At 55.5% G+C, this 57215-nt stretch carries 56 protein-coding genes, 1 tRNA gene and 3 pseudogenes (1 of these 60 running past the window's edge); 19 read left to right on the top strand and 41 right to left on the bottom strand.

The features are described 5' to 3' along the window. The 3 genes from CWI75_RS16615 to CWI75_RS16605 form a co-directional block, all read right to left on the bottom strand. A protein-coding gene (locus CWI75_RS16615) for a VF530 family protein (RefSeq protein ID WP_101522650.1) crosses the window boundary here: on the bottom strand, nt 1-117 show its 5' portion. The gene continues 129 nt to the left of window position 1, outside the view; the window shows 117 of its 246 coding nt (coding positions 1-117); it begins with the start codon at nt 115-117; its stop codon lies beyond the left edge, outside the window. A 78-nt stretch (nt 118-195) separates the two neighbouring features. After that, nucleotides 196-588 carry a VOC family protein gene (locus CWI75_RS16610; protein WP_101522649.1) on the bottom strand — a complete coding sequence of 131 codons (393 nt, stop codon included), beginning with the start codon at nt 586-588 and terminating at the stop codon, nt 196-198. 180 nt (nt 589-768) lie between these two features. Beyond that, a complete protein-coding gene (locus CWI75_RS16605; RefSeq protein ID WP_101522648.1) occupies nt 769-1071 on the bottom strand; it encodes a hypothetical protein in 303 nt (100 codons plus the stop codon). A gap of 32 nt (nt 1072-1103) precedes the next feature. On the opposite strand from CWI75_RS16605, the pseudogene CWI75_RS16600 reads away from it, so the two are divergent. The 4 genes and pseudogenes from CWI75_RS16600 to CWI75_RS16585 form a co-directional block, all read left to right on the top strand. Continuing rightward, nucleotides 1104-1352, top strand: a pseudogene (locus CWI75_RS16600) (VIT1/CCC1 transporter family protein); the annotation flags it as partial. Between the two features lie 142 nt (nt 1353-1494). Further along, nucleotides 1495-2595, top strand: a complete 1101-nt coding sequence (locus CWI75_RS16595) for an NAD(P)-dependent alcohol dehydrogenase (protein WP_206604770.1) — start codon at nt 1495-1497, stop codon at nt 2593-2595. Between the two features lie 359 nt (nt 2596-2954). Then, nucleotides 2955-3257: a type II toxin-antitoxin system HigB family toxin gene (locus CWI75_RS16590; protein WP_101522646.1), complete on the top strand. Its 303-nt coding sequence runs from the start codon at nt 2955-2957 to the stop codon at nt 3255-3257. 33 nt (nt 3258-3290) lie between these two features. Beyond that, the gene (locus CWI75_RS16585; protein WP_101522645.1) at nt 3291-3659 is read left to right on the top strand and encodes a helix-turn-helix domain-containing protein; all 369 of its coding nucleotides are present in this window, start codon (nt 3291-3293) and stop codon (nt 3657-3659) included. Nucleotides 3660-4393: 734 nt separating this feature from the next. On the opposite strand, the gene CWI75_RS16575 is transcribed toward CWI75_RS16585, so the two are convergent. The 3 genes from CWI75_RS16575 to CWI75_RS16565 all read right to left on the bottom strand — a co-directional run bounded on the left by CWI75_RS16575 (nt 4394) and on the right by CWI75_RS16565 (nt 6323). Then, nucleotides 4394-4918, bottom strand: coding sequence for a helix-turn-helix transcriptional regulator (locus CWI75_RS16575; protein WP_101522693.1), 525 nt, complete (start codon nt 4916-4918; stop codon nt 4394-4396). Between the two features lie 748 nt (nt 4919-5666). After that, nucleotides 5667-5951 (bottom strand): DUF3375 family protein, encoded by a 285-nt coding sequence (locus tag CWI75_RS16570; protein WP_101522644.1) that lies wholly within the window; start codon nt 5949-5951, stop codon nt 5667-5669. 90 nt (nt 5952-6041) lie between these two features. Then, nucleotides 6042-6323, bottom strand: a complete 282-nt coding sequence (locus CWI75_RS16565) for a helix-turn-helix domain-containing protein (protein WP_101522643.1) — start codon at nt 6321-6323, stop codon at nt 6042-6044. Here CWI75_RS16565 and CWI75_RS18745 point away from each other — a divergent pair. Next, nucleotides 6322-6738: a hypothetical protein gene (locus CWI75_RS18745; RefSeq protein ID WP_241521271.1), complete on the top strand. Its 417-nt coding sequence runs from the start codon at nt 6322-6324 to the stop codon at nt 6736-6738. The genes CWI75_RS16565 and CWI75_RS18745 overlap by 2 nt on opposite strands. A 561-nt stretch (nt 6739-7299) precedes the next feature. Here CWI75_RS18745 and CWI75_RS16555 read toward each other — a convergent pair. Next, on the bottom strand, nt 7300-7578 hold the full coding sequence (locus CWI75_RS16555; protein ID WP_101522642.1) for an addiction module antidote protein: 279 nt from the start codon (nt 7576-7578) through the stop codon (nt 7300-7302). Between the two features lie 3 nt (nt 7579-7581). Beyond that, nucleotides 7582-7881, bottom strand: a complete 300-nt coding sequence (locus CWI75_RS16550; RefSeq protein WP_101522641.1) for a type II toxin-antitoxin system RelE/ParE family toxin — start codon at nt 7879-7881, stop codon at nt 7582-7584. Between the two features lie 496 nt (nt 7882-8377). On the opposite strand from CWI75_RS16550, the gene CWI75_RS16545 reads away from it, so the two are divergent. Beyond that, entirely contained in the window at nt 8378-8659 is a 282-nt protein-coding gene (locus CWI75_RS16545) for a type II toxin-antitoxin system Phd/YefM family antitoxin (RefSeq protein ID WP_101522640.1), read from the top strand. Then, nucleotides 8656-8982: a type II toxin-antitoxin system RelE/ParE family toxin gene (locus tag CWI75_RS16540; RefSeq protein ID WP_101522639.1), complete on the top strand. Its 327-nt coding sequence runs from the start codon at nt 8656-8658 to the stop codon at nt 8980-8982. Before CWI75_RS16545 ends, CWI75_RS16540 begins: the two co-directional genes overlap by 4 nt. A gap of 217 nt (nt 8983-9199) precedes the next feature. On the opposite strand, the gene CWI75_RS16535 is transcribed toward CWI75_RS16540, so the two are convergent. Further along, a complete protein-coding gene (locus CWI75_RS16535; protein WP_101522638.1) occupies nt 9200-9943 on the bottom strand; it encodes a Fic family protein in 744 nt (247 codons plus the stop codon). 75 nt (nt 9944-10018) lie between these two features. After that, a pseudogene (locus CWI75_RS16530) lies at nt 10019-10240 on the bottom strand (DUF4172 domain-containing protein); the annotation flags it as partial. Nucleotides 10241-10553: 313 nt separating this feature from the next. On the opposite strand from CWI75_RS16530, the gene CWI75_RS18740 reads away from it, so the two are divergent. After that, nucleotides 10554-10880, top strand: coding sequence for a PIN domain-containing protein (locus CWI75_RS18740; protein WP_101522692.1), 327 nt, complete (start codon nt 10554-10556; stop codon nt 10878-10880). Between the two features lie 122 nt (nt 10881-11002). Here the strand turns inward: CWI75_RS18740 and CWI75_RS16520 are convergent, their stop codons facing one another. Further along, entirely contained in the window at nt 11003-11257 is a 255-nt protein-coding gene (locus CWI75_RS16520; protein ID WP_101522636.1) for a hypothetical protein, read from the bottom strand. Beyond that, on the bottom strand, nt 11239-12426 hold the full coding sequence (locus CWI75_RS16515; protein ID WP_101522635.1) for a lipase family alpha/beta hydrolase: 1188 nt from the start codon (nt 12424-12426) through the stop codon (nt 11239-11241). Before CWI75_RS16515 ends, CWI75_RS16520 begins: the two co-directional genes overlap by 19 nt. Nucleotides 12427-13214: 788 nt before the next feature. Between CWI75_RS16515 and CWI75_RS16505 the strand changes: the two genes are divergently transcribed. Together CWI75_RS16505 and CWI75_RS16495 are read left to right on the top strand one after the other, a co-directional pair. Further along, nucleotides 13215-14054: a PEP-CTERM sorting domain-containing protein gene (locus CWI75_RS16505; RefSeq protein WP_101522634.1), complete on the top strand. Its 840-nt coding sequence runs from the start codon at nt 13215-13217 to the stop codon at nt 14052-14054. Nucleotides 14055-14761: 707 nt separating this feature from the next. Next, a complete protein-coding gene (locus CWI75_RS16495) occupies nt 14762-15379 on the top strand; it encodes a response regulator (RefSeq protein WP_101522632.1) in 618 nt (205 codons plus the stop codon). On the opposite strand, the gene CWI75_RS16490 is transcribed toward CWI75_RS16495, so the two are convergent. Continuing rightward, nucleotides 15374-17137, bottom strand: a complete 1764-nt coding sequence (locus CWI75_RS16490; protein ID WP_101522631.1) for an ATP-binding response regulator — start codon at nt 17135-17137, stop codon at nt 15374-15376. The genes CWI75_RS16495 and CWI75_RS16490 overlap by 6 nt on opposite strands. A 550-nt stretch (nt 17138-17687) precedes the next feature. Here CWI75_RS16490 and CWI75_RS16485 point away from each other — a divergent pair. Together CWI75_RS16485 and CWI75_RS16480 are read left to right on the top strand one after the other, a co-directional pair. Beyond that, a complete protein-coding gene (locus CWI75_RS16485; protein ID WP_101522630.1) occupies nt 17688-17939 on the top strand; it encodes a type II toxin-antitoxin system RelE family toxin in 252 nt (83 codons plus the stop codon). Continuing rightward, nucleotides 17936-18307, top strand: a complete 372-nt coding sequence (locus CWI75_RS16480) for a helix-turn-helix transcriptional regulator (RefSeq protein WP_101522629.1) — start codon at nt 17936-17938, stop codon at nt 18305-18307. The genes CWI75_RS16485 and CWI75_RS16480 overlap by 4 nt, the downstream gene beginning before the upstream one ends. Before the next feature lie 138 nt (nt 18308-18445). Here the strand turns inward: CWI75_RS16480 and guaA are convergent, their stop codons facing one another. Both guaA and guaB read right to left on the bottom strand, forming a co-directional pair. Then, nucleotides 18446-20023, bottom strand: a complete 1578-nt coding sequence (guaA, locus tag CWI75_RS16475) for a glutamine-hydrolyzing GMP synthase (protein WP_101522628.1) — start codon at nt 20021-20023, stop codon at nt 18446-18448. 15 nt (nt 20024-20038) lie between these two features. Beyond that, on the bottom strand, nt 20039-21508 hold the full coding sequence (gene guaB / locus CWI75_RS16470; RefSeq protein ID WP_101522627.1) for an IMP dehydrogenase: 1470 nt from the start codon (nt 21506-21508) through the stop codon (nt 20039-20041). Between the two features lie 76 nt (nt 21509-21584). Between guaB and xseA the strand changes: the two genes are divergently transcribed. Then, nucleotides 21585-22943 carry an exodeoxyribonuclease VII large subunit gene (gene xseA / locus CWI75_RS16465; RefSeq protein ID WP_241521270.1) on the top strand — a complete coding sequence of 453 codons (1359 nt, stop codon included), beginning with the start codon at nt 21585-21587 and terminating at the stop codon, nt 22941-22943. A 38-nt stretch (nt 22944-22981) separates the two neighbouring features. Here the strand turns inward: xseA and CWI75_RS16460 are convergent, their stop codons facing one another. The 3 genes from CWI75_RS16460 to CWI75_RS16450 form a co-directional block, all read right to left on the bottom strand. Beyond that, nucleotides 22982-25297 (bottom strand): archaeosortase/exosortase family protein, encoded by a 2316-nt coding sequence (locus tag CWI75_RS16460; RefSeq protein ID WP_101522625.1) that lies wholly within the window; start codon nt 25295-25297, stop codon nt 22982-22984. 53 nt (nt 25298-25350) lie between these two features. Then, nucleotides 25351-25551: a hypothetical protein gene (locus CWI75_RS16455; protein ID WP_101522624.1), complete on the bottom strand. Its 201-nt coding sequence runs from the start codon at nt 25549-25551 to the stop codon at nt 25351-25353. A 229-nt stretch (nt 25552-25780) separates the two neighbouring features. Beyond that, entirely contained in the window at nt 25781-26428 is a 648-nt protein-coding gene (locus CWI75_RS16450) for a Crp/Fnr family transcriptional regulator (protein ID WP_101522623.1), read from the bottom strand. Nucleotides 26429-26644: 216 nt separating this feature from the next. Between CWI75_RS16450 and CWI75_RS16445 the strand changes: the two genes are divergently transcribed. Genes CWI75_RS16445 through CWI75_RS16435 form a run of 3 tightly spaced genes read left to right on the top strand, consistent with a single transcriptional unit; the run spans nt 26645 to nt 29983 of the window. Then, entirely contained in the window at nt 26645-28096 is a 1452-nt protein-coding gene (locus CWI75_RS16445) for an adenylate/guanylate cyclase domain-containing protein (protein ID WP_241521269.1), read from the top strand. Then, entirely contained in the window at nt 28089-28463 is a 375-nt protein-coding gene (locus CWI75_RS16440; RefSeq protein ID WP_101522622.1) for a response regulator, read from the top strand. The genes CWI75_RS16445 and CWI75_RS16440 overlap by 8 nt, the downstream gene beginning before the upstream one ends. Continuing rightward, complete coding sequence (locus CWI75_RS16435; protein WP_101522621.1) at nt 28460-29983, top strand: sensor histidine kinase; 1524 nt, start codon at nt 28460-28462, stop codon at nt 29981-29983. The genes CWI75_RS16440 and CWI75_RS16435 overlap by 4 nt, the downstream gene beginning before the upstream one ends. Here the strand turns inward: CWI75_RS16435 and CWI75_RS16430 are convergent. The 14 genes and pseudogenes from CWI75_RS16430 to ffh all read right to left on the bottom strand — a co-directional run bounded on the left by CWI75_RS16430 (nt 29931) and on the right by ffh (nt 44495). Next, nucleotides 29931-30521: a hypothetical protein gene (locus CWI75_RS16430; RefSeq protein WP_101522620.1), complete on the bottom strand. Its 591-nt coding sequence runs from the start codon at nt 30519-30521 to the stop codon at nt 29931-29933. The genes CWI75_RS16435 and CWI75_RS16430 overlap by 53 nt on opposite strands. An 84-nt stretch (nt 30522-30605) precedes the next feature. Then, nucleotides 30606-32102, bottom strand: coding sequence for a lysine--tRNA ligase (lysS, locus tag CWI75_RS16425; RefSeq protein ID WP_101522619.1), 1497 nt, complete (start codon nt 32100-32102; stop codon nt 30606-30608). 10 nt (nt 32103-32112) lie between these two features. Further along, a protein-coding gene (gene prfB, locus CWI75_RS16420; RefSeq protein WP_101522618.1) for a peptide chain release factor 2 occupies nt 32113-33211 on the bottom strand; the annotation gives its coding sequence in 2 pieces (ribosomal slippage) (nt 32113-33135 and nt 33137-33211; 1098 coding nt in all). Nucleotides 33212-33258: 47 nt separating this feature from the next. Next, nucleotides 33259-35010, bottom strand: a complete 1752-nt coding sequence (recJ, locus tag CWI75_RS16415) for a single-stranded-DNA-specific exonuclease RecJ (protein ID WP_101522617.1) — start codon at nt 35008-35010, stop codon at nt 33259-33261. Between the two features lie 2 nt (nt 35011-35012). Further along, nucleotides 35013-36410: a threonine synthase gene (gene thrC / locus CWI75_RS16410; protein WP_101522616.1), complete on the bottom strand. Its 1398-nt coding sequence runs from the start codon at nt 36408-36410 to the stop codon at nt 35013-35015. A gap of 13 nt (nt 36411-36423) precedes the next feature. Continuing rightward, nucleotides 36424-37731, bottom strand: coding sequence for a homoserine dehydrogenase (locus CWI75_RS16405; protein ID WP_241521274.1), 1308 nt, complete (start codon nt 37729-37731; stop codon nt 36424-36426). 49 nt (nt 37732-37780) lie between these two features. After that, nucleotides 37781-38968: an alanine transaminase gene (alaC, locus tag CWI75_RS16400; protein WP_101522614.1), complete on the bottom strand. Its 1188-nt coding sequence runs from the start codon at nt 38966-38968 to the stop codon at nt 37781-37783. Between the two features lie 104 nt (nt 38969-39072). Further along, entirely contained in the window at nt 39073-39822 is a 750-nt protein-coding gene (locus CWI75_RS16395; RefSeq protein ID WP_101522613.1) for a DsbC family protein, read from the bottom strand. A gap of 85 nt (nt 39823-39907) precedes the next feature. Continuing rightward, nucleotides 39908-40810, bottom strand: coding sequence for a site-specific tyrosine recombinase XerD (gene xerD, locus CWI75_RS16390; protein ID WP_101522612.1), 903 nt, complete (start codon nt 40808-40810; stop codon nt 39908-39910). A 97-nt stretch (nt 40811-40907) separates the two neighbouring features. Then, entirely contained in the window at nt 40908-41267 is a 360-nt protein-coding gene (rplS, locus tag CWI75_RS16385; protein WP_101522611.1) for a 50S ribosomal protein L19, read from the bottom strand. 45 nt (nt 41268-41312) lie between these two features. Then, nucleotides 41313-42022 (bottom strand): annotated as a pseudogene (gene trmD, locus CWI75_RS16380) (tRNA (guanosine(37)-N1)-methyltransferase TrmD). A 64-nt stretch (nt 42023-42086) separates the two neighbouring features. Next, complete coding sequence (gene rimM / locus CWI75_RS16375) at nt 42087-42629, bottom strand: ribosome maturation factor RimM (protein ID WP_101522610.1); 543 nt, start codon at nt 42627-42629, stop codon at nt 42087-42089. Between the two features lie 15 nt (nt 42630-42644). Beyond that, nucleotides 42645-42920, bottom strand: a complete 276-nt coding sequence (rpsP, locus tag CWI75_RS16370; protein WP_101522609.1) for a 30S ribosomal protein S16 — start codon at nt 42918-42920, stop codon at nt 42645-42647. A 192-nt stretch (nt 42921-43112) separates the two neighbouring features. Further along, nucleotides 43113-44495: a signal recognition particle protein gene (gene ffh / locus CWI75_RS16365; RefSeq protein ID WP_101522608.1), complete on the bottom strand. Its 1383-nt coding sequence runs from the start codon at nt 44493-44495 to the stop codon at nt 43113-43115. 97 nt (nt 44496-44592) lie between these two features. Between ffh and CWI75_RS16360 the strand changes: the two genes are divergently transcribed. Next, nucleotides 44593-45396: a cytochrome C assembly family protein gene (locus tag CWI75_RS16360; protein ID WP_101522607.1), complete on the top strand. Its 804-nt coding sequence runs from the start codon at nt 44593-44595 to the stop codon at nt 45394-45396. Nucleotides 45397-45488: 92 nt separating this feature from the next. Beyond that, nucleotides 45489-46766: an HlyC/CorC family transporter gene (locus CWI75_RS16355; RefSeq protein WP_101522606.1), complete on the top strand. Its 1278-nt coding sequence runs from the start codon at nt 45489-45491 to the stop codon at nt 46764-46766. A gap of 11 nt (nt 46767-46777) precedes the next feature. Here CWI75_RS16355 and CWI75_RS16350 read toward each other — a convergent pair whose 3' ends face one another. Genes CWI75_RS16350 through CWI75_RS16325 form a run of 6 tightly spaced genes read right to left on the bottom strand, consistent with a single transcriptional unit; the run spans nt 46778 to nt 50634 of the window. After that, nucleotides 46778-46990 carry a DUF1289 domain-containing protein gene (locus tag CWI75_RS16350; RefSeq protein WP_101522605.1) on the bottom strand — a complete coding sequence of 71 codons (213 nt, stop codon included), beginning with the start codon at nt 46988-46990 and terminating at the stop codon, nt 46778-46780. Beyond that, nucleotides 46987-47511: a gamma carbonic anhydrase family protein gene (locus CWI75_RS16345; protein ID WP_101522604.1), complete on the bottom strand. Its 525-nt coding sequence runs from the start codon at nt 47509-47511 to the stop codon at nt 46987-46989. Before CWI75_RS16345 ends, CWI75_RS16350 begins: the two co-directional genes overlap by 4 nt. Further along, a complete protein-coding gene (locus tag CWI75_RS16340) occupies nt 47508-48119 on the bottom strand; it encodes an NUDIX hydrolase (RefSeq protein ID WP_101522603.1) in 612 nt (203 codons plus the stop codon). The genes CWI75_RS16345 and CWI75_RS16340 overlap by 4 nt, the downstream gene beginning before the upstream one ends. Nucleotides 48120-48121: 2 nt before the next feature. Beyond that, a complete protein-coding gene (tgt, locus tag CWI75_RS16335) occupies nt 48122-49225 on the bottom strand; it encodes a tRNA guanosine(34) transglycosylase Tgt (protein ID WP_101522690.1) in 1104 nt (367 codons plus the stop codon). Between the two features lie 14 nt (nt 49226-49239). Then, the gene (gene queA / locus CWI75_RS16330; RefSeq protein ID WP_101522602.1) at nt 49240-50310 is read right to left on the bottom strand and encodes a tRNA preQ1(34) S-adenosylmethionine ribosyltransferase-isomerase QueA; all 1071 of its coding nucleotides are present in this window, start codon (nt 50308-50310) and stop codon (nt 49240-49242) included. 48 nt (nt 50311-50358) lie between these two features. After that, nucleotides 50359-50634: a hypothetical protein gene (locus tag CWI75_RS16325; RefSeq protein WP_101522601.1), complete on the bottom strand. Its 276-nt coding sequence runs from the start codon at nt 50632-50634 to the stop codon at nt 50359-50361. A 291-nt stretch (nt 50635-50925) separates the two neighbouring features. Here CWI75_RS16325 and CWI75_RS16320 point away from each other — a divergent pair. After that, nucleotides 50926-51012 (top strand) — tRNA-Leu (locus CWI75_RS16320). Between the two features lie 742 nt (nt 51013-51754). Here CWI75_RS16320 and CWI75_RS18455 read toward each other — a convergent pair. The 3 genes from CWI75_RS18455 to CWI75_RS16305 all read right to left on the bottom strand — a co-directional run bounded on the left by CWI75_RS18455 (nt 51755) and on the right by CWI75_RS16305 (nt 57110). After that, complete coding sequence (locus tag CWI75_RS18455; protein ID WP_162300115.1) at nt 51755-52285, bottom strand: helix-turn-helix domain-containing protein; 531 nt, start codon at nt 52283-52285, stop codon at nt 51755-51757. 1277 nt (nt 52286-53562) lie between these two features. Continuing rightward, nucleotides 53563-54657, bottom strand: a complete 1095-nt coding sequence (locus tag CWI75_RS16310; protein WP_101522599.1) for an SDR family oxidoreductase — start codon at nt 54655-54657, stop codon at nt 53563-53565. 86 nt (nt 54658-54743) lie between these two features. Beyond that, on the bottom strand, nt 54744-57110 hold the full coding sequence (locus CWI75_RS16305) for a TonB-dependent receptor (protein WP_101522598.1): 2367 nt from the start codon (nt 57108-57110) through the stop codon (nt 54744-54746). Between the last annotated feature and the right edge of the window lie 105 nt (nt 57111-57215).

Here is a 57215-nt window from a genome sequence, read left to right as displayed (position 1 = left end):
GCAATTCACATCAATTCTCTGCGCCAGGCCTTCCCAGCCGTAATGCTCCACCAGCCTGGTTAACGCCGTCTCAATCGTTATGCCATGCAGGGGGTTCTTGGGTTGTTCGCTACTCATGCATGGTATCTCCCGCGCCGGGTCAAAATCCTTTGTGGGTATGCCACCTGCGTCGTCGTGAAATTCGTGGCGACCGACTCAGCTCGGCCAGTGAATGCCACAGATCTTGTGGCCGTCCGGGTCGAGGAAGTAGCACAGGTGCATTACGCCCATGGTGCTTTCACGGGGGCCAGGCGGATCTTCCACGCTGGTACCGCCATTGGCGACAGCCACATCGTGGAGTTCCTTGACCTGCTCAGGCGATTTGCACAGGAATCCGATAGTGGAACCATTGGCGGTGGTCACCGGCTCGCCGTTGATTGGCTCACTGACACTGAAGGTGGAGCCATCATGGATGTAAAACAACCGGGTATTCCCCGTGTCGTTTTTGTGTTCCATAGGTGCGCCTGCGCCAAGAACACCCAGGACAGCGTTATAAAAGCTTTTCGACTTTTCGATATTGCCAGAGCCAATCATGACATGATTCAGCATAGTGCTTTCTCCGTGTGTGTCGTGAAATGTGTTGCGCCGCGACTTCTGTACTGCATCGCGCGCGTATCCTACCGCAGACTCCGCAGGAGGTCACTGCCAAACATCGAGTACACAAGACTCCGCTCACCAGACGCTCGATTATCAATAAGGGTATTTACTTGAGGGCTCTTATTTTTGTTTTCAATAACAAGCAGGAGGCCTTCGCTGCGCGCACTCATTTCTCTGATATTTCTTACCTGCATGGGGCACAAACACCTTGAAAAGGTCGTTCACGAAAAACCGCGATATGGTCGGACCACTTGCCGCCATAGCTTCACTGGCACTGGTTTTCGGCTCAATGACTACAAACGCCAACCTTTTGGCGACAATGTCTTCATGACTACCGAAAGCGGTGGCGGAAACCGAACGGCTAAAAACGTAAAGGACAACGGCGAAAGCGAAAACCAGAGCGGGAAAGCGGCTGACGGCCTGATCAGAAAGCATCTGTCGGACCTCATTTATGGGGAAACGATGGCCTTATCACCACCTTTGCCATTGTCGCGGGCGTCACGGGTGCATCCCTGTCGTCCACGGTGGTTCTGATTCTTGGCTTTGCATCCCTGCTGGCTGATGGTTTTTCCATGGCGACCAGTGACTACCGAGTCCATCCCATTGTTAATTGGGTAGAACCCATATTCATAGCGCCGGGCGTCGCACTTCGTCCTGAACAACTCGCGCAGGGGGCTCCAACAGTGCATGTTCATGGTTCCCCATATTGCGGGTAAACATTTCCATCCCGTTAAAGCGATTGCTTGTGCGCATCCCATTGTGGTGCTATGGTAGAGTATAACACCATAGCAATGCCGCACCGGCAAGGTCCTCCGGCACGGCTGTCATTCTGGATATGCCGGATAGGAGAGACTTCCCATGAAATTACGTTACAAGATCGGCGGAGGCGTGTTTGGCCTACTGTTCCTTGCGCTGGCCGCCCTGGCGCTTACTATCAGCTATGAATTTTCCTGCCTTACACCGTCGGAGCCAGCCTCTGAAACGGTCTACCAGTCCGTTCAGCATGTCTGTTATGGGGCGCCGGATCTGCTGGCACTTGCAGACGTCGACATGCCCGCGCCGGGTGACGAAGAGGTGCTTATCAAGGTACACGCCGCATCGGTCAATCCCCTGGACTGGCACTACATGCGCGGCACACCCTACTTCATTCGCCTGTTCTCAGGTATCGGCGCCCCCAGCGACCCGCGCATGGGCGTCGACTTTGCCGGGACGGTTGAGGCGGTCGGCAGCAAGGTGACCCGCCTCAAGCCAGGCGACAGGGTGTTCGGCGGCCGCAGCGGCGCATTTGCCGAATACCTGTTAACACCGGAGGACCGGGCCATCGCCCTGATACCGGACACTGTGAGCTTTGAGGATGCCGCCGCTGTTCCGATCGCGGCCGTGACGGCGATGCAGGCGCTGCGCGACCATGGTCAGTTGCGGCCGGGACAGAAGATACTGGTTAACGGTGCATCCGGTGGCGTTGGCACTTACACCGTGCAGATCGCCAAGGCGATGGGCGCCAAAGTGACGGGCGTAAGCAGTGGCCGCAATCTTGAACTGGTGCGCTCCCTCGGCGCGGACCATGTCATCAACTACAAGGAAGAAAACTACACCGACAGTGGTGAACAGTACGACCTGATTGTGGATATGGTGGGCAACCACTCGCCGCTCGACAATAGCGCAATGCTGACCCCTAACGGGAGGCTGGTGATTGTCGGCGGCGCCAAGGGTGACTGGATTGCGCCGATGATCGGGCCGATAAAGGCAGCGCTCTATAACAACTTTGTCGACCAGGAGCTTGCCACTTTCACGGCGACCCTGCGTCGCGATGACCTGGAGGCGGTGGCGAAGTTGATGAGCGAGGGCAAGGTCCGTTCAGTGATCGACCGCCGCTACAGCCTGGCCCAGGTACCGGAGGCAATCGCCTATTCCGAAACCGGTCGCGCCCGCGGCAAGATCATTATCAATGTCGAATAGCGTGTGGTCAGTTGTGAGCGGAAACGCCGGCAGTTTATCGCTCAGCTGCGTGATCTTGAAGCCTCAGCTGTGACGCGAGCTAGTAGCAGGCATTACCCATCAATTCCGGTCACTCTCCCTCGGTTATCAATGAGGTTTTTTTGCCAATATTATCAATGGGTTAAAAACTGGCGGCAACGAAATACCATGCTCAGAAATTTCTTCAAAAAGTTTTATTTCTCCACAGATCCATAAGAGCTGAAGCTCTCATTTGAACACTGTTTCGAAAGGATATACAGGTTGATGATATTAGCCACTATCTGCGTATGGCCAACAAAGCCGTTGCCAAAGTCCCATTTTGGGACTAGCATGCCGAGTACATGAGAATCATCGCACTGTCGACACTGAAAGCCTTCTGGGAAGAGAACCCGGAATATCAGGATGCCAAGGAGCCAACATTGGCTTGGTACCGCCTTGCCTTGCATGCCGACTGGAGTTCACCTGCCGAGGTAAAGCAGGACTTCGGGAATGCCAGTACCCTTAAAGATGGCCGTGTGGTGTTCAATATTGCGGGGAACAAGTATCGACTTGTCGTGTGGATCAACTACACCTACAGGATCGTATACGTCCGCTTTATTGGCACCCATGTGCAATACGACAAAATTGACGTGCAAACCATTTAACTGCCCCAAAGGTAACATTTAAAGGTATTAACCATGGACATCAAACCGATTAAAACTGATGCCGATTACCGCGCGGCATTAAAAGAAATTGAAGCTCTGATGATGGCGGGGCCAGACACCCCAGAAGGCGAAAAGCTGGATGTCATGGTCACGCTTATTGAAGCTTATGAAGCCAAGCATTTCCCGATGGATTTGCCTGATCCTGTTGAAGCGATCAAGTTCGAAATGGAACGCAAGGGCTTAACCGTAAAAGACCTGGAGCCGATGATCGGCAAAAGTAATCGTGTTTATGAGATCCTCAATCACAAGCGTTCGCTGACTTTGAAGATGATCTGGAATCTACACGAAGGCTTGGGTATCCCTGCTGAGTCGCTGATCAAACCGCCTCAGGTTCATGCCTAATCGCTCTTCAGAAGAAGGGAAGCTTCGCGGCAATGGAGATAAATTTCAACGTGGGCGAGGGCTTTTGACCTGCCTGGGCTGGACACCCTGTTTCTCGCCATGCCAATCGCGTGGAAAGGCTCGCTGGCGCAGTATGCGGGCAGAATTCATCGGGAATCAGACAGTAAAGTACGCGTGACGATTCACGACTATGTCGACTGCGGCCTCCCCATGCTCCAGCGCATGTTCCATAAGCGCGAGAAAAGCTACAAGACGATGGGCTATACGGTCCACTTCGCTAGCGAATCAACCTGCATCTACGTCGCAAAGAAAATTGACGCTAAACTGGTATAGCAGATTTCCGGATCACTCCAGAGCTCATGCCTTTCAAATTCTCTGACACCATGCCAGCATCAATGTGTCTCTCATGGTATCGCCGCTCTCTACAACTCAACGCAGTCCCTGAAGAGTAGAAAGCCCTATTGTAGGGCCGGAATATCAGTTAACTTCAGAGACTCAATAATCTCGAATAATGCAGAATAGATCGTCAACTAGATTTATTTTTTCATATATTTCAAAGAGTTAAGAATACTGGCTACTCCCACTCGATTATCAATGGGCGATTTTTTGCTTATATTTTCAACAGGTTATGTAATCTACGATAACGAGATACCATGATCAAAAATTCCCTGGAAATAACACGCAAAACCGCACTCAGGGGCTGTCAGCCAACCCCCAGGAGCTTTGCCTGCCAGCTACGCCGTCAACAACTCCATCTTTTCCTGGTTACTCACCGGGTGCCGGATTGCTTCCTTAGCGATGTTTACTTCCAGCGCCACTCTTGCGGTTTCCAGTATTTTATTATCAATCTGGTAGCCCCCTCGCAGCCTCAGCCAATCAAGTACTTCCGCCAGGTGCCAGATCGAGGCGTTGCCCTCGTGAACCGGCATTGGGAATGTCTCCCGGTGGGTAAGCATGAGTTTGCGCATTGCCTGCCGGGAAATGCCCACGAGGTCCGCGACATCCGTCAGGCCAACAAAATCCGGCGAGGCCTCGATCAGGCGCGCTGAAGGAACCGCACCTTTAACATCAGCAAGCGCGGTATGCACCGCCTCCTCCGCGCTAACCGCCATCCGGGAAAATTCCAGTGCCAGTCGACCGGGCTGCCCCAAACCGACAAGGGCGTCGTCACAACCGCCAGCACCAAGGCGTTCTACCAGTGCATCCGGGTCACAGTCGCGGTCCAGCAGTTGGTATTTCAGCGTAAAAATATATTCCACAGCACAATCCTCTTGTTCCATCCCATCCCGGCGCCGGTGACTGGAACACTTGTCCACGACCCTGAGCAACGCTCGCGCATGACTTCCGGGACTTTTCGGCGTGCTCCAAACACTCGCGATACAGAACTCACCACAGCGGCATTCATCGTCATTGTAGGGGCAGTAAATCTTGCCCCGGGCATGACCACGCCCAACCTCGACTCGCCACCCCTCTTTTTCTGCATGCCTGAGCGCAAATTCAATCTCTTTTTTCGGATGTGCTGGACGAGTCATTCCTTGGCTTCAGTATGGGGACGCCGGCCGAAGTTGTCAATCGACAACCCTGGCCGGAACCGACATGCTTTGCTGCATTAGGGACGGAATATACCTGCCCCCTCCCGCTTCCGCATCGAGCTTATGAGCCCACTACCGCAGCATGCAGGCGCCACTCTTCCTGCGGCGAAAGACCACTCGAATCTGCTTCGTACCTAGACACTTACGAATATGGGAACGTAATCTCCGGGAACATTATTACCGCTAACCCTGGTAATCCGGAGTTCGACCCGAGGGGGTGGTTGTCAGAACAGGTCTTGCTGGATCTTGCTGAAAAAGAGTGGCTTGGCCGTTCGATATCAGGCCCCTTTAGCCCGCACCGTGAAGGATTTGTAATTAGCTGATCCCAAAGATGGTACCTATGTTCCAGTCTATAGAGTGTCTGTAAGCGCTTATGAAATCATGATTAATGCCATAACTGGCGATACAGTACGTTTTAGGGATACCATTTCTTACTAGAAGCGCTGTAAAAAAAGATTGTCAGGTATTCCACCTGGATGCCAGCCCCGCTTTCGCTTTGCCAGTAACCCAGCTCCCGCCCACGCGCCAGTTCCGCATCCAGCGCTATCCGCGCCCTCGCAAAGGGGACCTCATTCTCTTCTGCGAACAGATTGGCAATGAATGCAAGGATGACGGGGGCATTGTCCGCGTGCAACAGTTTCCAGGTTGTGTGTTCATCCTGTAAGCGGCGAAACCTTGCCAGCCAGCCGGAAAAATTCACAATATCCTCATAGGTAATGTTGCGAACTATTCACAAGAATCACTCACATATCCTCTATTCTAATCATCAGTCCGCCAGCCCCCCTATGCCTTAAGCTGCGATTTCAATTCTGATGTTCTTACCCAGCGCTCTGGCTGCACGCTCCAGGGTCAGCAGTGTCACCGAAGGATTATCAGGATCAAGCAACCGCTCCAGTGCGGATCGACTGGTCTTCATCCGCCTCGCCAGTTGAGTCTTGTTGAGTTTCTGCGCCTTCATCAATTCCTCGAGTTGAAAGGCAAGCAAACGTTTAACGGCAATGGCTTCCGCTTCCGCAAGCAAACCTTCCTCTTCCAGAAAATCATCGAAGTTACTGCCAATGTGTTTACTCATGTCACCTCTCCAGGTTGGCTTTGCGATCTTTAGCCAATTGCAGATCTGCCTGAGGCGTCTTCTGGGACTTTTTAATAAAGCCATGCAACAGAATCATCCGTTCACCCTTTACCGTAAACAGGATTCGAGCGATACGCTGATCCAGCCGGCATCGGATTTCCCAGAGGCCGGGATCCATTTTTCGCACGACTGGCATCCCGATAGGCCACCCATATTAAACCGTCTTAATATCGCCACCGATCGACTTCTTGTCCTGTTTGCTCAGACCCTGCAACCAATCACGAACCGGCTCATTTCCCGATTCCGTTCGGTAAAAAACCACCTCAAGAGACATATCGGCATCCATGCGAGAAAGCGTACCATATTTGGTACGGCTTGCAAGCTTTCGATTCCCCCAAGAAAGCTAGAAATTTGATTGCACGACTTTGACGCACAGAAAGCGGAGGTAGCGCATCCAATCCGATGTGGCACATGCTCATCCACGAACACCATGAACGGCTCAGCACGCATGCCTTGGTATTGGAGCACCGCGCTGATATTGAACACAGCAATACCATGTATTAGACGACAATTAACTTGGCCGGTCCGCGACAACTAGCTTGGCCGGTTGATCTGCTAGGGTCAGACACTGATCTCACGAGGAGAGTCCAGTATCTGGTAAGCACATCACAGATCAACAGGTCAGGTTATATATGGACGAACGCAAGCAAGGCCGTGCCAGATGCTGCCAGACAGAAATAAGGATAAGTTATTGGTTATATGAGATTGCTGTGCCTTGATGCCTGCAGGTGCCAGTCAGTGCCAGACGCCTGGCTACTCCCACTCGATTATCAATGGGCGATTTTTTGCGAACATTTTCAATAGGTTATAAATCTACCGAAACGAAATACCATGAAAAATACCATGATCAGAGAATTCCGCAAAATCGCTTCGCAACACGCTTCACATTTGGATATTTCACCAGATAGGGTACGCCCTATGCCGCGACCGACAAGTGGACACCCAACGCGTGCATCAGGCGATGGATGGTGTCCCACTTCGGTTGCACCTGGCCATTGATCACTTTGTAGAGGCTTTCGCGGTTGAGTCCAGCTGCTTCAGCAACCTGGGCTACACCCTTGTGTTTAATGGCATGCCCCAGGGCCACAACGAATACGGCAGGGTCATCATCTTCGTAGGCATCGGTCAGGTATTGGGACAGCTCATCCTCGCCCAGCAAGTGGTCAAAAGGATTATATTCGGTCAGTTTAGTCATGATTCAAACCTCCACTTCACTCAATATTCGTTGCGCACGGGCAATGTCGCGTGACTGACTGGATTTTTTACCACCGCACAGCAAGATGATAAGTTCGCCGTCACGGATCGAAAAGTAGAGCCGGTAGCCAGGACCTGCGAAAACTCTCATTTCACTGACGCCCTGCCCTACTGATTTAATATCCCCAAGATTGCCAGCAGCAGCCCGGTCCAACCGTTGAGCGATAGCTCTCGCAGCTTGGCGATCACGGATTCCGGCTAACAAGCGGTTGAAGTGATCCGTGGTGAGTACGTGATAACGCATACACGCAATGTAGCTTATGAGCTACAAAAAGGCAAGACGGCGCAACAGGTGATTGACTCCGGCACCGGGTATATCATGGCGAAAAAGGGCCTCAATACCATGAAAAATACCATGTAAAAACTATTTTTCTGCCCATGAGAGCGCGACCAACCGGCGCCCAAAAAAGATCCAAAAGCACTCCGCAGAAACGAAAAAACCCAGCAATTACGCCCGGTTATATAGGTTTAGTGCCTGCTGTTGCCCATCAGTACCAGGCATTACCCATCAATTCCGGTCACTCCACCCGATTATAAACGAGCTGAAAAGTCCTTCATTTTCAATGCCGTTATTATTGGCGTCTGAGCCGATACCATAGAAAATACCATGTTCAGAATTTGCTGCTCATCGCCACTTTTCAAATTGAGCATCCCAGAAAACACCATAGGTGGCCACCTTTACAATGGTACTTAATATGGTCTATATTTAGTACCATTAGAACCACCAAGGAATACACGCAATGAAACTGAGCGAATCGGTCAGACCCATTAGCTATTTGAAAAGCCATACCGCCGAGGTTCTGCGAGACGTCAGCGAAGGTCAACGTACCATGATAATAACGCAACACGGTGAAGCCAGGGCCGTGCTCCAGGATATTGCCAGTTATGAACAAACCCAGGAATCGCTGGCACTACTCAAGATGCTGGCCCAAAGCTCGAAAAGCATTCAGGAAGGCCGGAGCAAGCCTGTTAAGAAAGCCTTTGCCGATGTTCGAAAGCACGTCAAGGAAATTACTGGGTGAAACGCTATCGTGTCCGACTCACTGCGGATGCCGAACAGGACCTCATCGAGATCTACCGCTATATTGCTCTCCACGACTCTTCGGAGAATGCGGATTACGTACTGGATCAGTTAGAATCCCTCTGCTCGCGACTTACCGAACTGCCCAAACGTGGGCACGTTCCACCAGAACTCGATCGAATCGGTGTTACAAACTACCGGGAAGTCTACTTCAAGCCATACCGCGTCATCTATGAAGCAATCCGTCAGGACGTATTCATTCACTGCATTCTTGATGGTCGAAGGGATATGCCCTCGTTACTTCAGCGACGACTAATTCGTTAGGACTATTGCTGAAAAATTCGAGTCCACTCTCGATTCGCAACAAGTACTGTTGAGGTCGCTATTGCCTGCCAGTGCCGGTCACTCCCACTCGATTATCAACGAGCGATTTCTTACTAATATTATCAATAAGTTAAAAACTGACGGCAACGAAATACCATGAAAAATACCATGATTAAAAATTTGTATTAATCGATACAATAATCCCCAACCCAAGCAGTTATTTATTTCTTCCCCTGACCAGGCCGGGCCGGGTCGGTTCAACAATCGTCAATTCGTAGCGCGTTGTTCTACCACCACCTGGTAAAGGAATGATTATACCCTTGGTCACCAGGTCAGAAAGATCGCGGCTGGCCGTTCGATTGGGACACTTGGTGATGGCTTCATATTTTCTGGTCGTTATTCCACCTTCAAAGCCGCGTCGTCCTTCAGTAAAAACCCGCGACACCATCCTGGCCTGCCGGTCGTTCAGCTCGTCGCCATAGACTTCATAAAAACGTGTCTTGGCCAGCACAAAATCCACTTCTTCCCGGGCAATGTCCTGTGCAAGACAAGCTGTGGTCGGATAGCCGAGAGACTGCGAAAGCGTATGGTCGGCAATCGCCCTGCCAACTCGCCCATTCCCGTCATCGAAAGGATGAATCACTTCGAACCAGAGGTGTGCGATACCTGCGCGGGCAATCCCTGGTATCTTCTTATCACTTTTCGAAGGACTGATCTTGTTGTACCAGGCGATGAATCTCGCCATCTCTTCAGGCACCTGAGTGGCCGGCGGCGCTTCATAGTGAACCTTTTCCCGACCGTAAGGCCCGCTCACTATTTGCATTGGAGAAGGGTCGTTGCGGTATGCACCTCGCAGGATAGGCGTGTAGCGCTGTTCCGGGACGGCCATGGATTGCCACTTGCCCAGCAGATGATGTGTCAACGGTATTTGCCAGCTTTTACGAACGTCCACCAGCAGCATCGCGGCCCCCGCCGCTTTCTGGTCTGATTTGCCTGGTAGCGTATCCGATCTGATCAAAGAAAGTAGCGATGATCTGACCGATTCTCTATCCAGTTCCTCGCCTTCAATGGCGCTGGTTTTGATCGCTTCTTAAAGCATCAAATCAATCATGGCATCCTCTTGGGACGCCACTGGAAGCGCATCAAAATGGCCGGCCAGGCGCTCTGAATTAAGACGAAATTCAAGTTCCCGATGTTCGAGAGCAAGCTCGTCGTAGCGGAAATCGGGCCAATCGGGTTGTTGCCATATCCATTTCATGCCGCACGTCCATGAGCCGCGCCTTTCAGGGTTGCTTTATGCCGTACAAACTGTCGATCTTGCCACTTTGTCATGGCGGGATTGTAGCACTTATTCACGCCATCTTTGGGCGGTTATGTGGCGTGATTATAGCCCGTAATAACGCCATACTCGATCAAGAATTCGCAACGGGATATTTGGCGAGATAGGGTACGCCCTATGCCACGACCGACAAGTGCACACCCAACGCGTGCATCAGGCGATGGATGGTGTCCCACTTCGGCTGCACCTGGCCACTCATCACTTTGTAGCAGCCCGATCCAACCGTTGAGCGATAGCGCTCGCAGCGTGGCGGTCACGGATTCCGGCTAACGCTGGAACAAGACCAAAAGGCGCCCCGCAGAAACGAAAAAACCCAGCAATTGCGCTGGGCGTTGGCCTGATCCTCTCGGCACTGGAAATCCTGCCACTCGAAACACCCGCCGACCACCAGTACACATCATTACGACATCACCTCACACGTCAGGGAACACCAATTGGGCCAAATGATCTACTGATTGCTGCACATGCCCTTGCGAATGACCTTACGGTGGTGACTGCAAATATCGGTGAATTCTCGCAGGTTCCTGGACTGAAAGTAGAGAACTGGTTACAGAACTAGCCATCGATTCCTGACTTGGCCGTGGAGATAATTCTTCGCCACTCTTATAGCAACTGATCGTTAACACTCTTTCTGGGAAAACCCTGTCCACTATCGATTCGCTGAAAAATATGTCTTTGTCGTTAAAGCCTGCTGATGCCAACTTCATCATTCATGGCGACAGTAGCGAGTTGCGTGTCTTCAAAGCCAGGCCGCTGCCTTAAACCATTGAGCGCAACGGTCCAAACGATTAAGGCCAGCAATACCAAGACACCGGTTTCTGAGATGCCATAGTCTTGCCATCTGTTTTCAACGGCTAAAGCCACCAACCCATACACCCAGGTGAGCAAAATCAGCAGGGAAGTCAGGCTCAGCCAGGTCAAATCGCGCCCAGCCATGCCGTCAGCTGGTCCGTGACCCGTGGATCGCGCAGCATTGCCAGGTGACTGAGGTCATACAGAATGCGCGTGTGGTCGGGTTGCAGGGCAAGATCGTACTGTGGGTTGCCGTGCCTTCCCGTTGCACTCGAGGGATGTACGAGGCCGTCGCCCAGCAATCGACCAGCTCGCTCCCCGGATTTTTTTGACAGGGTTGCGGCGATGGCAAAGTGCTCGATGTTCCGCGGCAGCGGCGTGGGAACCCGGTAGTCGGCGTTGTCGCTGTGTGCGTCGTGATGTTGCCAGTCGTCGTCGCGCAGGTTGCCGTGACGCAGATCGGTAATGCCGTCGCTGCGAATTCTGCCAAGTACCGCAAATGGCGCGGTATAGGGGCTGTAGGTGAGCAGTTTCTGCAGCCAGAAACCACCCCTTTCCATCACCGCGCCATGGTGCGGTGTGCCCATGTACACGGCCTTGTCGACCCGTTCCAGCCAGCCCTGTGCTTCCTCTTGCGCAACGTGCATGGCACTGCGCGCCACCAGCCCGCCCATGCTGAAACCCACGAAGGTAATGGACTGCACCGGTACGGGCCAGCTGGCCACCAATGCGGCGAGCGCCGCGGACAGCTCCCGCCCGTTCCAGGAAATATGTTTCCCCGAGTTGTAGGTGACGTAGACCGGGGTGAAGCCCTGCTGGCTGGCCAGGATCTCAATGTGGTTGTGGTTGTGATTCTGCCAGGTCCACTCCCGGTCGTTCATGCTCAGGCCGTGGACGGCGATCAACAGCCGACGGCCCGGTTTGCGGCTGCAGTCGCCCTGCCCGGGCAGGCCGACCCGCAACCGCATTGGAATGGCCAGCGGATTGCCGGTTCGCGCCAGGTGATCGCCGCAGACACCATTCAGCGCGGCGATGATCGCCTCGCGGTTGGGGCCCGGCGGTGCCATGCTGTCCAGCTGCGACGAAAACCGTCGCAAGGCGATATCGAGGCCGCTGCGGGAGACGCCGTTGACCTTGCGGATGGCGCGATGCACAAAACCGGCAATCCCCGGTGCGGAGCCCTCCGGGGCCTTGCCCAGGGGCCATGCCCCGGCGGCTATGTTGCGGTACATGCCCTCGACGATATGGGTAACGCCGTCGACGGTATCAAATACCAGATGGGCGCCGCCGCGCAGGGTCTTGCCTGTTTCCATGACTGCTCCTCCCGGGGTGCCATCCTCTCAGCATAGCGCATTTGCCGGGGACGGTGTGGTCCAGTTGATGCCGGCGAGTTGCGCTGCCTGAACGGGCACTCGAGAGGTCTGGTGCGGGAAGCTGTCAAGGAGTCTCAGGATTGCCCCGGCTTCGTTGCCGGGTCGATGAAGTAGTCTCAATTTGCCAGTTGCCACGGGCCGTGTTGGCGAGCAAACTCTCGGTTCCCAAGTCACTCAATAACCGATGTGGCCCAGGGCAGTTTATGTCACCCCTCGCAGCCTCAGCCAATCAAGTACTTCCGCCAGGTGCCAGATCGAGGCGCTGCCCTCGTGAACCGGCATTGGGAATGTCTCCCGGTGGGTAAGCATGAGTTTGCGCATGACTTCCGGGACTTTTCGGCGTGCTCCACACACTTGCGATACAGAACTCACCACAGCGGCATTCATCGTCATTGTAGGGGCAGTAACTCTTACCCCAGGCATGACCACGCCCAACCTCGACTCGCCACCGCGCTACTCTTCCCAGTACAGGCATTTGATCTTGTTGCGCCGGCGATTTGACAGAGGGGGGGTGGCAAGAGTTAGCATTTCAAGATGATTGACCACTGACAGCAATGAGCTTATCAGCGTCACAGGATATTTTACAAACCCAGACTAAAGTTGGTACTCCACCTCGACCTTTGCCGTATATCAGCATGCATTCATCAGCGCTATGCTGTTTAAGAAGTATTTTAAAATCAAAATAAATGTCCACTTGGAATTTAAACATCAAGGAAAAGGTAGCAGTAATGAAAGCAACACAGATAGTGTTTGCAATACTAATAACTACGTTCGTTTCAGTGTCTCATGCTGGCCTCATGACCTTGGTCGAACAAGTAGAGATAAAGATCGGCGAGTTCGGAGGTGGGGCCAATTGTGTTGCCGAGTATGTTGGTGTATCTGCCAACGAAACCTGCAGCCAGGACTATAATTTCAGTTGGCCGCTTTTCCCAGCGTCACAATCCATAGAACGCATTCGCGTCTTTGCAGAGCATTCGTACAAAGATAGCCTTAATTTAAAGGGGACCGACGACGACTATGGGATCGACGGATGCGAGGGATTGTTAACTTATTGGCCTGGGGACTGCGAATTAGATGCAACAGGCCTAGCTTCCTGGTTTACGAGTTTAGATCTGCGGCTTGGGGGAGATAGTGTTTGGGATTTCGAAAAATCAGGTTTTCGCAGCGTCAGGTGCGAAAATGCTGCTTCCAGGGATACCTATGGTAGATGCGAAGGTGTAAGCGAGATATTGTCAAGTAGTTACACCCAGCTGGGTCCATTCAGCGTTTCTGATTCGCCTATCTCAAAGAATTTTCAGTTGCGTTATCGAGACCAATGGAGCGGTTCCCTTTTCGGCACCAGTGATGATGAATGGGATTTTTATCGGTATGTTTCTGGAACTTTCAGGTTGTTCGTGGAATATGACGTTACCGTCATACCCGTCATACCCGTCACCGTCATACCCGTCACCGTTGCGCCTGTGCCACCAGCGCCATCCGCCGTGCCGACGCCAGCCAGTGGCCTGCTTCTTCTGACGGGATTGGCGGGTATCATCGGATTGAAACGCTGGAAGAAATGCGCCGCATAGCTTCATGACTTGAAAACCGCCCCGGAACCCGACGTTCCAGCGCGTGAGTGCAATGCCCAAGGGGTGCCGGTTTACTCCGGTGCTCCTTGGGCTTGCTAAACGGTACGCGTTAGAAGGTGACTTTGGCGCACCCGCGGTGATAGTCGCCCAAGTCCCACAACTGGGTATAGGATATATAAAGGCCCTATAGGGAGTAGGCGCCCCCGCTGATTCTGTTGACTGGACCTGCAGACCTGTCGAAGTTTCCATCTTTTGCCCCGAGAATCCTGTTCGCGGCGTTGGGCATGCCAATCCTATCCGGTCACTCCTGAACGAGCGCGCGCAACCGCTCTTACCATGCGGTTTTCACTGGCGTCCTTGCTGGCTATGGGCTGGAGTCCTTCCCAGGTGAGTCAGTATTCGATCGAGAGCCTGCCCCGCCTTATCGGGTATGACGTCCTGGTCCTCGATACATGCGATGACCCTGACAAATACGCCGCAGCGGCTGCAGACCCACCGTATCTCAAAGCTCCGAAAAGCCGTCTGCCAGCATGTTTTCAGATCGCCTCGGTCGGTGTCGCCAACCTCAGGCGTTAATAAAAGACGCGCATTTTCGCCGCGCAAATATTACAGTGTCCGTGACCGAAAGATATTCATAACTGTGCTTACAGCACGGCCTCTAATCGGTCGGCGCGTGAAGCGCAGCTATCACTCAATGAGCAGAAATTATGAAAATTTTGATTGTGGACGATCACAGACTTTTCTGTGAAGGTCTCAGGTTGGTCCTGCAAAAGCTTGACGACGGCGTCGAGATACTGGAGGCCAATGACCACGATAGCGCGCTGGCAGTGTTAGCGGAAAATATTGATCTGGACTTGGTGATGCTGGACCTGCACCTGGCAGATAAAGATGGTTTCTCGGTGCTTGAGTACGCGCGAAAACACCACAAATCCCTGCCAGTGATGGTGCTGACGGGCTCCAAAGAAGTCACTGATATGCGGCGTGCCCTTGACGGCGGGGCTTTGGGGTTTGTTCCCAAAGATAGCTCCGGAGAGCAAATGCTTGGGGCTGTGCGCGTTGTGCTTGCTGGAGGGGTCTATCTTCCGGCCGAGATGAATGAGGTGGCGCGCGATACTGAGCTTGGTCCTGCCGTATCACTCACCCCGCGGCAGCGGGAGGTTTTGAAATTGCTGATAGAAGGCCAAATAAATAAACAAATTGCCGACGCTCTGGGGATCACCGAGGCGACCATCAAGATGCACGTCAGTGGGATTTTTAAAGAGCTGCATGTCAGAACGCGTACCCAGGCCGTATTGAAGGCTCAAAAAATGTCACTGGAATTATAGGTTTTGACGATTTTCTAGTGTGTTTTGGGGCTGCAAAAACGCACGAAGCTTTGACGGAGCTACGGGTTTGTGGAGCACGATGTAGCCGCTCTCAGCTAAAGCGAGTAAACGCCCATTATCGATATCACCGGTAACGATGAGTGCCGGGATGTCGCTTTGAAAGGCCGTATGGATGCGCTGAATGACACCGATCCCTGTTTCTTCATTTTTCAACCGAAAGTCAGAAATGATTGCGTCTGGCTTGTGCGTGGCTGTTCTTAGACGCTCCATAGCCTGGTCGCCGTTGGCTGCGCATATTGTCTGGTAGCCCCATAGATCCAAAAGGTCGGCAATACCTTCACGAATACTCACTTCATCGTCAATGATGACTACCAGTGGTTGCGTGTCTGCAGATGTCGGTGCTGACGGGGCAAAAATGATCTCTGAGACGGACCGGGTGTAATTGCCATCGATGATAATAGAAAACACCGAGCCCTTGCCGGGCTCAGATTCAACGTGAATTTTATGTTCCAGTAGTTTTGCAGCGCGCTTGACGATGGAGAGACCCAGGCCAAAACCCTTCTGTCGATCCCGTTCGTTGTTGTCGAGTTGCTCAAACTCTCCGAAGATGTGCTCAATGGACTCGGCGGGGATGCCTTTTCCGGTATCCGCGACTTGGACTACCAATGTGCCGTCTTTCTCGGTGCACCGCATGGTTATTGAACCATGGGTGGTATACCTCAATGCGTTGGAAAGATAATTTCCAAGTATTTGCTCGATAAGCTTCATGTCGCTGAAGATGGTGTAGCTGCAATTTTCAAAAGACAGCGCGAGCCCTTTTTTCTCTACCTGTACGGAAAAGGTGTTGGCGAGGCGACCCACTACATCGCTGAGAAAGAAGTTATTTTTCTCAGCCGATACGGTCCCCGCATCGAGCTGCGAGATATCCAGCAACGTATCAAATTGTTCCTGTAGCGCATCCACGGAAGATTTAATTTGCGAGACTGTTTTTCTGGTTTTTTCGTCGGTGACGCTTTCATCAAGAACCGCCGCAAACAGGTTGAGTGCGTAAAGAGGTTGTCGAAGGTCGTGGCTGGCAGAGGCGAGAAATTTGGATTTAGCCGAGTTAGCGCGTTCAGCCTCGTCCTTTTGCTCTTGAAGCTTCTCGATGAGATCAAGGTTCGCAAAACGCAGTTGGAGCGTCTCCTTGAAGGACCGACTGATCTTGGCATTGAAAAAAGTGAGTGCAGCAAAAAAAACTACCGTGACCACCGCCATCGTCAGGTGTATCGTCTCCCCCGTTGAAAGCAGTTTGACGGTGATCGGCGCAAGCACCAACGGTGAGAACGCGTAGTAGGTCGGCAGATATATGCTTAGGGTAAACGTGGAACCGCCGGTCATTCCGAACAAAGCCATCAATATAAAGAGTTGGTAGTCCAGCTGTCCCGAGGGAAACAATAGAATGCCACTCGCACCCCAGAGCACGCCCGCGACGGCGCTGCCAGCGACCAGGAAAAAACTGTAACGACTCACTTGCTCTGGATTGAAGCGATTTTGGTAAATGATATAGAGAGTGCCACGTAGCAAGAGCATTCCCAGCATCAGACCAAACCAGATAAGTAACACCTTGTGGTCGATGATGTTCCAGAACCCAAAAACCAGAGATGCGCTGACAATAAGATTAATGGTCATCAGCGAGTACATGGATTCAAACAGGGTTTTGACCTGTTCTACACGAAGCTTGTCTTCCAGTGCTGGTTCGGTGCCGGGTGTCTGCATGCTCTTCCAGTTACCGCGTAGCCCACTAGAGTGATGGCGAGCCCTGCTGTGTGGTGCATGGCATCACGGGTTGAGCGGCTAACACTTACGATTCGCGTGACGTCAGCTTACCATATAAAAAAAGGAATCCTGTGAGCTATCTTCAAGTAACGAATCGACAGTCGGGCAGCGTGGTTGCTCGGGAGCAAATCTCTGTCAGCAAGAGGGCTTTGAGTTGCTGGTCTTGGGCTCCTTTATCGCTGGCTAAAAACCAGCAATACGCCGGGTTATATAGGTTTAGTGCCTACTGTTGCACATCACTGCCAGGCATTACCCATCAAATCCGGTCACTCCCACTCTATCCTCAACAAGTAATATTTTTACTTTATTATCAGCAGCTTATGATTTGATATTTGGCTGATACCATGAAAAATACCATGTTCAAAAAATCTCATGAAAATGGTTACCTTCTTGCCCAGAAGTTCGGAGTACGCTGCGCTGCGCGACTCAATAATGCACCAGTAGCAATATTTTTACTTGAATAAATATTGCATAATGCTATATTTTACCCATGAGCACAGTGCAGTACAGCAGGACAGCAATTAAAGGTATTCAGAAACTGCCCGCAAACATTGCAGACCAGTTCCGTACTGCATTCCAGGAAATAGCTGATAACCGTGGCAATTGGAATGTTAAAAAACTGGCAGGCCGGGAAGGTTATCGTCTGCGGATTGGCGGGTATCGAGGTATTTACAAGATTGAAGGCGAACAGGTAATGGTTCTTGTGTTAGATGTTGGCCCACATGGAGGTATCTACAAATGAGTACACAGATCATTGAGAACAATGGCGTACCTGAGTATGCGGTGGTGCCAATTGCCGACTACCGCGTGTTAATGGAAAAGGCTGAAATGCTGGACGATGTAGCAGCTTTTGATAAGGCCGAAGCCATACTGGCGGCAGGCGAGGATGAACTGGTCTCGTCTGATATCGTTGATTTACTGCTGGCCAATGTGAACGCGGTGAAAGTTTGGCGTGAATACCGTGGCCTGTCACAGGCTACTTTGGCTGATGCTGCAGGCCTGTCACAGGCGTATATCGCACAGATTGAGACCGGCAAGCGTGAAGGACGGGTAGATGCATACAGAGCTATTGCCAATGTGCTGAAAGTCAACATAGATGACTTGGTATAAAAGGCAAGAAAACCAGACGCCATTACATCGTCAATTGCTGCCTTGCAACACGCAACCCGTGGCGAGCTGATCTGGCAAGCAGGTGAACTCTCTTCCCGCAGATGCCAACCAGTGCCAGATATTGCCCATCAATTCCAGTCATTCCCACTCAATCGTCGCTGGCGGCTTGCTGCTCACGTCATACGTGACCCGCGACACCCCGGAAATTTCATTGATGATCCGGTTGGAAACCGTCTCCAGCAGCTCGTAAGGCAGATGCGCCCAGCGGGCTGTCATGAAGTCAACGGTTTCCACGGCGCGCAGGGCAATCACGTATTCATAGCGCCGGGCGTCGCCGACCACGCCAACGGATTTGACCGGCAGGAACACCGCGAAGGCCTGGCTGGTTTTGTGGTACCAGTCTGCCCGGTGCAGCTCTTCGATAAAAATGGCGTCGGCGCGGCGCAGCAGGTCCGCGTATTCCTTTTTCACTTCGCCGAGAATGCGCACACCCAGGCCAGGGCCGGGAAAGGGATGGCGGTAAACCATGTCGTAGGGCAGGCCCAGTTCCAGGCCTATGCGCCGCACTTCATCCTTGAACAATTCACGCAGCGGCTCCACCAGTTGCATCTTCATGGTTTCCGGCAGGCCACCCACATTGTGGTGTGACTTGATCATGTGGGCCTTGCCGGTCTTGCCGCCGGCGGATTCAATCACGTCGGGATATATCGTGCCCTGCGCCAGCCAATTCACATCCCGCAGACGGGAAGCCTCTTCATCGAATACCTCGATAAAGGTATTACCGATCACCTTACGCTTGAGTTCAGGGTCGGATACACCGGCAAGTTTCCCCAAAAACAGGTCCTGGGAATCACTGCGAATGACTTTCACGCCCATGTTGCGGGCAAACATCTCCATCACCTGCTCGCCCTCCTTCAGGCGCAACAGGCCGTTATCAACAAATACACAGGTGAGCTGGTCACCGATGGCGCGGTGCAGGAGTGCCGCTACTACGGAGGAATCCACCCCACCCGATAAACCCAGCAGCACCTTGTCGGCACCCACTGTTGCCTGCACCCGGGCGATGGCGTCTTCCACGATGTGCGCGGGTGTCCACAGTGCCTCACAGTTGCAGAGCTCGAGCAGAAAGTGCTCGAGAATCCGCTTGCCCTGCAGGGTATGGGTCACTTCAGGGTGAAACTGGATGCCGTAAAAAGGGAGTTCCCGGTGTGCCATGCCTGCAATCGGGCAACTTGCCGTTGCCGCGATCACTTCAAAATCCGGTGGCAACTCCACCACCTTGTCGCCGTGGCTCATCCACACATCCAGCAGGCTGTTCCCTGCCGGGTCAAAATGGTCGCGGATATCGTGCAGCAGGCCGCTGTTGTTAAGCAGGCTGATCTGCGCGTAGCCGAATTCGCTGGTCGGTGACGCCGATACAGTGCCGCCGAATTGCTCGGCCATGGTTTGCATGCCGTAACAGATGCCCAGTACGGGCACACCGAGCTCAAACACGCAAGCGGGCGCACGCGGTGACCCCGGGTCCGGCACCGATTCCGGGCCGCCGGACAGAATAATGCCACTGGGGGCAAAATCACGAATCCCGGCCTCATCGATATCGAACGCACGAATTTCGCTATAGACCCCCACCTCGCGTACCCGGCGGGCAATAAGCTGGGTGTACTGGGACCCGAAATCCAGGATCAGGATACGGCTGGCGTGAATATCTGTTGTCATGGGGTTTCCTGAGCGCTACCGGACGGGGTAGTTGGGCGATTCCTTGGTGATGGACACGTCGTGGACGTGGCTCTCGGACATCCCCGCTGAGGTCACGCGGACAAATTCGGGCCGGGTACGCATATCTTCAATGGTGGGGCTGCCAGTGTAACCCATCGCCGAGCGAACACCGCCCATCAACTGATGGATAATGGCCGAAACCGGACCCTTGTAGGGTACCCGTCCTTCGATACCCTCGGGCACCAGCTTTTCCGCGCCCTTGCTCGCATCCTGGAAATAGCGGTCCGAGGAACCCTGGGTGCGGGACATGGCTCCCAGGGAGCCCATGCCACGGTAAGCCTTGTAGGTGCGCCCCTGGTAAAGCTCTACTTCACCCGGGGCCTCTTCGGTACCGGCAAACATGCTGCCCATCATCACCGAGTGCGCGCCCGCTACCAGGGCCTTGGCAATATCGCCCGAGAAGCGAATGCCACCATCCGCCACGATAGGAATGTTATGCCCTTTCAGCGCCTCCACCACGTTGGAAATGGCGGTGATCTGGGGCACACCGGTGCCGGTAACAATACGGGTGGTACAGATGGAGCCGGGGCCAATACCCACCTTGACCCCGTCCGCACCGGCCTCGACCAGGGCCAGGGCGGCCGCGCCGGTGGCAATGTTTCCGCCGATGACCTGCATAGAGGGATAGGCTGCCTTGATCATCCGGATCCGGTCCAGCACATTGCGAGAGTGGCCATGGGCGGTATCGACAATCAACACATCAACACCGGCATGCACCAGCGCTTCCACCCGGTCAGCGGTATCGGGGCTGGTGCCGATGGAAGCCCCTACACGCAGCTGACCATAGGAATCCTTGCAGGCATAGGGGAAACTCTCGGCTTTATCGAAATCCTTTACCGTGATCATGCCGCAGAGATCAAACCTGTCATTCACCACGAGGATTTTCTCAATCCGGTACTGGTGCAGCAATTGCTGGACTTCCTCTGAGCCGGCGCCCTCACGAACGGTGACCAATTTGTCCCGTGGGGTCATGATCTCGGACACAAGCTTGGTGGGGTTCGATTCAAAACGCACATCGCGACGGGTCACGATACCCACCAGGTCCTGCCCATCCAGCACCGGCACGCCGGAGATACCGTGGGCATTGGTGAGCTCCTGCAGTTCGGCAATAGTGGCAGTTTGCTGGATGGTGATGGGGTCCTTGACCACGCCGCTTTCGAATTTCTTGACCTTGCGCACCTGCTCGGCCTGTTCGGCAATGGACATGCTCTTGTGGATCACCCCGATACCCCCCTCCTGGGCCATGGCAATCGCCAGGCGGGCCTCGGTAACCGTGTCCATGGCAGAGGAAAGCAGGGGAATATTCAGCTCAATACTGCTGGTCAGGCGAGTGCGCAGGGAGACGTCAGTGGCCACAACCTCGGAGTATCCGGGCAGAAGTAAAACATCATCAAAAGTCAGGGCTTCCTGGGCAATACGCAACATGGGCGACTCCGGGTGGCAGCGTGAAGGTAAACATGCAATTATAAATCTTCTACAGCCCTCAGGTAAACCAGAGTCCGTGTCACAACAACAATCACTTGTCCCTCCCACACTTTCCGTAGGCCAGCTCAACCGCGAGGCCCGGCGCCTGCTGGAGAGCCATTTTGGCTTTGTCTGGGTGGAGGGGGAGGTCAGCAACTTTGCCGCCCCCTCCTCCGGGCACTGGTATTTTTCACTGAAAGACGGTGCGGCCCAGGTGCGCTGCGCCATGTTTCGCCCCAGAAACCAGCATATTCGCTTCACCCCGGAAAATGGGATGGCTATACGCCTGCGCTGTCGGGTATCGCTCTACGAGGGGCGCGGTGAATTTCAGCTGATTGTCGAGTATCTGGAGCACGCGGGGGCCGGTGCCCTGCAAGCCGCCTTCGAACAGCTCAAGCATCGACTTCAGCTGGAAGGCTTGTTCGATGCCGAACGCAAAAGCCCCCTGCCCGTCCAGGTTAAAAGGCTGGGTGTTATTACCTCGCCCACCGGCGCGGCCATACACGATGTACTCACCGTTTTGCGGCGTCGCTGCCCCTCAATCGAGGTGTTTTTGCTGCCGGTGCCGGTGCAGGGAGACAGCGCGGCCGGGGAAATACGCGATGCCATTGAGCGTGCCAATCGCTGGCACCGCGAGGGCAAGGTCAAGCTGGACGCCCTGCTGGTGACCCGCGGCGGGGGCTCGCTGGAAGATCTCTGGGCCTTCAATGAGGAAGTTGTGGCCCGCGCGATAGTCGCAAGCGAGCTGCCGGTAGTCAGTGCCGTGGGCCATGAGGTGGATATCAGCATTGCCGACATGGTGGCGGACAGCCGCGGCGCCACCCCCTCTGCCGCTGCCGAACTGCTCAGCCCTGACCAGCGGGAATGGCTGTTGCGGCTACAGCGCATTGAACAGGACTTACAGCGCCAGGTCCGTAACCACCTGTTGCGGGCCAACCGTGAACTGGCACACCTGCAACAGCGGCTGAAACACCCCGGCCACTTGCTGCGCGAACAGGCCCAGCGCCTGGACGAGCTGGAGCAGCGCCTGCACCGGGCACAGCGCAACCAGTTACGCCAGCACCGCGCTGGGCTTGAGTTGCTGGCCAATCGCCTGGCGGCGCGGTCACCGGTGGTCTCCATTCATCGCCGGCAGCGCGATTGCAGCGAACTTGAGCAGCGCCTGCAACGCGCGATGGCGCGTAAAGTGGAACGCGCGAGTACACGACTTGCGCACCTCGCCCAATTACTGGATTCAGTCAGTCCACTGGCAACACTGCAGCGAGGCTATGCGATTATCACCACCCCAGAGGGTCGGGTGGTGAAGGATGCCTCCAGCGTGGCGCCGGGCGACACCCTGAACGCACGACTCGCCCAGGGCAGCCTGAGCCTTACGGTGCGCAAAACAGACACATAGAAGCGCGCCCCTAAAAGCCAGCGAGGCCGCTCAGATTATTAAATTTCGCTATGCCTGGCGTCCAGGGCACGATCGTGCAGTTCCAGCAGGGTTTTTGCCAGTACCGGTGTTGCCGGCATTGCCCCGCCACCTGCCCTGACCCCAAAAAGCCCCGCCTGATACGGCTGCTCACCCATACGTTGCCAGGCATTGCGCAGCCGAAACTGCAGCCGCGATGCTGTTGTGTGTTCACCGATGAAATAGCTATAGAACGCCTGTTGTTGGTGCCGGGTGCCAGGCTGAACCCACTGCAGGTGAACAAACTCGATACAACGGTCCCCTGCACATTCACGCCGGACCTGCGACGCCGTGTGAATCCAGCTCTTGCCATCGGTCGGAGCCAATGCCTGCGTAGGGTGCCTCGTCTTGCCTCCACTGCCGGCGATCATCACCGGTTCCAGCCATGTCTGGCCACTAGCGATATTCAGGCCAGCGACGACGGACTCCCGTACCACGGCAAACTCCCCTGACCCGGCCGGCGGCGGCAGTGCCATAGCGGGTGTGGCCGGCGCGAGCCCGCGTGCACCGCCTGCGATCACGAAAATCGCCAAGCCTGCTACCAAGGGCGCCTGGCCGGCAAGACCGCGGCGCAGAACAGAAGGTGGCGATACATTTGCCGGGACAGCGGCACGCTCATCAGGCTCAGGTGACAGTCGGGTTATGAGCAATAGCAACAACGCCAGTAGCAGCAGGAATATCACCAGCTGTATATCGCCGTGGGCGGCCAGGTCCATCTGTTCGCCGCGGGCCCAGTCCATCGCCACAATCAGGCAGACCCGTACCGCGTTGCTGAGTATCGCCAGGGCGCCGGCGGCCGCGGTCAACAGCAGTATCCGCGGCAGCGAACGGAACAACATCACCCCGAAGGAATAACCGAGGAACGTGGCCAGGTTGAATATGCCGAGGCCGGCACAGGCAGTGGCGACAATGTAGCGGAACTCGCCGACATGAACCACAAAACCTTCGGTATGCATGGGCAGGCCAGCGGCCACCCCGAACCATTCGATCCACTTCAGCGTAAGCAGGCGCAGCGCCGGCAATAACACATCGCCAGCCGGCACCAGGAAAAACAGCAGTGCGAAAATGGGAAACAGGCGTCGATAATGGGACCGGCCCAGTGTCGCCAGCGCAATCCCCTGCAGGATTAACACCAGCGCCAGATGCTGGCCCAGTTTTATCTCCACGGCCCCGGCGGCCAGCCAGCCCAACAAACCCGCAAGCACTAGTGCGACACCGGCATAATCGGGCGCTGGCAACATTGCGAGGAGGCGTTCCCGTTGCTGCCAACCTACCAGGTAGCAAAATACCGGCAGCACCAGCCAGGCGAACTGGTAGGATTCGCCGGCGGTCCAGATTGATGTGAGATCCAGCACTGTTGGCCACAGCGCCACCACGGTCAGTATTAGCGCGATTCCCGCGGACAACAGGGCGCGGCGCCACGCGGCGGATAGGCCCGGTCCGGGGACTTTTACGGCGCTCTCCTCTACAACGCTCTCATCGTCTTCGTCATTTCCTGCCTCATCGCCGGCGTACGCGCTGTCATTACCGCGCTGGAACGGTTGCGCGAGTACCGCCACCAAAGCGGCATCGTCGGGCCGTCGGAAATATTCCAGGCCAATGCGTTCAATCGGGGTCGCCTCAGGATCGCGGTAGGTTCCGAACAACCGGTCCCACACGCTAAGCACCGCGCCATAGTTACTGTCGGTTTCGGGCTGGTATGCGGAGTGATGTATACGATGTACCGCGGGCGTGACCAGAAACCGGCGCAACCGGCGATCAATCGACTCGGGCAGCATCAGGCTGGTGTGGGTGTAAACCGCTGACACGGTTGCCACCACAATATAGATGCCGAAGGCCGTCGGGGAGAATCCCAGGGCAAACACCAGCACTGCGGCGAAGAGTGTGGTTAGCAATACCTCCAGCGGATGATGCCGCTGCGAGGTGCTGACGTCTACCGCGGTATCGCTGTGATGAATTTTATGGGCATGCCAGAGTAGCGGCACTTCGTGAAGCACCCGGTGCTCCCAGTAGCGCATGGCGTCCAACAACAGGAACACCACTACCACCTCCACCCAGAGAGGCAGGGCGAGGGCCCGAACCAACCCGCCGTCCAGCCCCGCGGCAATGATAGTGAGGCTTTCAGGTAACAGAAATGCCCCAACGCCCCCGGCCAACAGGAACAGGCCGGCATTACTCAGCCAGCGATCCGCCACTGGCGCCCGCAGGTTGCCGCGGCTGAACAGGCGCTCCAGCACCAGCAGTACCGCCACCGCGGCCACCAGGCCCAGCGCATTCAGGCTATCGTAATCAAACATATTTTACCGCGCCCGCCAGGGTGCCGGCGGGCGATGCACGCTGGCAATACGCCTTACTTTTTGAGGTTTTTACGCTTGATCAACTGGGCGCCGATAATCACCGCCACCCCGCCAATCGCGGCCAGACCGCCGATGCCTGCAGGCAAACCCACGCCCAGCACAGGGCCGCCCAAGGGGACACTACCCGCCATACTCAGCTGGCTGATGCCAAGTGCTGTGACTGCAATAAGTCCTTGATTGATATGATTTTTCATCTTTGCTCTCCTTTGACTACGGCAATTTAAGCCATGTCTTGGCAGATCACATGACAGTCATCTCGAAGCAAAAATTGCGCCTGCGAGCCTGAAAACGCTATTAATCAACAGGTTAAACAGGGAGCACTGGGATACACCAGGAGCCGGGACGGCGGTTTGTAAAATTTCTCGACAACTTCTCGACAACTATCAACAACTACCCGTGCCCGGCTACTTCCTTGCCGGGCGGTTAGTATTTCGCCGGCAGGCGGGTATTGATGATGATATGACGACCTTCGAAGCGGATATATTCGCCGATGGTCAAATCCTTGAGGATCCGTGCCACCATTTCACGCGATGCGCCAACGCGATCGGCAATATCCTGCTGGGTCAGTTTTTCGGGGATAAACAATGTGCCATCACCGCGTTCCTCGGAGAGGTCCATCAGCACATTGGCCACCCGGCCGTAAACATCCTGCAGAGCCAGGCTCTTGACATCGGCAGTCAGTTTGCGCACGCGCTGCGCCAGGTTACTGATCAATTTTCGGGCAATACTCGGATGTTCATCCAGGACCCTGTTGAAGTCGTCCTTGAAGATGATACAGAAACTGCATTTTTCGACCGTGCGCACCGAAGCTGAGCGAACTGAGTCATCCAGCAGCGCCAGTTCACCAAAATAATCCCCGGCGCCCTGGGTGTTCATGATGAACTCTTTGCCGTTCTTATCGCTGCAATAGACCTTGACCTTGCCACTCTCTATGATAAACAGAGAATCAGCAGGATCATTTTCATGTATCACCACCGTATTCTTGGGGAAAGAACGACTGGTGCTGCTACTGGCTAATGCATCCAATTCCTCCCGGGTCAGCCCCTGGAAGATTTCTACTTGTTGCAACATGCTTGTTTTTCCTGCCCCATGAAAACCCTTTATCACTGAAGCTCGTTCGCCATGGTAACTCAAAGTACGCCCAAAACGCACCTGCTGTAGAAAAGCAGCCCGCCTCCTGCGTCTGCACGGCTTTCCTTTTCATATAACGAACGAAAAGTCGATTTCCACAGTAAAGATTGCCTCGTTATACTGCAGCCCAAGTCATCAACCGGGGTACCCCGATAAGTGAACACCGAAATAAGCGAAGGCGACGCCCTGTGGAGCGATCTCCTGCTGCGCATAATCGCCGAACTCCGCGACTTGTTTGAACGCTCGCGGGAGAGCCTTGACGCCGCAACCGTCGAGGATTTCAACCGCCTGTTCCGGGCCGCCGCCAATCTTGAGACATTGCTGCAGGAACCGGTTGCCGGCACCGGCAATCATCACGATCAAATGAATGCCCTGGCCGCACTGCGCGGCTATGCCGAAATGCTCCGGGAGGATATCGATCACCAGGCACAGGACCTGGATGAAGCCCTGGCCAGATTACTCAAGGCGATACGGATGGCTGATGCCAACCCCGGCCATGGAGGTACGATCGGCAAACCGGTGATTGCCGCCGAGCCCGGTTTTATTCTGGCAGTGGATGACCTGCAGGAAAATCGCGAACTGGTGGCCCGCTACCTGTCGCGCTCCGGCCACCTGGTGGTGACTGCCGCGAGTGGCGAAGAAGCCCTGCGTACACTGGCAGACGCTGATGTAGACGTGGTTTTGCTGGACCTGATGATGCCGGAGATGGATGGCCGCGAGGTACTGAGGCGGATCAAGGAGCACCCCGACTGGCGCGCCACCCCGGTAATTGTCATTTCAGGCAGCCAGGACATGGAGGGCATCATCGCCTGCATTGAAGCCGGTGCCGATGATTACCTGCTCAAGCCATTCAATCCCGTATTGTTGCAGGCCAGGATAAAGGCAGGTATTGAACGCAAGCGCTGGCACGACCGGGAAGAACAGTACCGCCAGCAACTGGAACGCAACCAGAAGTTCATTCGCGCCACCTTTGGCCGCTATCTTTCCGATGAGATCGTCACCGATATCCTGGAACGTCCTGAGGGCCTGGAGCTGGGCGGTGACTTGCGTGAAGTCACTATCATGATGTCGGATATTCGCGGTTTCACAACCATGAGTGAGCACCTGGCACCGGCGCAGGTTGTCACCATGCTCAACCGCTACCTCGGCGCGATGACGGATATCATCATGGCCTCTAACGGCACGATTGATGAGTTTATCGGCGACGCCATTCTGGCAGTGTTCGGCGCCCCCCAGCATCGTGATGACGACGCCGACAGGGCGGTGCGTTGCGCGCTGGCCATGCAGGCGGCCATGGCCGACGTCAATCGCCAGAATGCCGCTGAAGGCCTGCCGGAACTGGCCATGGGCATTGCCCTGAACACGGGCACGGTGATCGCGGGCAATATCGGTTCGGAACGTCGCAGCAAATACGGCTTTGTAGGCCATCCGATGAACGTAACATCCAGGATCGAGGACCACTGCCTCGGCGGTGAAATCCTGATTTCCGACAGCACCCGCCAACAATTGCGCGGCGACTATACACTCACCAACCAGCGGGATCTCAATGTCCGCGGCATTGATCAGTCCGTCACTACCTACACTATAAGAGGCAGGGCTGATGACTGAGCAAAGACCCATACTGCTGGTCGAGGATAACGAGCTCAATCGCGAGATGCTGACCCGGCGCCTGATGAGGGCAGGCCTGCGAGTCATTGTCGCGGTCAATGGCGAAGAGGCGCTGGCACTCATGACCAGCGCCCATCCGGCCCTGGTGCTCATGGACATGAACCTGCCCGTCATGGACGGCTGGACCGCCTGTGACCACGCCCGCAAGGATGCCGCTCTGCGTGATATTCCCATCATTGCGCTCACCGCGCACGCCATGGACGCCGATCGGCGTAATGCCCTCGCCGCCGGCTGTGACGATTACGCCACCAAACCCATCGATTTCCCGGAACTGCTGGCCAAGATCGAGAGGCTGAAACGCCCATGAGCCTGCGTCGCAGACTAACGCTATCCCTGTTTGCGATTCTGGCGCTGTTCGCACTCAATGTGGGCACTCACCTGTGGGGCAGCTACGCGCGAAACGAAAGCATGATCGCCTATCGCAGTTCGGTTAATGCGGCTCAGCTATCAACCGCTGCCGCCCAGTTACTCGAAGATCAGCGCCAGCAGATCCTGATTCTGGCAACATTGCGCGAGACTACCCAGGACAAGCTGGATCCGACCGAACTGGCAGAGGCAGAAGCTGATATCGAAAGCATCAGCGCCGGAATTGAGCAGTTGGGCACTCTCAGCACCGAGGTGACACGGCCACAATTTGAGCGCCTGGCACAAGCCAGCAATTTCCTGCTGGCAAGCTGGCTTGAATTTTATCGTCGCTATAACGACCCTGGCTTCGATGGCGATATGGATGATCCATTACCTTATATCGAAACCCTGGAGCACCTGCGCCAGCTGGAACAGCGCCAGGCTTTTATAGCCGTTCAGCGCGCCAGTATTATTGATCGAACCATCGCACTCACCGATCGCATCACGGTGCTGGGCTTCCTGAGCTCCATTTTCCTCACCGCGTTACTGGGATTCTTCCTGTTGCGCTATACCAATCGCTCACTCAAGCGCCTGAAAACCGGTACAGAACGCATTGGCAGCGGGGACCTCAATTACCGGATTGACAATATCGAGGATCGTGGCGAGCTGGGTGATCTCGCCACGGCCTTTAACGCCATGTCCGACAAACTCGGTAACGCCATCGAGGAAGTACGTCAGGCCAGGGATGTCGCGGACGATGCCAATGCCGCCAAGAGCCGGTTTCTGGCAAATGTCAGCCACGAATTGCGCACACCACTGAACGCGATCATTGGTTACAGTGAAATGCTGGGCGACGAACTTGATGATCAGGGCGAAGTGGATCGCAAGCAGTTTCAGCGCGATCTCGAAAAAATTGTTCTGTCGGGACGACAGTTGCTGGCCCTGATCAACGACATTCTTGACCTGTCAAAAATTGAAACAGGCAAGATGACCCTGCACCATGAGCACTTCGCACCGGGACATATCATTGAGCAAGTCGCCGAGGGCATGGAACCATTGTTGCGCGACAAGAATAATCGCCTGCATCTCTGCGACTGCTCGGCGCTGCCTCCCCTGTATTCGGATGCCACCCGCTTCCGACAATTGTTCATGAATCTGTTGAGCAACGCCTGCAAGTTTACCGACGATGGCGACATCAGCGTTACCGCGAGTGCCACCGATGGCTGGTTGACATTCTCGGTCACCGATACCGGCATTGGCATGGATGAAGCGCAGCAGTCACGAGTATTTGACGCCTTTGTACAGGCCGAACCTGCTACGAGTGCCCGCTATGGCGGCACCGGTCTTGGCCTGGCGATCTGCCGAGAATACTGTGAGCTTCTGGGAGGCCGTATCAGTGTGCGCAGCGAACCCGGTGCCGGGTCTGTCTTTACGGTCGTGTTGCCCGCGATTGCCCCAGGGTCAAATCCCGCAAGCGCTTGATCGCCTCGTCACGCTTCTCAAGGTCTTCCCTGAGCCCGCTATTGGTAGCTTCAAGCTCAGCTATGCGATCACTCATGGTTTGCATTGAGACCATCGCATCGCGCAGGAGCAAGGTGGTAGAGTGCACTTGCATCTCCGGCTGGAGACGATCGACCAGCCGCTCGTAACTCGCCCGCATGGCGTCGTCAACGACCAGCGGTTCTGCCGCCGACAACATACCTACCCAGGTAATTGCCATATCCGCTTCCCACTGCGCCTCGAGAGAGTTTTCCACCCGCTTGTAGCGCTCGAAATAGGCCAGTGCCTCTTCGGGGTCACCCATCGCCAGAACAGCAAAACCGCGCTCCAGGAATGTCTGGTCGCGCTCCTGGCAGTCGCAGGACTTGCGTGCCTCGCGAGAGGGCAAGTTCAGGGTCAGCTCTGGTGTCGGGCCGGGGGCCGCCGCTTCCGGTAAATCAGCGGGCACACTGGTACAACCTGCCAGCGCCAGTAGTGTAATGACAATGATGATCGGGCTGGAGTTAACAAGCGCCTTCACAAGTAGATCCTTACAATTATCGACATGGCATAAAGTGTACCACCGCGTCATCCCGCCAGCGACGCCTCTCAACATGACGACCGGTCACTCGGGCCGCATATGCGGAAACAGCAGAACATCCCGAATAGAGGGCGAATCGGTCAGCAACATCACCAGGCGATCAATTCCGATACCCTCGCCCGCAGTGGGCGGCATGCCATATTCCAGCGCCCTTACATAGTCATAGTCGAAGTGCATCGCCTCTTCGTCTCCGGCATCCTTGTCGGCAACCTGTTCCCGGAATCGTTCTGCCTGATCCTCGGCATCGTTCAGCTCCGAAAAGCCATTGGCCAACTCCCGGCCACCGACAAAAAACTCAAAACGCTCGGTCACAAACGGGTCATCATCCCTGCGCCGGGCCAGGGGCGACACTTCGGTGGGATAGGCGGTAATGAAGGTCGGTTGATCCAGCTGGTGTTCTACCGTTTTTTCAAAAATCTCTATCTGCAACTTACCCAGCCCCCAGCTGTCCTTGAGCGCAATACCCAGCCTGGTCGCCAGCTCGCGTATTGCTTTTTCATCCATCAGCTGGGCAGCACTGATCTCCGGGTTATAGTGCAAGATGGAATCAAATACGGTCATCCGTTTGAATGGCAGGGAAAAATCGTAAGCGGCGCCCTGGTAATGCACTGTGGTATCGCCCAGCACAGTGACCGTCAGCTGGCGCAGCATATCCTCGGTAAGGTCCATCGCATCCTGGTAATCGGCGTAGGCCCAATAGAACTCAAGCATGGTGAACTCAGGATTGTGCCGGGTCGAGAGACCCTCGTTGCGAAAACTGCGATTGATCTCGAACACCTGCTCAAAGCCACCGACCACCAGGCGCTTGAGATACAACTCCGGCGCGATGCGCAAGTACATGTCCATATCCAGCGCATTGTGATGGGTCACGAAGGGCTTCGCCGCCGCACCGCCGGGGATAACGTGCATCATGGGCGTTTCAACTTCCATAAAGCCGCGGTCCTCCATATAGTGCCGCACGAAGCGGATAACCTGTGAGCGCAACTGGAATACGGCGCGGGCATCCGGATTCACGATCAGGTCTACATAACGCTGCCGGTAGCGCAGCTCCTGATCCGCCAGGCCATGATATTTGTCCGGCAGGGGACGCAGGGCCTTGGTCAGCAACCGGGCCTCCTCCATATTGATATACAGGTCGCCCTTGCCGGATTTATGCAGCGGACCGCGAGCCGCTACAATGTCGCCCAGGTCCCAGCTCTTGATTTCAGCCAGGGTTGCCTCGTCGAGCACCTTGCGATTGATATAGAACTGGATCTGGCCGGAACCGTCCTGAATCAACAGGAATGCGCCGCGGTTGCGGATCAGGCGTCCGGCGACGGCGTAATAGCGATTCTCGGCTTCAAGGTCTTCCTTGGCACTGGCGCCAAACTCACGCTGCAGGTCGCCGGCCATTCCAGTGCGACGAAAATCGTTGGGGAACGGATTGCGTTGCTCGCGCAGCTGGGACAACTTGCCCCGGCGCTCGGCTATCAGCTTGTTCTCATCCGCATGTGCCGCGGAGTTTACGTCATTGTCACTCATCGGATTACCCTTACAGCCCCTTCTTTAAAGAGGCTTCAATAAACTGGTCTATGGCACCATCCAGCACGGCCTGCGTATTACTGGTCTCGACACCCGTACGCAAATCCTTGATTCGCGACTGGTCCAGTACATAGGAACGGATCTGGCTGCCCCAGCCAATATCGGCCTTGCTGTCTTCCATGGCCTGCTTTTCAACACTGCGCTTCTGGATTTCCATTTCGTACAACTTGGCGCGCAACAGCTTCATGGCGCGATCACGGTTCTGGTGCTGGGAGCGTTCGGTCTGGCACTGCACCGCGATCCCGGTCGGGTTGTGGGTGAGGCGCACCGCCGAGTCGGTTTTGTTGACATGCTGGCCACCGGCGCCACTGGCGCGGTAGGTATCTACCCGCAGGTCCGCGGGGTTAATATCGATATCAATATTGTCGTCAATCTCGGGCGATACGAAGACCGACGCAAAAGACGTATGGCGGCGGTTGCCGGAATCGTAGGGAGACTTGCGCACCAGCCGGTGAACACCGGTTTCGGTGCGCAGCCAGCCATAGGCATATTCGCCCTCAAACTGGATGGTCGCGCTCTTGATACCGGCCACATCACCTGCGGACACTTCTATCAGGCTGGTCTTGAAGCCCCGGGCATCACCCCAGCGCAGATACATGCGCAGCAACATCTCAGCCCAGTCCTGGGCCTCGGTGCCGCCTGAACCCGACTGGATATCCAGGAACGCGTTATTGGCATCCATCTCGCCATTGAACATACGGCGAAACTCAAGCTGCTCCAGCTGTTTTCTCATCGCCTCTACATCGGCCTCGATGTCGGCGACTGTTGCCTCATCATCTTCCGCCGCAGCCAGTTCCAGCAGATCCGCGGCATCGACCGTGGCGCTGTCCAGTTCTTCGATAGTATTGACGATAGTCGAGAGTGACACCCGTTCGCGGCCCAGTTCCTGGGCGCGTTCCGGATCATCCCATACACTCGGTTCGGCCAGGTCCAGCTCTACCTCGGCAAGGCGCTCTTTGCGATTATCAAAGTCAAAGATACCCCCTAAGCACGGCTGTGCGCGCCTGGATATCCTTGAGGGCCTGGATCAGTGGATTGATTTCAAGCATGTACTGTTCCCGGTTAAAAGGCGCGCAGTGTACCGTAGGCCGGGAGTTCAGGCCACAGGCTGCAGCTGTTCGATCACCAGCTGCAGGCTTCGGCGACCGCGGTATTCGTTTACGTCAAGGCGATAGGCGGCCTCGAGCCATTCCTGCGCCGGATTCGGCCAGGCCCCGGTATCCACGTTAAAAGCGATGGCGTCGATCAGCTCATCACTGTCTGGCGGCATCAGCACGAGCTTGAGATGCCTTGCCCCCACCAGACGCTGCTGCACAATACGAAAACGACCGTCAAACACCGGCTCCGGAAAGTGTTGTCCCCAAGGCCCTGCAAAGCGCAGCGTGGTCGCCAGCTCAAGGCCGAAGTCCGGCGCACACAGCTCGCCATCGGACTCTATTACCACCTCCAGGTCGAGATCCCGGCCGTGATGTGCCACCTCGGCTACAAAAGCCTCAGCAAAGGCCTCGTAGTGCGCCCGCGGCAGGCTCAGGCCGGCGGCCATGGCATGGCCGCCAAAGCGACTGATCAGGCCAGGGCTGCGAGTGGCCACCGCGTCGAGAACATCGCGAATATGAATACCCCTGATGGAGCGCGCAGAGCCTTTCAGTTCATTGCCACCAGGTTCGGCATCGGCAAAAACAATAGTCGGGCGATGCAGGCGGTCCTTGATCCGTGAGGCAAGGATACCGATCACACCCTGGTGCCAGCCCGATTCGTACAGCGTAATACCCGCCGGCGTGGTGTTGATATCCTCATGCAATGGCAGGGTTGCCAGCAACGTTAGCGCTTCCTGCTGCATATCCTGCTCAATTACGCGTCGATCCAGGTTAAGCTGTTGCAACCTGTCTGCATAGCCGGTCGCGGTGGCCTCGGTTGCCAGCAAACACTCGATCCCTATCGACATATCCTCCAGCCGGCCGGCGGCGTTCAGGCGCGGACCGACAGCGAACCCCAGGTCCGACGCGACTACCGTAGCGGCATCGCGTCCGGCTATGGCCAACAGCGCATTGATGCCCGGGCGGGCGCGCCCGCTGCGGATGCGCTGCAGCCCCGCCGCCACCAGAATGCGGTTATTGCGGTCCAGTGGCACCACATCCGCCACGGTACCCAAAGCCACCAGATCAAGGCACTCCACCAGCGCCGGTTCCTGCAGGCCGCGCGCTGCAAACCAGCCGCGTTCACGCAATTCGGCCCGCAGTGCCAGCATCACGTAAAAAATGACACCCACTCCCGCAATAGCCTTGCTCTCGAAACCACAACCGGGCTGGTTGGGATTCACAATCACATCGGCTGCCGGCAATTGCGCGCCGGCCAGATGGTGATCTGTCACCAGGGTGTTAATCCCCAGCGCGCGAGCCGCTGCCACACCGTCAATACTGGAAATACCATTGTCGACCGTGATGATCAGGTCGGGCTGAAGCCCGCTGGCAAGGGCGACAATTTCCGGAGTAAGACCATAACCGTATTGAAAACGGTTGGGCACCAGGTAATGAACGTCCGTGGCGCCAAAGGCACGCAGCGCGGTGATACCCAGTGCGGTACTGGTGGCGCCATCCGCATCGAAGTCACCGATTATCAGGATGCGCTGCCCGGCAGCCAGGGCATCTGCCACCAGGACTGCCGCCTGCGAGGCCCCCTTCAGGGTCTGCGGCGCCAACAGTTCCCGAAAGGATAACTGCAGTTCTTCCGGCAACAGCACCCCGCGACTGCCATAGACCCTGGCCAACAATGGGTGGATCCCCGCTGCCACCAGGGCGGGAGCGGATTCAGGACGGCGGCGACGGATACTGCGAGTAGCGCCGGGCACCCTCAGGCGCTGAGATTGTTGGCCATGAAGGCCTGTACCGCGGACAACTCCAATGGCAGCACCTCAAAGCGCTCGGGACGGTCAAACAGGTCCGCCAGGTGCAGGGGCAACGCCGGTTCGGTATTGATACCGGACCGGGTAATCGCCTGCGGGAACTTCGCCGCATGCGCGGTGGCAAGGGTAACCACCGGAATGTCGGCACTCAGGCCCGAGGCCAGCGCCGCCTTGACCCCGATGGCGCTGTGGGGATCAAGCAGATATTCGCACTCGTTCCAGGTGGCCGCAATCTGCGCGCAGGTCTCTTCGTCGGGCACTCGATAGCTGCTGAACAGATTCCTCGCCCGGCCCATCGCCTTATCCGAGAGATGGACATCGCCGTGCTCGAACTCGCGCATTAATGCCGCTATGGCATCACCATCGCGGTCGTAGAGATCAAACAGGAGGCGCTCAAAGTTACTGGACACAGTGATATCCATACTCGGAGACAAGCTGTATTGAAGCGCCTGACGACCATAGGTGGACGTTGTCATGACTCGGTGCAGCACGTCATTGCGATTGGTGGCAATAATGAGCTGCGCCACCGGCAAGCCCATTTCACGCGCCAGGTAACCGGCAAAGATATCCCCGAAATTGCCGGTTGGCACGGAGAACGCCACCGGTCGCATGGGTGCGCCCAAAGCGACAGCGGCATAAAAATAATACACGATCTGGGCCATGATCCTGGCCCAGTTAATGGAATTGACCGCAACCAGGCTGCGATCAGAGGGCAGGAAACTGCGGTCACCAAAACTGGCCTTGACCATTGCCTGGCAATCGTCAAAATTACCCTGCACCGCCAGGTTGTGGATATTATCACCGGTTACCGTGGTCATTTGCCGACGCTGCACGTCCGACACACGCTCGTGAGGGTGCAGAATGAAGATGTCGATATTCTTACAGCGCTTGCAGCCTTCAATAGCCGCAGAACCCGTATCACCGGAGGTCGCCCCCATGATCACCACTTTCTGGTGCCGACGCTCCAATACGTAGTCCAGCAGCCGACCCAGCAATTGCAGGGCGAAATCCTTGAACGCCAGGGTGGGACCATGGAACAGCTCCAGCACCCACTGGTTATGACCGATCTGGGTCAGGGGTGCAACCGCATTGTGGCGGAATACGGCATAGGTATCGGCGATGATCTGCTGCAAATCAGCAGCGGGAATTGCATCGCCTACAAAGGGCTCGATAATCCGCTGGGCCAATTGCGGATAATCCATCGACGCCATTTCGATAATGTCTTCGTGGCTGAATCGAGGCAGGGTTTCAGGTACGTAAAGGCCGCCGTCTGACGCCAGACCAGTGAGTAACACCTGTTCAAAATCCAGAGCCGGGGCCTGGCCCCGCGTACTGATATATTTCATGATAGCCTGCCTGTTAGCCGTCCAGAACTTCTACCCGGATGCGAGTAACCCTGCCCGCAACACTGTCCAATTCTTCAATCTGTTGTACCGCAATATCAACCTTGCCCTGGGGTGCCCGGTTGGTGAGCACAATCAACGGTACCCGTGTCTGTCCCGCCTGGGGCGCTTTCTGGATCAGCGCTTCAATGCTGATTCCCTGATCACTGAAAATGGTCGCGATGCGGGACAGAACCCCGGGGCGGTCATCAGCTTCCATACGCAGGTACCAGGATGTTTCCACTTCAGCCATCGGTACAATCGGCAGATCCTGCAGTGACTCGTGACAGAATGACAAGGATGGCACCCGGCTGATCTGGCCGGCACTGAGATCACGGGCCAGATCGACAAGATCAGCTACCACCGCAGATGCTGTGGGTTTGCCACCGGCACCGGCGCCATAATACAGGGTCGAACCGACGGCACTGCCTTCGACCAACACCGCATTTTTAACGCCGTTGACATTAGCCAGTAACCGGTCCGCGGGAATCAGCGTCGGGTGCACTCGCAGTTCCACACCCCGATCGCCCTGCTTGGCGATTCCCAGGTGCTTGATCCGGTATCCCAGCTCCTCGGCATAACGTAAATCCTGGGGCGTCACCCCGGTAATGCCCTCAGTATAGACTGAGGAAAACTGCAGGGGGATACCAAAGGCCAGGGAAGCCAGGATAACCAGCTTATGCGCGGCATCAATGCCCTCCACGTCAAAGGTCGGGTCCGCCTCCGCATAACCCAGTGCCTGGGCTTCCGCCAGCACATCGGCAAATTCCCGCCCATGATCGCGCATTTCACTAAGAATGAAATTGCCGGTACCGTTGATGATACCCGCCAGCCACTCGATGCGATTACCCGCCAAGCCTTCACGCAGCGCCTTTATGATCGGGATACCACCTGCCACCGCGGCCTCGTAGCGCACTGCCACATTATATTCGGCTGCCAGCGCAAACAGTTCATTACCGAATTCGGCAATCAGGGCCTTGTTGGCCGTAACCACATGTTTGCCGGCGCGTATGGCTGTCTCAATCAGCTCGCGAGCGACCGTGGTGCCACCAATAAGCTCAACCAGTACGTCGACTTCGGGGTCCGTCGCAACGGCGAAAATATCGCGACTCACCCGTACACCGGTGAGGTCACAGGCGGGGTTATCGCGCCTTGCACCCACATGCACAACCAACACCGGCGCCTGGGCCCGCGCCGCAATTTCGCCGGCATTTTCCCGCAACACATTGAAGGTGCCGCTGCCGACGGTACCCAGGCCACAAATCCCTATTCTGACTGCTTGCAAGTTAATACTGATTGCCTCCGGTAGCTGGATAATAGTGTGATCACGCGAATCAGGCGTGGCCATCACTTCTGAACATGCGCCTGATATTGCGCAGGGCCTGGCGAGTACGATGCTCGTTTTCGATCAGGCCAAAGCGCACGTAGCCCTCTCCGTATTCACCAAAACCGACTCCGGGCGATACCGCCACCTGGGCTTCCTGCAGCAGTTTCTTGCTGAACTCAAGAGAGCCCAGCTCGCGGTAGCATTCCGGAAGCCGGGCCCAGACAAACATCGTCGCCCGCGGCGGTGTTACCGGCCAACCGAGCGCATTAAGGCCATTACAGAGTACATCGCGGCGCAACTTGTACATGGCCGTAATTTCACTTACGCAGGTCTGGTCGCCTTCCAGAGCCGCTATCGCTGCCACCTGGATCGGGGTAAACATGCCGTAATCAAGGTAGGACTTCATCCGTCCCAGTGCGCCTACCAACTGGCTGTTTCCGCAGCAGAAGCCTACGCGCCACCCCGGCATGTTATAGCTTTTTGACATGCTGAAAAATTCCACCGCGACTTCGCGGGCGCCCTCAACCTGGAGGATTGACGGCGCCACATAGCCGTCAAAACACAGGTCCGCATAGGCGAAATCCTGTACCACCCAGATCTTGTGTTCCCGGGCTACGGCGATGACACGCTCAAAGAAATCCAGTTCTACCACCTGCCCGGTAGGATTGGAGGGGAAACTCAGGACCAGCATCTTGGGCCGTGGCCAGCTGGTGCGAATAGCGTTTTCCAGTTCCTCGAAGAACCCGGCCTCATCACCCATCGGTACGTGGCGGATATCCGCACCGGAAATCACAAAACCATAGGGGTGAATGGGATAGGCGGGATTGGGTACCAATATGGTATCGCCGGGTCCGGTGGTGGCCAGGGCCAGATGCGCAAGACCCTCCTTGGAACCCAGGGTTACAATAGCCTCGGATTCGGGGTCCAGGGTGACGTTATAGCGACGCTGATACCAGTCACAGATTGCCTTGCGCAACCGAGGAATGCCCTTTGACTGGGAATAGCGATGGGTATCACCGCGACGAGCGGTTTCCACCATCTTGTCGACAATGTGGTCGGGGGTTCGCTGGTCGGGATTGCCCATGCCAAAATCAATGATGTCCTCTCCCGCGGCACGGGCCTTTTGTTTCAGGTCACCAATAATATTAAACACATAGGGGGGGAGGCGCTGAATGCGCTGAAACTGGTCTTCCACGGCGTCGAAACTCGATTGCGCGCCCCTTTTGGGTCGCTTGCTAAAAAGGGGCAAACAGTACTGAGTCCGCCCGTTACTGTCAACGGACGGACGCCGGAGAGTGGTTAATCCAGGCCCAGGGTAGACATTAATTCTTCTGCGGACTGATAACCGGGAATCATCTGGCCCGACGCCGTGATAATTGCAGGGGTACCGCGCACACCCAGTGCCTGGCCAAGCTCGTACTGGCTCGCGACAGGATTGCTCTTACAGACATTATCGGCGAGCGACGCCCCTTCTTTCATCCGGGTAAGGGTACTGCCGGGCTCTGCTGCACACCATGCCGTGGCCAGCTTGCGGAAACCGTCCGAGGCCAGCCCCGCACGCGGATAAGCCAGGTAACGCACCTCTACACCGCGCTTGTTAAGCTCTGGCACCTCGCGATGAAGTTTCTGGCAATAAAAACAGGTGATGTCAGTGAATACCGTAATGTGGGAGCGCGTGACCCCTTCTGCCGGGAACACGATCATGCTGTCACGCTCTACCTTGGCGATCTCGTCGGCGCGCATGCCATCGCGACGTTTTTCGGCGAGATTAACGTAACCCGAAGGCCCCACCGTAAACATGTCACCCACTATGAAGTAGTCGCCGCTGGCGGGAGCATATACCAGTGGTCCCTCCTTGAACTGGACCGCATACATCCCCTCTATCTCGCTGGTTTCAACGCTCGCAATACTCAGGTTTACACTGGGAACCTCAAGACTCTTGCGCAGTTTGTCGGCGATCTCTTTTTCGGCAGGTTCGCCGGCGTAACCGCCGTTTACGGCCAATCCTGCACACAGGGCCAACATGGCAGCGAAAATTCGGGTTGTCATAGGGTGTCCTCTGGTTTGCGCGACCGGGGTCGCCGATTGTGATGCTGCCGGGACTGATTGGAGCTCACCGGCTGGCTTAAGTTCCTCAGCCACGCGGATGATGTCGGGCATGTAGTTCCTGCATCCGTTGTTTTGCTACATGGGTATAGATCTGCGTGGTGGTGAGATCACTGTGTCCCAGAAGCATCTGCACTACACGCAGATCAGCCCCATGGTTCAGCAAATGGGTCGCAAATGCATGCCGCAAGGTGTGCGGAGACAGCGGCTTGCCAATCTCTGCACGACGGGCGTAGATTTTAATACGATACCAGAAGGTCTGGCGAGTCATCTGTGTTCCGCGGCGGCTGGGAAAGAGCACATCGCTGGGCAAATCCTTGAGCAGTTCCGCCCGCGGCCCCGCCATATAGCCTTTCAGCCAACTCAACGCCTCCTCCCCCATGGGCACCAGACGCTCTTTGCTGCCCTTGCCGAATACCCGCAACACACCCTGGTTGAAGCTGACCTGTACCAGCTGCAAACTGGTGAGTTCGGACACTCGCAAGCCGCAGGCATAAAGCAACTCCAGCATGGCGCGATCACGAAACTCCAGTGCCAGGGTCACGTCCGGCGCCTCCAGAAGTCGCTCCACATCCTGCTCGGAGAGGGATTTTGGCAATGGCCGGCCAAGCCTGGGGCTGTCCACGTCAAGGGTCGGGTCCACCTGCAGCCGCCCCTCCCTCAGCAAAAAACGGTAAAAACTGCGGACGCAGGACATGAACCGAGCCGTTGAACGTGGTGATTGGCCCTGCTGGAGACGCACCCCCAGATACGCCTGTAACTCGCCACGGCCGGCACCAAGAATGCTGGTATCCGCAGTTGCCAGCCACTCGTGATACTGACGCAGGTCGCGACGATAGGCACTCAGCGTGTTATCACTCAAGCCGCGCTCCATCCACATCGCATCGATGTAATGTTCAATATCAGGATGATCAGAGCGGATGCCGGACATTGTGTAACACTACCATGTAATGGCCCCCGCCCAGAGCAGAATTGCACACAAAAAAAAGCGGCCACAGGGGCCGCTTCCAGAAGCCTTCCGCTGGGTGCTAGCGAGCTGTCAGCTTTTCCTTGATACGCGCAGCCTTGCCGGACAGTTCGCGCAGATAGTAGAGCTTGGCTTGACGCACATCACCGCGACGCTTGACGTTGACGCTGTCAATAACCGGACTGTAAGCCTGGAACGTACGCTCAACGCCCACACCGTGGGAGATCTTGCGCACCGTGAACGCAGAGTTCAAGCCACGATTACGCTTGGCGATGCACACACCTTCAAAGGCCTGCAGGCGCTCGCGGGTGCCTTCTTTTACTTTAACCTGAACGACCACGGTATCACCGGGGCTGAACTCAGGCAGTTCCTTTTGCATCTGTTCAGCATCAAGCTGAGAGATAATCTTGTTGGTGCTCATGGTGCGCTCCTGTCATTTCCCATGCATAGCTTCACAGCTAGCGAATCAACTTAAACTCTGTTCCTGGCAGTACAGCGCCAGCAATTCTTTTTCCTCGGGCGTCATCGCCCTGTCCCGCAGCAGGTCCGGGCGCCGCTCCAGCGTTTTGCCCAGTGCCTGTTTCAGGCGCCAACGGCGGATCTTCTCGTGATCACCGCTGAGCAGGACTTCCGGCACTCCCCGCCCCTGATACTCTTCAGGACGAGTGTAGTGCGGACAATCCAGCAATCCGTTAGCGAAGGAATCTTCCTGCGCCGACAATTCATGCCCGAGCACACCAGGCAACTGACGAATCACCGCATCGATGACCACCATGGCGGCCAGCTCACCGCCGCTCAATACGTAGTCGCCTATGGAGAGCTGTTCATCAACTTCGCTCTCTATAAGGCGCTCATCCACGCCCTCGTAACGGCCGGCGACCAGTATCAGGGCCGGTAGTTGCGCCAGTGCCACCGCTCTGCGATGGTCAAATCGCTGCCCCTGGGAGACAGGTACACAACGTGTGCATCCGCCGCCACCTGCTCCCGAGCCGCCGCTATCGCGCGCTGCAGGGGCTCGATCTTCATCACCATCCCCGGACCACCACCAAAGGGGCGGTCATCCACCGTGCGATGGCGGTCTTCCGTAAAATCCCGGGGGTTACAGTGGCCAAGGCCAACCACCCCCTGCTGCATTGCGCGACCGGTTATACCGTAATCGCTCACTGCGCTGAACATTTCAGGAAACAGGCTTACCACTGCTATCCGCATGTCGCCCTCCTGTCCCGCCATCAACCGCTGCCTAGTCCTCCAGGCACCAATCCACTTCTATTCTTGCCGCATCCTTGTCAACCCGTGTCACCGTTGAACCGGGCAGCCATGGTACAAGCCGCTCTCGCTCGTCAACACTGCCTTCGCAGGGCTTGATGACGAGGACATCATTGGCACCTGTATCAATCAGGTAATCTACGGTACCCAGCAGGACGTACCCGCCATTCTCGACACACCAGACCTGCATACCCTGCAGTTCACGCCAGTAGTAATCGCCTTCCTCAAGCGCGGGCAGCGCACTGCCTGCTACACTGACCTCGAGACCCTGGTAAGTCTCTGCCAGATTGCGGTCGTCAACGCCCTCAATGTGGGCAACCAGGCCCTTGCCCTGGCGGCGACCCGCGTCGAACCTGATATTCTCCAGGCCCGCACGCCGCTCGATCATCCACTCGCCGTAGTCGAGGAAATTTTCCATCGGCTCGGTGTAGGAGTGAATTTTCACCCAACCCTTGATCCCGTAGCAGCCGGTAATCCGGCCGATGACGAGACGCTCACTGACAACGGGCTCATTCATTACACCCGTGCCGGATCAGGCCGCGCTCGCTTCCTGGGCACCAGCTTCCTGGGCGCGAGCTTCCTTGACCAGGGTGGCCACGCGATCAGACAGCTGCGCGCCCTGGCCCTGCCAGTAGACAATGCGCTCTACATCAACACGCAAACGCGCTTCCTGGCCCCGGGCAACCGGGTTAAAGAAACCCACCCGCTCAATAAAGCGGCCATCCCTGGACTTGCGGCTGTCAGTGACAGTCAGATGATAAAATGGGCGCTTCTTTGCACCACCACGAGAAAGACGAATTGTTACCATATTCCGTAATTTCCTGAAAATGAGTCGGGATCTGCGGCCAAGCAACCGCAACATCCACAGCAAGTACCTGCAGCTCGGCCGCAAAGGTGGCGTATCATACGGAAATTACCCCGGCTTTAAAAGCCCCGCCCCGGGGAAATTTCATTATATTCCGGGCCGCGATCAACATATGCGGCGCCACTAACAAGACGATTAACGGAATGGGGAACCGCCACCCCCGGGACCGCCGCCCGGGGGCAACATGCCCCCCATGCCACGCATCATTTTTTCCATGCCGCCGCCCTTCATCTTTTTCATCATTTTCTGCATTTGCTTATGCTGTTTCAGCAGGCGATTAAGATCCTGAACCTCGGTACCTGAGCCCCGCGTAATGCGCCGCTTGCGGGAGCCGACAATCAGGTCCGGATTGCGCCGCTCCTTGACCGTCATTGAGTTAATCATGGCCTCCATGCGGGAAAACATCTTGGTATCCATATTCTGCTGCGCCGCCTGCGCCAGATTGCCCATCCCGGGCAACTTGTCCAGCATGCTGGTGATACCGCCCATGTTGTTCATCTGCTGCAGCTGATCACGGAAGTCTTCAAGGTCAAACCGCCCGCCCTTCCTGACCTTGCGCGCCAGACGCTCCGCTTTCTGTTTATCAACCTTCTGTTCCGCTTCCTCGATAAGAGACAGCACATCCCCCATCCCCAGGATCCGCGATGCCAGGCGGTCGGGGTGAAACGGGTCCAGGGCCTGGGTTTTCTCGCCCACGCCAAGAAACTTGATGGGCTTGCCGGTAACAGAGCGTACCGATAGTGCAGCACCGCCGCGGCTATCGGCATCAATCTTGGTTAAAATGACGCCGGTCAGGGGCAGCGCCTCATCAAAGGCCTTGGCGGTAGTGGCGGCATCCTGGCCGGTCATGGCATCGACCACGAACAAGGTCTCAACCGGTTGGGCAATACGATGCAAGTCGGCGATTTCCGCCATCATCGACTCATCTATGGCCAATCGGCCTGCGGTATCAATGATCAGTACGTCACTGAACCGTATTCTGGCGTGCTCCATAGCGCCACGGACGATATCTGCGGGCTTCTGGTCAGGCTGGCTGGGAAAGAAATCAGCACCCACTTCGGCAGCCAACGTCTCCAGCTGCTTGATTGCTGCAGGGCGGTATACATCCGCACTCACTACAGTAACCTTCTTCTTGTCCCGCTCCCTGAGCAGCCGCGCCAGCTTGGCAACAGACGTGGTCTTGCCCGCGCCCTGCAGGCCCGCCATCAGAATGACTGCCGGGGGCTGTACTGCAAGGTTCAGCCCCTCATTGGCTGTACCCATCACCGACTCGAGCTCGGCCTGTACAATTTTCAGGAATGCCTGCCCCGGGCTGAGGCTTTTTAAAACTTCCTGCCCCAGCGCGCGCTGCTTTACGGCCTCGACAAACTCCTTTACTACCGGCAGCGCAACATCGGCTTCCAGCAGGGCCATGCGCACTTCGCGCAGGGTCTCCTGAATATTGTCCTCAGTGAGGCGTGCTTTGCCGGCAACGGCGCGCAGGCTGTGGGAAAGGCGATCAGAAAGGCTTTCGAACATGGGAAGGGTCTCGACAAACGCAGGAGCTATTGATTATGAACAGACAAATCGGTACAACTAGGCGTAGTATACGTCACCCGGGCCCAACCCCCAAACCATGCCACTATTGCCGCTAGCCATTATTGCCGCGCTGCTATACCTGTCTGCTGCAGGTATGCATTTGCTGCATATCCTGCAACGCCAGCCGAAGCTGAGCCCTGCCGTACTCACCATGGGCGCCATAGCGCTGGCTTGTCATGGGCTGGTCGCGTGGTTCAGCATCTTTGATGAACATGCCGTCCACCTGGGCTTTTACAAGATTTCCGCGCTGATTTCTTTTGTGATCAATGTTGCCTGTATTGCCTGGCTGGTACGGCGCCCGCTGCAAAACCTGCTGGTGGTGTTACTGCCATTGTCAGCGGCAGCGGTGCTGGTCTCCGCCTTTGCACCACATACCGGCACTACCCCGGAAGATATCGATAGTGGCCTGCTGGTACATATAGCCTCATCGGTACTGGCCTATGCAGTGCTGACGCTCGCCGCCGCACAGGCCGGCCTGGTCGCTATACAGGACCATCAGTTAAAAAGACATCACGCCACCGGCATTGTCACCTTTCTGCCGCCCCTGCAATTGATGGAAACCATGCTGTTTGAGCTGCTTTGGGCCGGCGTACTGCTGCTGACTGTGGCCATAGCGTCGGGATTCCTGTTCCTGGACGATATTTTTGCCCAGCACCTGGTACATAAAACCGTGCTTACCCTCATTGCCTGGGTGATTTACTCCACCTTACTGTGGGGACACTACCAGCTGGGCTGGCGCAGCCAGACTGCGGTACGCTTTACCCTCGGCGGCTTCGCCCTGCTCATCCTGGCGTTCTTTGGCTCCAAACTGGTACTGGAACTGGTTTTACAGCGCAGCTGAAGCTGATGTAATCAGGCGTTGACGGGGGTTGCCCCGGGGCCGGTTTTTCTTCAAGATACGCCACATACTCACACCACAGGTTCGCCCTTGCTTTGAACGAAGCACCGCTGGGTCTCTTATACTCAGTCCTGGTAGTCCTCATTCTGCTTTCCGGTTTCTTCTCAAGTTCCGAGACCGGAATGATGTCTCTCAACCGCTACCGGCTGAAACACCTCAGGAAACAGAAGCACCGCGGCGCCCGACGAGTCGGCCAGCTGCTGGAGCGCCCTGACCGACTGATCGGGCTTATCCTGATCGGCAATAACCTGGTTAATATCCTGGCGTCCGCCATCGCCACCGTAATCGCCATCCGGTTGTGGGGCGACGCCGGCATCGCTATCGCCACCATAACGCTTACCCTGGTTATCCTTATTTTCGCGGAAATCACGCCGAAGACCATCGCTGCCCTGCACCCGGAGCGTATAGCCTTCCCTGCCAGCGTCGTGTTGTTGCCGCTGATGAAGGTCATGTACCCGGTGGTGTGGCTGATAAACACCGTTACCAACGGCCTGCTCGGCCTGCTCGGCGTTGACCCGGCAGCAGCCAAGGAAGAGCATGTATCCTCCGACGAGTTGCGCACCATTGTCACCGAGGCCGGCGCCCTTATTCCCGCCCGCCACCGCGGCATGCTGCTGAACATCCTCGATCTGGAAGAAGTCTCGGTCGATGACGTGATGGTACCGCGCAACGAAGTCTATGGTATTGACCTGGACGACAGCGACGACGACATCCTGCGCTGCCTGCAGGCGAGCTCCCACACCCGGTTACCGGTATGGCGCGACGACATCAACGATATCGTCGGGGTTCTGCACATGCGCAACATCAGCCGTGTTATCGACAAACAGGGCCTGGATCGCGGCGCCCTGGAACGGGAAATGGACAAGCCCTATTTCATCCCCGAAAGTACGCCGCTGCACACTCAGCTGCTGCACTTCCAGAAAAACAAGCTGCGCCTCGCCATTGTGGTTGACGAATATGGCGAGGTAATGGGCATTGTCGCGCTGGAGGATATTCTCGAGGAGATTGTCGGGGAATTCACCTCCAAGATGACCGACGGCAGCGACAGTATCTTCGCCCAGCGCGACGGCAGCTACATCATAGCCGGCAATGCGAACCTTCGGGATGTTAACAAGGCACTGAACTGGGATTTGCCAACCGATGGCCCCAAAACCCTGAGCGGGCTTATTCTGGAGCATCTGGAGTCCTTCCCGGATGGCAACGCAGGACTGGTTATTGCCGGATACCGAATGGAGATTCTGGAATTACAGGGTAACGTTGTACAGTCGGTAAGGGTTTCACTGACCAAGAACAAAAGTAAAAATCGACGCTAGCAGCCAGCGTCCTACAGCCACACACCACCATCTTCCAGCCGCCGTTCGCGAGCCCGCGACAGAATGTCCCGCTTCTCTTCCTGTGTCGCCATGAACCAGTCGGTAATTTCCGCAGCATTACGGTAACAGCCCAGGCAGACATCTTCATCGTTCAGCAGGCATACCGATATACAGGGCGAAGAGGGCTCCCTGTTTTCCTTCCCGGCGGCTTTTTCATCACTCATGTCTGCTCCTTCAGGCTTTCGTTATAAGCGGCGGCATTGCTTATATAATGTCCCGCATTCAGCGCCAGCCCCGCTTGCTGCTCCTCGCTGAGCTGGCGGCGGATCTTGGCCGGGGCGCCCAGCACCAGGCTGCCATCGGGTATTTCCATACCCTCGGTTACCAGCGCACCGGCGCCAATCAGGCAATTCCTGCCTATTTTAGCGCCATTGAGCACCACTGCCGCGATGCCCACCAGGCTACCGTCACCCACCGTGCAGCCATGCAACATCGCCTTGTGACCCACGGTAACATTATCGCCGACCAGCGTCGGGAAACCGGGGTCCGCATGCAACACCGCACCGTCCTGGATATTGCTGCCCGCACCCACTTCGATACGTTCGGCATCACCCCGCAACACGCAGCTGAACCAGACACTGCTGCGATCCCCAAGAGTTACCCTGCCGATAACGGCTGCGTTGGGGGCGATGAAATGGCCCGTCCCCTGGAGGGTTACATGATGTTCGCCAAGACTGTATTTCACGTTTTACTCTCCTTGTGTAGTGGTAGTTCAAGGCCCGCTTGCAAACCGATATTGGCCAGTTGCGCCAACACCCTGGCGGTTATCCCCCAGACCGTGCCGTTATCCAGCTGATAGTGGGGCACCGACTGCTCCTGTACACCATCGTGCATGCGTTCAATACGGTAACGCGCATGCTCGGCAAATACCGACAGCGGTGCCATGAAGACAGTATCAAACTCGGCAGGGTCAACTCGCAAAGGTGGTGGCGTCTCCACGCGCACAATGCACGGGTGCACCACAAATCCGGAGCGGGTGACCAGGGAGGCCAACTCACCCAGTGGCTGCACCGCGGTTTGCGGCCAGCCTATCTCTTCTTCCGCCTCGCGCAGAGCCGTATCCCAAGGGGTGGCATCCGCAGGCTCACGCTTGCCGCCCGGGAATGCGATCTCGCCGGGATGCAGTTTCAGGTGCAGGGCGCGACGGCCAAGTACTACCCTGGGCGATGCCTCCTGCGTCAGCACCACCAGCACGGCAGCCTGCCTGCCGGACCCCGTCCACGGTGCGCGCTGCATACCCAGCCCTTCTTGCAGGCGAACAAGACACTGCGCGGCATCAACCCGCCCAGGCATGGTCAGACACCTTCGGCCTGGGCGGAATGGAAGTCAGCCGCAAACGCCTCCAGTCGACCCTGCTCGATAGCCATACGGATGCCGGCCATATGATTCTGGTAGAACCGCAGATTGTGAATGGTATTGAGCTGGGAACCAAGAATCTCGTTACATTTGTCCAGATGGTGCAGATAGGCGCGGCTGAAATTCTCGCAGGTATAGCAGTCACAACGTTCATCCAGTGGCAGCGTACTGGTCTTGTGGCGGGCATTACGCAGCTTGAGTATTCCCCGCGAAGTGAAAATAAAACCGTTGCGCGCATTGCGGGTCGGCATCACACAGTCGAACATATCAATACCGCGGCGCACACCCTCCAGCAGATCCGCCGGCGTCCCAACTCCCATAAGGTAGCGCGGCTTGTGCTCGGGCAGTAGTGGCTGCAGGCCGTCCAATACTGCAACCATCTCATCCTTGGGCTCGCCCACCGACAAACCACCGATGGCATAGCCGTCAAAACCGATGGCTTCCAGCCCCGCCAGCGATTGTTCGCGCAGACCCTGGTACATGCCGCCCTGAACAATACCGAACAACGCTGATGGGCTGTTGCCGTGGGCCGCTTTACTGCGAGCGGCCCAGCGCAGGGACAGCTCCATGGAGGCACGCGCCTCCGGTTCGGTGGCAGGATAAGGTGTGCATTCATCAAAGATCATCACAATATCCGAGCCCAGGCTGCGCTGGATAGCCATTGAAGTCTCCGGGTCCAGGAACACCGGCGCGCCATCCACAGGCGAGCGGAACTTGACACCCTGCTCCGTGATCTTGCGCATGGCACCCAGGCTGAATACCTGGAAGCCGCCGGAATCCGTCAGGATCGGACCATCCCAGCCCATGAAATCATGCAGGTCACCGTGGCGCTCAATAATATCGGTGCCTGGCCGCAGCCATAAATGAAACGTGTTGCCGAGGATGATCTCTGCGCCAATGGCGCGAATGTCCCGCGGCAACATGCCCTTGACCGTGCCATAAGTGCCCACCGGCATGAAAGCGGGCGTCTCGACGCTACCCCGGGGAAACTGCAGGCGGCCGCGCCGGGCGGCGCCATCACTGGCGGTGCGCTCGAAGGTCATGTGACAGGCTTGATTCATCGCTGCTCCAGGGCATCGGGGCTGGGGGTGATGAACATCGCATCACCATAACTGAAAAACCGGTAGCGCTGCGCAATAGCCTCGCGATAAGCCGTTGCTATGGCTTCGCGGCCGGCAAAGGCGCTCACCAGCATCAGCAGGGTTGACTCGGACAAATGAAAGTTGGTGATCATCGCATCCACTACCCGGAACCGGTAGCCGGGATAGATGAAGATATCAGTATCACCCGTGAGTGGCGCGACCTTACCCCCACCACAGGCCGCCGATTCCAGCGAGCGCACCGCGGTTGTGCCCACCGCGACTACCCTGCCGCCACGGTTTCGGGTCGCCGCGACCGCGGCACACAGCGCCTCGTCAACCTCAAGGTATTCCGAGTGCATCTGGTGCTCTTCAATACGCTCAACGCGCACCGGCTGAAAGGTACCGGCGCCCACATGTAGGGTCACCGTCGCGCGCTCAATACCTTTTGCCTGCAGCTCTGCCAGCAGGGCATCGGTAAAATGAAGGCCCGCGGTAGGTGCTGCAACGGCTCCCTCGCGCTCGGCATAGACCGTCTGGTAGCGGGACTGGTCAATCACTTCATCGGCGCGCTGAATATAGGGTGGCAGCGGCATATGGCCGATGGCTCCCAGAATCGTCGGCAGCGCCACACCCTCAGGTGCTCGCAGGGCGAACAGTGCGCCCTCGCGTCCGCTGACCTCAAGCTGCCAGGGCCCCGGTTCATCGCCCTCGGCTGCGGTAAGAAAAATTCGGGTACCGGGCCTGGGTGACTTGCTACTGCGAATATGAGCCAAAGCAGTGGAGGTACCCGTCAAACGCTCGATCAGGATCTCCACCCGACCACCGGTTTCCTTCTGGCCCCACAAGCGAGCGGGAATCACCCGGGTATTGTTGAATACCAGCAGGTCTCCGGGATCAAGGCAGGAGGGCAAATCGGTAAATTGCAGGTGGCGCAGCGCACCCGTGGCACCATCCAGGGACAACAAACGGCTGGCACTGCGCTCCGCAAGCGGATGCTGGGCTATCAGCTCTGGGGGAAGGTGGTACTTGAAATCACTGAGTTTCATTGTAAAAAAGCCGGCCTGAAGCCGGCTCTCGACCCTTTGGCGGCCGACTTATTTGTCGTCTTCGCTCGGGACTGCTGCTTCGACTTCAGCTTCCTCGGCAACAGGTTCTGCCTCGGCTTCAGCGGCAGGCTCTTCCGCTGCGGCTTCTTCAACCGGCGCGGGCTCGGGTGCCTTGGGCGCAGGCGCCTTGACCAGGCCTTCGGCGGTCAGGATAGCTACTTTCTCGTCGCCATTAACCGCTTTCTTGTTGGCGTCCTTGACGGCATAACGCTCGTCACCACGCTGGAAAATACTGTAATCAGCGGTCTTTTTAACCAATTTCATTGCCACGATCTTTTCTCCTTCGATACTCAGAAATTCGGCCCCGGGAGGGGCGCGGGATATCGGCAGGCAACGTTAAAGAGCCGGCCGGCGACAAGTCTACAGCGAAACAGCTGCCGGGTTAAGGAAAATCATTGCAGTTTGGGGCCCGGTTGCTATAATCGCGCGCTCTCCAGGGGTGCCCCGCGCACTCCGTATCCCCTCTGCCGGAGTGGTGAAATTGGTAGACACGTCGGATTCAAAATTCTCAAGCGATTTTGTATCCCAAGGGGAAAATAGTAAGATTACAGCTGTGCCAGAGTGATGAAATTGGTAGACATGATGGATTCAAAATCCATTGCCTTAACGGGCGTGCCGGTTCGAGTCCGGCCTCTGGTACCACCTCCCCCCTCGTATAAACGCAACGGATTATTTCCTACCCCATACCCCGGATAGAGCCTCTGGGATACACCTGGGATACAAAAAGGAGTAATCTGAAGAAATATACGGGACGCCGTCGACGACACTTTGCCGGCTAAACCACGTGTATTGTCAAAGTTAAAAAGTGCGATTTCCTACATTCTTGACATATCTCAGCATGAGCTGATAAACAATTGACGACTTTCTTTAATTTCTAATAGCCTTACAGTCGTGGACGTTCAAATCCTCTTCTGGACAGCGTTTATAAACATATCGGAAGACCATGAGAGACCATCTAAGGCATCGGCTATTAAATAACTTTTCGTTTAAGGCACGCTGGATACTAGCCAGCGACCAATTGGTTAAAAGCCATTAACGCTTGTGTTCTTATCTTCATGAATTTATTACGTTTTTCAAGGACGAGCTCCCCACGCTTTCGCCAGCTTCACCGTATTTTCGACCCTATTTTCTCTACTTCTCAGGCGTTTACGGTGGCAATTGTGGGGAAGATCACAGGCCTCTATACCCCACAAACCGGCCCGTTATGCCAGCGTTAGCACTCTATAGAGATCGAGTATGATATTTTTGCTTCGCTGCGCTCACAACTCAAAACTATGCTTCTGCTTGGGGGCGCTAATCTCCGCTCCCGGCACAAACCGGCGACCTGCTCGACATGAATACTGTGCCAGGAGGTAGAGAAGGCAGATGCCACACATCGGCGTGGTCAAGACAAGATTTTGGCGTGGGCACGACGGTACTGCGATGGTGTTTTTGCCATCTGTTTTTTAAATTGAAAACCCAGATGGCTAGAGCTGGAAAAACCAGTCCTCAAAGCTATCTCCTCCACCTCCAGTAAACTTGAGCGCAACAATTCAGCCGCTCTATCTATTCGTCTCTCCAATAGAAACCTATGCGGAGAAACGTTATAAGTTGCGAGAAACGCTCTGCTGAAGTGGGCTGGTGAAAGCTTTACCCTTTCAGCAAGTTCCTCTACCAATATGGGGCTGCTTAGGCGGCTTTGAATAAACTCCTCTAGCTTTCTTTGCTTAAACCCAGGCAATCCACCGGCTGCGTGAGTATTATTACTGCAGTTTTTTGAAAAGGGCTCTGTGCCAAGATAACGATCAAGACAGTACTGACGCATCGCATCTAAAACGGGTTCAACAAAGTTCCCACGGCCTTCTGACTCCCTCAAAACATAATCCGCAGTCCGAGCTATCTGGTATAAAACCGGATCCCTAAAAGGTGTTGCCATTGGTACACCCTTGTCTGTGCAAAGTCGCTTGGAAGTCTCTTCATCTAGGTAGACGTGAAGCATCTCAAAACGACCGTCAAGGACCCAATCGGTCGCCTCTGAGGCTCTCAAGACGACCGTCGTTCCTGGTGCGAAACCGCGCCACACGGTGCCACCGTTGCGCACTCGCTCCATACGGGCGTCGCCCCTCAGAGATACAGCCAAAATCGTATTCTTGTGACCAGCGAACGTCTGACACCTAGGGGAGTGCTCCCAAAGAGCGGCTGAAAGCCCACCCGATTCTCGCTGCTCGTACTTTGCAATTGGATGTTTTTCAGTAAACCGAGACACAGCGTCTAGAGTTTCGGTCAAAACTTCCATTTCATTATATGTTGACATATTAAAACCATCACATCTTTGAGGCGTACGTGAACTAAACCCCTAATTATTATTGTGCGCCTGCTACTCTCAACGCACGAGCTACTTCTCGCTCTCCTTCAACTGAAGTTCCCGGCGAATAGACGGCCTTTTAACGAGCACTCTTGAATTTGACATAACCCAGCTTTTCGGTCAAGGCCTCGGTTCCGTCTAACTACAGCGGAAAGTGGCCCCTGTTAATTTAAAAAAACAGCATAACTGAGCGGTCTTTTATCGCCAGTTAATCTAAATAGCTCGTCATATGGGAAACCGTAACCATGTTGAACTGGTTGGTCGAGCAGGGAATGCTAATCGGTTAGCCGAACTGGTGCGCACTGGCTCCCGGCAACTCCACCAGCAGACTGTCGGGGTGGATGTCACTGGGTGTCTGGCATCAGGATGCTGGACGTATGGAGTACGGGTGTGTGCACAAGGGTCACCTGTCGAATGGGGAGTGCAAACTGGCATCGTCCCAGTAAAGTACGGCTTCCCAGACTCAGGGCAAAGATCGGAGAGCCCGTCGTGTTCCGCTCCACATTGGTGCCGTCCTGTGTGCGCAAGGTCCATCACCCGAAGCGCCGCCGGCAGGGCTCTATCTGAAACGGGGTCGCCGCCAGTAACATGAGCGTGGCGCTTGAGGCGCTGTTTAGCCCCGAAGCTTTGGTTTTGTCTCTATGCGTCCAATGATCAGCTTACCATCATATAAGGTTCCGGCCCAAAGCTTCAGAATTCGTGCAGTGGTGAGGCGTCCATCCCTTTAATTTCTTTCGAAGAAGCACACGGACAAGACGACCTCACCACCTAGACCTTTTAAGCCTCTCCATACTAAATATGGGCTTAAAGACTGATGATGGATTGGTCGCCGTGAGCGGGAGATAGACTTACCTCAAGTTCGGCAGAATGCGTCTCTCAATAAGGTCTTCTAGCCAATATTTAAACATCTCCTCCGTATCTTGAACCATGCTAAATCCAGCTTGTCGCAGTTTGATTGTACTGACGAAAGCCGGCGGCGGCGGCTCATCTGCCCCGGTTGCAAAGCAAAAATCCGCATAGTGGTGGGATTCCCCAAGCAAATCCATTAAAGATGTCTTTCTTAATCCGTGCTTTTCGGTAATAGCGTCCCAAGTATGCACGTGATCTTCAAAGAACGAACTCATAAGCTTTGAAGAATCGGGACCCACCTTTACGCCCAGCACGCTGGCGCAGCTGGGCCAAAGGTTACGCCACTCAAAAACATCGCCGTTCGTGACATTGAAGTGTTCGCCGGATGCGGCCGGCGTTTCACCGGCCCAAAGAATGACTTCCGCTAACAAACGAGCATCCACGGCCTCCCATACATAGGATGGCCCCCCCGGAAAACCGAATGGCTCGCCGAGCTCGTTGCAAATCGCGGCGTATGCACCAATCACGGGTGCTAGATTCATCGCGACCCCTGTTGTAGCGCCGATTATGAGTTGCGGGCGTAGTATGGTGAAATCAAAGCCAAACTCATTAGACGCTTCTCGAATGTAGTCCTCCTGGAGCCAATAGAAATTGTCGTGTTGATCCCGACTTGCGTTTTCCTTGGCAGGAATAGGCATGGGATGAAGATGTATCCCATACGCCTTGGTTCCCTGTAGTAGCGTGATATGTTTGAAGACTTCTGAGTTAGAGACAAGCGGCCTAACCACATTCTGAAGCATACTCAGGTTTGTTTGCATCTGTTCCGGGTCGGTCCATCCTTCGATCAATCCGGGCTTTTCATACAAGGCTGCGTAAACAACGTGTGTCACTCCCGACAGAGAAGAAAAGGCTTTTTCTGCTTGTTCGCTATCCCGTAGATCCACTGAAATATGGCGGAAATCACGGTTGGACTTTACCTCTGGCTGTCTACGTGAAACGGTGATTATCTCGCACTCAGGATCTGCAAGAAAGGACTCAACAGCCGAGCAACCAACCACTCCGCTAGCACCAATTATCAATACGGTTTTCTTCACAATCTTCTCCAGTTCATAGATTGACGATTTAGATAGGGCTAATCTCTTTTTAGAAAGTTTTAGTCGAATATCTTATTTAGGGAAAACTACTGCCATCGATAGGACACAGTCACTCCATATGATCGTGGATACCCGGCAAACCTCACCAAGGCATCGCCGAATTCCCTCGTAACCTGTCGCCAGTAATATTCATCTGTGAGATTCTTACCCCAGGCCCGTATACCCCAGTTTCCAGCATCGATGCCGGCTCGCATGTCGAGGAGTGCATAACTGTCAACCTCCAGTTCCGGAAGTTCGCCAAAGCCAGCATAGGTATCGTCCTGATAAGAGATCAGAGCCCCAACATAGCCTATCATCCCTGATGAGAAGGTATGCTCGTAGGAGGCATCAACAGACCCTTGCCATTCAGGTGCATGCGGGAAAGACTCACCGGTGAAGTTCTGTTGCTGACCCAGATAGTTAAAGTTTGTAAAATCCCCCTTTATCTCACTATCGGAGTAACTAACACCCGCTCGAAGAGTAAGCCCCTCTGTTACCAGGGCTGTGGCAAACATTTCAAACCCCTTTACCTCGGATTCCGGGACATTTACGAGGGCTCCTAGCGGACCAAAAACGGGATCAAGTACAGAACCACGAATTTGTTTATCTTCGTAGTCATAGAAGAATACTGCGCCATTCAATTGAACTCTGCTAGAGAACAGCGAGGACTTCACACCTAATTCATAGGCCAGGAGTGACTCTTGCACAGCGGGGATTAGTTGGAGCGAACGTGCCGTCGCGGCGGTTGGAAAACTCCCGGCTTTGTAGCCTTTGGAGACATTACCGTAGAACATCGTGCCGTCCGTTGCCTGCCACTTCGATCCGAGCCGCCAAGAAAAATTATCCTCGTCTAGGCTATCATAGACGTACCCAGGCGCGAAATCTGGTGGCTCGTTTGTGGTCCCACAACCCCCCGGTCCAGCGTCAACTCCTGGTCCCTGTGTCGTATCTGGAAAAGATGAGTTTACGAACGGATCTCCGGTAATCAAAAGATTTTGAATGCCTTGCGATATCGTGGACCAGGAACCATCTCCACCATCCTGACCGCAGCCAATGAAGTCGCGTTTCTGATCTGTATATCGAGCACCTGCGTGAAACGTAAAATCTCCGACGGGATATTCCATGTTACCAAAGACGGCCCACGTCTCAACGTCCTGATCACTCAACGGTCGGGTTGGACCGAGTTTTAAGCCGAAAATCTGACTGCTTGAAGAGTCTGAATAGGATTGCAGAAAGGTGTCAACGGTATCGTCCAATTGGAAGTTGGCGCCGGCTACCCAGTTAGCTCCATTTTCCTGCAGTCCTGATATGCGTATTTCCTGGTAGTAGGTATCAATCTCGCCCATTTGAACGGATTCATAATTGCGGAATGTCGTGCCATCGCTTTCCACCGGCTGAAATCTGTCGAACTTCTGATAGGAGGTCAAGGAGGTCAAGAGGATCGTTGGACTTAGGTCGACCTCTAAACGGATATTCGAGTGCATGTAATCATTATCTGCTGCTAGAGAAACACACCCCTCCGGGTCTTCCGTTGGAGAGTTATTTATACAGCTACTCCAATCGGCTTCACGATTTTCCGACCCTGCTTTTGGAAAATTCAGGAACCCCGGATCCAGGGGGGTCTGCGCATTCTGAACCACGGCTTGGAAAAACTGTGGAGCAGGGGTATCAGATTTGTCTTGTCCGTAGGTCACAGTTCCTAGAACACGGACTTTTTCGGTCGGATCCCAGGCTGCGGAAAAACGAGCTAAAGAGAAGTCGCGATCGCCTAGCTCGTTATCGGTTGTGGTACTTTTTTGCCAGCCGTCACTTTTAATAATTTTTCCTGCCAGCCGAAACGACAAACTGTCCGATACAGGAATGTTTACGTGGCCATCAAAATCGACCGTTCCAAATCTCGCATAGCCGAGTTCGACCTCTGCGCCAAATTCATCAGAGGGCTTATTTGCAATATAGTTGATAGCCCCCCCCGTTGCGTTGTTTCCGAAGAGAATACCCTGCGGACCTTTGAGTATTTCTGTACGACTGATATCAAGGTTGGCATAACCTGATAAGATCGAATAGGGCACAGGCATTTCATCGACATAAACACTTACGGTCGGACTGGCTGCTAAGGATGTGTCCTGAAAACCAACGCCCCTTATCGTGTAGATTGGAGTCCCGTATGTCGAAACGGTTGCATGAAACCCAGGCACCACCTTCTGCAAATCATCCATACTATCTAGATCGAGCCTATTGATATATTCCTCTCCCAGAGCGGTCACGGACATCGCTACCTCGTTAATATTCTCCGACCTCTTTTGGGCAGTCACTATGACTTCTTCCAGCATCATCTCCGCTGCATAGCCCACCGGAACAATAGTTAGCAGACCCGCAGCGGCAATAACTTGCGGCATGGCTTTTCTCTTAGTCATTTATTTCTCCTTGATATTAATGTAGAAGATTTTTTATTCCTTAATAATCGTAAAAAACCAATGGGTTCTACCCCGCTTTTACGGACACTTCAAAGAAGCCCATAA

It is taken from the genome of Kineobactrum sediminis, assembly GCF_002868715.1.
Taxonomy (GTDB): domain Bacteria; phylum Pseudomonadota; class Gammaproteobacteria; order Pseudomonadales; family Halieaceae; genus Kineobactrum; species Kineobactrum sediminis.
Note: the sequence above shows the minus strand (reverse complement) of the source record. Positions and strands in the feature narration are given on the sequence as shown.

Coding starts and splice junctions, on each gene's coding strand:
- CWI75_RS16610 (WP_101522649.1), bottom strand. CDS start 588: ATGCTGAATCATGTCATGATTGGCTCTGGCAATATCGAAAAGTCGAAA.
- CWI75_RS16605 (WP_101522648.1), bottom strand. CDS start 1,071: ATGCTTTCTGATCAGGCCGTCAGCCGCTTTCCCGCTCTGGTTTTCGCT.
- CWI75_RS16595 (WP_206604770.1), top strand. CDS start 1,495: ATGAAATTACGTTACAAGATCGGCGGAGGCGTGTTTGGCCTACTGTTC.
- CWI75_RS16590 (WP_101522646.1), top strand. CDS start 2,955: ATGAGAATCATCGCACTGTCGACACTGAAAGCCTTCTGGGAAGAGAAC.
- CWI75_RS16585 (WP_101522645.1), top strand. CDS start 3,291: ATGGACATCAAACCGATTAAAACTGATGCCGATTACCGCGCGGCATTA.
- CWI75_RS18745 (WP_241521271.1), top strand. CDS start 6,322: ATGTCACCTCTCCAGGTTGGCTTTGCGATCTTTAGCCAATTGCAGATC.
- CWI75_RS16565 (WP_101522643.1), bottom strand. CDS start 6,323: ATGAGTAAACACATTGGCAGTAACTTCGATGATTTTCTGGAAGAGGAA.
- CWI75_RS16555 (WP_101522642.1), bottom strand. CDS start 7,578: ATGACTAAACTGACCGAATATAATCCTTTTGACCACTTGCTGGGCGAG.
- CWI75_RS16550 (WP_101522641.1), bottom strand. CDS start 7,881: ATGCGTTATCACGTACTCACCACGGATCACTTCAACCGCTTGTTAGCC.
- CWI75_RS16545 (WP_101522640.1), top strand. CDS start 8,378: ATGAAACTGAGCGAATCGGTCAGACCCATTAGCTATTTGAAAAGCCAT.
- CWI75_RS16535 (WP_101522638.1), bottom strand. CDS start 9,943: ATGCTGCTGGTGGACGTTCGTAAAAGCTGGCAAATACCGTTGACACAT.
- CWI75_RS16520 (WP_101522636.1), bottom strand. CDS start 11,257: ATGGCTGGGCGCGATTTGACCTGGCTGAGCCTGACTTCCCTGCTGATT.
- CWI75_RS16515 (WP_101522635.1), bottom strand. CDS start 12,426: ATGGAAACAGGCAAGACCCTGCGCGGCGGCGCCCATCTGGTATTTGAT.
- CWI75_RS16505 (WP_101522634.1), top strand. CDS start 13,215: ATGAAAGCAACACAGATAGTGTTTGCAATACTAATAACTACGTTCGTT.
- CWI75_RS16495 (WP_101522632.1), top strand. CDS start 14,762: ATGAAAATTTTGATTGTGGACGATCACAGACTTTTCTGTGAAGGTCTC.
- CWI75_RS16490 (WP_101522631.1), bottom strand. CDS start 17,137: ATGCAGACACCCGGCACCGAACCAGCACTGGAAGACAAGCTTCGTGTA.
- CWI75_RS16485 (WP_101522630.1), top strand. CDS start 17,688: ATGAGCACAGTGCAGTACAGCAGGACAGCAATTAAAGGTATTCAGAAA.
- CWI75_RS16480 (WP_101522629.1), top strand. CDS start 17,936: ATGAGTACACAGATCATTGAGAACAATGGCGTACCTGAGTATGCGGTG.
- guaA (WP_101522628.1), bottom strand. CDS start 20,023: ATGACAACAGATATTCACGCCAGCCGTATCCTGATCCTGGATTTCGGG.
- guaB (WP_101522627.1), bottom strand. CDS start 21,508: ATGTTGCGTATTGCCCAGGAAGCCCTGACTTTTGATGATGTTTTACTT.
- CWI75_RS16460 (WP_101522625.1), bottom strand. CDS start 25,297: ATGTTTGATTACGATAGCCTGAATGCGCTGGGCCTGGTGGCCGCGGTG.
- CWI75_RS16455 (WP_101522624.1), bottom strand. CDS start 25,551: ATGAAAAATCATATCAATCAAGGACTTATTGCAGTCACAGCACTTGGC.
- CWI75_RS16450 (WP_101522623.1), bottom strand. CDS start 26,428: ATGTTGCAACAAGTAGAAATCTTCCAGGGGCTGACCCGGGAGGAATTG.
- CWI75_RS16440 (WP_101522622.1), top strand. CDS start 28,089: ATGACTGAGCAAAGACCCATACTGCTGGTCGAGGATAACGAGCTCAAT.
- CWI75_RS16435 (WP_101522621.1), top strand. CDS start 28,460: ATGAGCCTGCGTCGCAGACTAACGCTATCCCTGTTTGCGATTCTGGCG.
- lysS (WP_101522619.1), bottom strand. CDS start 32,102: ATGAGTGACAATGACGTAAACTCCGCGGCACATGCGGATGAGAACAAG.
- thrC (WP_101522616.1), bottom strand. CDS start 36,410: ATGAAATATATCAGTACGCGGGGCCAGGCCCCGGCTCTGGATTTTGAA.
- CWI75_RS16395 (WP_101522613.1), bottom strand. CDS start 39,822: ATGACAACCCGAATTTTCGCTGCCATGTTGGCCCTGTGTGCAGGATTG.
- xerD (WP_101522612.1), bottom strand. CDS start 40,810: ATGTCCGGCATCCGCTCTGATCATCCTGATATTGAACATTACATCGAT.
- rplS (WP_101522611.1), bottom strand. CDS start 41,267: ATGAGCACCAACAAGATTATCTCTCAGCTTGATGCTGAACAGATGCAA.
- rimM (WP_101522610.1), bottom strand. CDS start 42,629: ATGAATGAGCCCGTTGTCAGTGAGCGTCTCGTCATCGGCCGGATTACC.
- rpsP (WP_101522609.1), bottom strand. CDS start 42,920: ATGGTAACAATTCGTCTTTCTCGTGGTGGTGCAAAGAAGCGCCCATTT.
- ffh (WP_101522608.1), bottom strand. CDS start 44,495: ATGTTCGAAAGCCTTTCTGATCGCCTTTCCCACAGCCTGCGCGCCGTT.
- CWI75_RS16360 (WP_101522607.1), top strand. CDS start 44,593: ATGCCACTATTGCCGCTAGCCATTATTGCCGCGCTGCTATACCTGTCT.
- CWI75_RS16350 (WP_101522605.1), bottom strand. CDS start 46,990: ATGAGTGATGAAAAAGCCGCCGGGAAGGAAAACAGGGAGCCCTCTTCG.
- CWI75_RS16340 (WP_101522603.1), bottom strand. CDS start 48,119: ATGCCTGGGCGGGTTGATGCCGCGCAGTGTCTTGTTCGCCTGCAAGAA.
- tgt (WP_101522690.1), bottom strand. CDS start 49,225: ATGACCTTCGAGCGCACCGCCAGTGATGGCGCCGCCCGGCGCGGCCGC.
- queA (WP_101522602.1), bottom strand. CDS start 50,310: ATGAAACTCAGTGATTTCAAGTACCACCTTCCCCCAGAGCTGATAGCC.
- CWI75_RS16325 (WP_101522601.1), bottom strand. CDS start 50,634: ATGAAATTGGTTAAAAAGACCGCTGATTACAGTATTTTCCAGCGTGGT.
- CWI75_RS18455 (WP_162300115.1), bottom strand. CDS start 52,285: ATGGCAACACCTTTTAGGGATCCGGTTTTATACCAGATAGCTCGGACT.
- CWI75_RS16305 (WP_101522598.1), bottom strand. CDS start 57,110: ATGACTAAGAGAAAAGCCATGCCGCAAGTTATTGCCGCTGCGGGTCTG.